At 47.7% G+C, this 57,671-nt stretch carries 51 protein-coding genes (1 of these 51 running past the window's edge); 23 read left to right on the top strand and 28 right to left on the bottom strand.

Translation table 11 applies throughout. From position 1 onward, the window contains the following. The 7 genes in view from hisD to hisIE are tightly spaced (at most 43 nt apart) and all read left to right on the top strand, a layout consistent with a single transcriptional unit that may run on beyond the window. Positions 1-283: the end of a histidinol dehydrogenase gene (hisD, locus tag PY479_RS13585; protein WP_275484102.1), read on the top strand. Its footprint begins 1,025 nt before the window's first position; 283 of the gene's 1,308 nt are visible here — the last part of the coding sequence; its start codon lies beyond the left edge, outside the window; it ends in the stop codon at positions 281-283. Further along, on the top strand, positions 280-1,332 hold the full coding sequence (gene hisC / locus PY479_RS13580) for a histidinol-phosphate transaminase (RefSeq protein WP_275484101.1): 1,053 nt from the start codon (positions 280-282) through the stop codon (positions 1,330-1,332). The genes hisD and hisC overlap by 4 nt, the downstream gene beginning before the upstream one ends. Positions 1,333-1,375: 43 nt before the next feature. Beyond that, on the top strand, positions 1,376-2,443 hold the full coding sequence (gene hisB / locus PY479_RS13575) for a bifunctional histidinol-phosphatase/imidazoleglycerol-phosphate dehydratase HisB (protein ID WP_275484100.1): 1,068 nt from the start codon (positions 1,376-1,378) through the stop codon (positions 2,441-2,443). Further along, a complete protein-coding gene (gene hisH, locus PY479_RS13570) occupies positions 2,443-3,090 on the top strand; it encodes an imidazole glycerol phosphate synthase subunit HisH (protein ID WP_275484099.1) in 648 nt (215 codons plus the stop codon). The genes hisB and hisH overlap by 1 nt, the downstream gene beginning before the upstream one ends. Next, on the top strand, positions 3,087-3,824 hold the full coding sequence (gene hisA, locus PY479_RS13565; protein WP_212593595.1) for a 1-(5-phosphoribosyl)-5-[(5-phosphoribosylamino)methylideneamino]imidazole-4-carboxamide isomerase: 738 nt from the start codon (positions 3,087-3,089) through the stop codon (positions 3,822-3,824). Before hisH ends, hisA begins: the two co-directional genes overlap by 4 nt. Continuing rightward, complete coding sequence (gene hisF / locus PY479_RS13560) at positions 3,806-4,597, top strand: imidazole glycerol phosphate synthase subunit HisF (RefSeq protein ID WP_212593596.1); 792 nt, start codon at positions 3,806-3,808, stop codon at positions 4,595-4,597. Before hisA ends, hisF begins: the two co-directional genes overlap by 19 nt. Before the next feature lie 12 nt (positions 4,598-4,609). Next, on the top strand, positions 4,610-5,266 hold the full coding sequence (hisIE, locus tag PY479_RS13555) for a bifunctional phosphoribosyl-AMP cyclohydrolase/phosphoribosyl-ATP diphosphatase HisIE (protein WP_275484098.1): 657 nt from the start codon (positions 4,610-4,612) through the stop codon (positions 5,264-5,266). Between the two features lie 62 nt (positions 5,267-5,328). Here the strand turns inward: hisIE and PY479_RS13550 are convergent, their stop codons facing one another. The 13 genes from PY479_RS13550 to PY479_RS13490 all read right to left on the bottom strand — a co-directional run bounded on the left by PY479_RS13550 (position 5,329) and on the right by PY479_RS13490 (position 26,252). Beyond that, positions 5,329-5,862, bottom strand: a complete 534-nt coding sequence (locus PY479_RS13550) for a cell division protein ZapC (RefSeq protein WP_212593597.1) — start codon at positions 5,860-5,862, stop codon at positions 5,329-5,331. Positions 5,863-6,054: 192 nt separating this feature from the next. Further along, on the bottom strand, positions 6,055-7,083 hold the full coding sequence (pyrD, locus tag PY479_RS13545) for a quinone-dependent dihydroorotate dehydrogenase (RefSeq protein ID WP_212593598.1): 1,029 nt from the start codon (positions 7,081-7,083) through the stop codon (positions 6,055-6,057). 61 nt (positions 7,084-7,144) lie between these two features. After that, positions 7,145-11,992 (bottom strand): NAD-glutamate dehydrogenase, encoded by a 4,848-nt coding sequence (locus tag PY479_RS13540; protein WP_275484097.1) that lies wholly within the window; start codon positions 11,990-11,992, stop codon positions 7,145-7,147. A gap of 249 nt (positions 11,993-12,241) precedes the next feature. After that, entirely contained in the window at positions 12,242-14,557 is a 2,316-nt protein-coding gene (locus PY479_RS13535) for an MMPL family transporter (RefSeq protein WP_275484096.1), read from the bottom strand. A 12-nt stretch (positions 14,558-14,569) separates the two neighbouring features. Beyond that, positions 14,570-15,589, bottom strand: coding sequence for a YCF48-related protein (locus PY479_RS13530; protein ID WP_275484095.1), 1,020 nt, complete (start codon positions 15,587-15,589; stop codon positions 14,570-14,572). 44 nt (positions 15,590-15,633) lie between these two features. Continuing rightward, positions 15,634-16,995, bottom strand: a complete 1,362-nt coding sequence (locus PY479_RS13525) for a DUF1329 domain-containing protein (protein WP_212593602.1) — start codon at positions 16,993-16,995, stop codon at positions 15,634-15,636. A gap of 14 nt (positions 16,996-17,009) precedes the next feature. Further along, positions 17,010-19,049 (bottom strand): DUF1302 domain-containing protein, encoded by a 2,040-nt coding sequence (locus PY479_RS13520; RefSeq protein WP_275484094.1) that lies wholly within the window; start codon positions 19,047-19,049, stop codon positions 17,010-17,012. Positions 19,050-19,543: 494 nt separating this feature from the next. Further along, complete coding sequence (locus PY479_RS13515; protein WP_212593604.1) at positions 19,544-19,762, bottom strand: DUF2835 domain-containing protein; 219 nt, start codon at positions 19,760-19,762, stop codon at positions 19,544-19,546. A gap of 25 nt (positions 19,763-19,787) precedes the next feature. Beyond that, the gene (gene pepN, locus PY479_RS13510) at positions 19,788-22,361 is read right to left on the bottom strand and encodes an aminopeptidase N (RefSeq protein ID WP_275484093.1); all 2,574 of its coding nucleotides are present in this window, start codon (positions 22,359-22,361) and stop codon (positions 19,788-19,790) included. Between the two features lie 122 nt (positions 22,362-22,483). Beyond that, positions 22,484-24,553, bottom strand: coding sequence for a carboxy terminal-processing peptidase (gene prc, locus PY479_RS13505; protein ID WP_275484092.1), 2,070 nt, complete (start codon positions 24,551-24,553; stop codon positions 22,484-22,486). A 40-nt stretch (positions 24,554-24,593) separates the two neighbouring features. Next, a complete protein-coding gene (proQ, locus tag PY479_RS13500; protein ID WP_212593607.1) occupies positions 24,594-25,262 on the bottom strand; it encodes an RNA chaperone ProQ in 669 nt (222 codons plus the stop codon). 235 nt (positions 25,263-25,497) lie between these two features. After that, entirely contained in the window at positions 25,498-25,956 is a 459-nt protein-coding gene (locus PY479_RS13495) for a GAF domain-containing protein (RefSeq protein WP_275484091.1), read from the bottom strand. Positions 25,957-25,970: 14 nt separating this feature from the next. Beyond that, a complete protein-coding gene (locus PY479_RS13490; protein ID WP_212593609.1) occupies positions 25,971-26,252 on the bottom strand; it encodes a YebG family protein in 282 nt (93 codons plus the stop codon). A 138-nt stretch (positions 26,253-26,390) separates the two neighbouring features. Here PY479_RS13490 and PY479_RS13485 point away from each other — a divergent pair, with 138 nt between their 5' ends. From PY479_RS13485 to PY479_RS13475, 3 genes are read left to right on the top strand one after another with little or no spacing between them, the layout of a single operon-like run. Then, positions 26,391-27,068, top strand: coding sequence for a paraquat-inducible protein A (locus PY479_RS13485; protein ID WP_212596597.1), 678 nt, complete (start codon positions 26,391-26,393; stop codon positions 27,066-27,068). Then, positions 27,055-27,678 carry a paraquat-inducible protein A gene (locus PY479_RS13480; RefSeq protein WP_212593610.1) on the top strand — a complete coding sequence of 208 codons (624 nt, stop codon included), beginning with the start codon at positions 27,055-27,057 and terminating at the stop codon, positions 27,676-27,678. The genes PY479_RS13485 and PY479_RS13480 overlap by 14 nt, the downstream gene beginning before the upstream one ends. Further along, entirely contained in the window at positions 27,671-30,289 is a 2,619-nt protein-coding gene (locus PY479_RS13475) for an MlaD family protein (RefSeq protein WP_275484090.1), read from the top strand. The genes PY479_RS13480 and PY479_RS13475 overlap by 8 nt, the downstream gene beginning before the upstream one ends. A 59-nt stretch (positions 30,290-30,348) precedes the next feature. Here PY479_RS13475 and PY479_RS13470 read toward each other — a convergent pair whose 3' ends face one another. Continuing rightward, positions 30,349-31,575 (bottom strand): spore maturation protein, encoded by a 1,227-nt coding sequence (locus PY479_RS13470; RefSeq protein ID WP_275484089.1) that lies wholly within the window; start codon positions 31,573-31,575, stop codon positions 30,349-30,351. Positions 31,576-31,645: 70 nt separating this feature from the next. Between PY479_RS13470 and rsmF the strand changes: the two genes are divergently transcribed. Continuing rightward, on the top strand, positions 31,646-33,061 hold the full coding sequence (gene rsmF, locus PY479_RS13465; protein ID WP_212593613.1) for a 16S rRNA (cytosine(1407)-C(5))-methyltransferase RsmF: 1,416 nt from the start codon (positions 31,646-31,648) through the stop codon (positions 33,059-33,061). Between the two features lie 207 nt (positions 33,062-33,268). Here the strand turns inward: rsmF and PY479_RS13460 are convergent, their stop codons facing one another. From PY479_RS13460 to apbC, 9 genes are read right to left on the bottom strand one after another with little or no spacing between them, the layout of a single operon-like run. After that, positions 33,269-34,060, bottom strand: coding sequence for a TatD family hydrolase (locus tag PY479_RS13460; protein ID WP_275484088.1), 792 nt, complete (start codon positions 34,058-34,060; stop codon positions 33,269-33,271). Between the two features lie 46 nt (positions 34,061-34,106). Continuing rightward, positions 34,107-34,433, bottom strand: coding sequence for a PilZ domain-containing protein (locus PY479_RS13455; RefSeq protein ID WP_212593615.1), 327 nt, complete (start codon positions 34,431-34,433; stop codon positions 34,107-34,109). A gap of 9 nt (positions 34,434-34,442) precedes the next feature. Continuing rightward, complete coding sequence (gene holB, locus PY479_RS13450) at positions 34,443-35,369, bottom strand: DNA polymerase III subunit delta' (protein ID WP_212593616.1); 927 nt, start codon at positions 35,367-35,369, stop codon at positions 34,443-34,445. Next, positions 35,366-36,004, bottom strand: a complete 639-nt coding sequence (gene tmk / locus PY479_RS13445; protein ID WP_275484087.1) for a dTMP kinase — start codon at positions 36,002-36,004, stop codon at positions 35,366-35,368. The genes holB and tmk overlap by 4 nt, the downstream gene beginning before the upstream one ends. Beyond that, a complete protein-coding gene (gene mltG / locus PY479_RS13440; RefSeq protein WP_275484085.1) occupies positions 36,004-37,014 on the bottom strand; it encodes an endolytic transglycosylase MltG in 1,011 nt (336 codons plus the stop codon). Before mltG ends, tmk begins: the two co-directional genes overlap by 1 nt. After that, on the bottom strand, positions 37,011-37,844 hold the full coding sequence (gene pabC, locus PY479_RS13435) for an aminodeoxychorismate lyase (RefSeq protein ID WP_275484084.1): 834 nt from the start codon (positions 37,842-37,844) through the stop codon (positions 37,011-37,013). Before pabC ends, mltG begins: the two co-directional genes overlap by 4 nt. 9 nt (positions 37,845-37,853) lie before the next feature. After that, the gene (gene dcd, locus PY479_RS13430) at positions 37,854-38,435 is read right to left on the bottom strand and encodes a dCTP deaminase (RefSeq protein WP_212593620.1); all 582 of its coding nucleotides are present in this window, start codon (positions 38,433-38,435) and stop codon (positions 37,854-37,856) included. Between the two features lie 21 nt (positions 38,436-38,456). Beyond that, a complete protein-coding gene (udk, locus tag PY479_RS13425; protein WP_212593621.1) occupies positions 38,457-39,095 on the bottom strand; it encodes a uridine kinase in 639 nt (212 codons plus the stop codon). A 6-nt stretch (positions 39,096-39,101) separates the two neighbouring features. Further along, positions 39,102-40,217, bottom strand: a complete 1,116-nt coding sequence (gene apbC, locus PY479_RS13420) for an iron-sulfur cluster carrier protein ApbC (RefSeq protein ID WP_212593622.1) — start codon at positions 40,215-40,217, stop codon at positions 39,102-39,104. Positions 40,218-40,368: 151 nt separating this feature from the next. Between apbC and metG the strand changes: the two genes are divergently transcribed. After that, on the top strand, positions 40,369-42,411 hold the full coding sequence (metG, locus tag PY479_RS13415) for a methionine--tRNA ligase (RefSeq protein ID WP_228730481.1): 2,043 nt from the start codon (positions 40,369-40,371) through the stop codon (positions 42,409-42,411). Between the two features lie 53 nt (positions 42,412-42,464). Here metG and PY479_RS13410 read toward each other — a convergent pair whose 3' ends face one another. Beyond that, complete coding sequence (locus PY479_RS13410; protein WP_275484082.1) at positions 42,465-43,217, bottom strand: Nif3-like dinuclear metal center hexameric protein; 753 nt, start codon at positions 43,215-43,217, stop codon at positions 42,465-42,467. A gap of 208 nt (positions 43,218-43,425) precedes the next feature. Between PY479_RS13410 and PY479_RS13405 the strand changes: the two genes are divergently transcribed. Further along, positions 43,426-43,740 carry a hypothetical protein gene (locus PY479_RS13405; protein ID WP_275484080.1) on the top strand — a complete coding sequence of 105 codons (315 nt, stop codon included), beginning with the start codon at positions 43,426-43,428 and terminating at the stop codon, positions 43,738-43,740. A gap of 48 nt (positions 43,741-43,788) precedes the next feature. Here the strand turns inward: PY479_RS13405 and PY479_RS13400 are convergent, their stop codons facing one another. Then, positions 43,789-44,256: a glycine zipper 2TM domain-containing protein gene (locus PY479_RS13400; RefSeq protein ID WP_212593626.1), complete on the bottom strand. Its 468-nt coding sequence runs from the start codon at positions 44,254-44,256 to the stop codon at positions 43,789-43,791. Positions 44,257-44,310: 54 nt separating this feature from the next. On the opposite strand from PY479_RS13400, the gene aat reads away from it, so the two are divergent. Genes aat through infA form a run of 3 tightly spaced genes read left to right on the top strand, consistent with a single transcriptional unit; the run spans position 44,311 to position 46,019 of the window. Further along, a complete protein-coding gene (gene aat / locus PY479_RS13395; protein ID WP_212593627.1) occupies positions 44,311-45,021 on the top strand; it encodes a leucyl/phenylalanyl-tRNA--protein transferase in 711 nt (236 codons plus the stop codon). Continuing rightward, on the top strand, positions 45,011-45,745 hold the full coding sequence (locus tag PY479_RS13390) for an arginyltransferase (RefSeq protein ID WP_228730304.1): 735 nt from the start codon (positions 45,011-45,013) through the stop codon (positions 45,743-45,745). The genes aat and PY479_RS13390 overlap by 11 nt, the downstream gene beginning before the upstream one ends. A 55-nt stretch (positions 45,746-45,800) precedes the next feature. Next, positions 45,801-46,019: a translation initiation factor IF-1 gene (gene infA, locus PY479_RS13385; RefSeq protein WP_037439960.1), complete on the top strand. Its 219-nt coding sequence runs from the start codon at positions 45,801-45,803 to the stop codon at positions 46,017-46,019. Between the two features lie 141 nt (positions 46,020-46,160). On the opposite strand, the gene clpA is transcribed toward infA, so the two are convergent. Beyond that, a complete protein-coding gene (gene clpA / locus PY479_RS13380; protein ID WP_212593628.1) occupies positions 46,161-48,419 on the bottom strand; it encodes an ATP-dependent Clp protease ATP-binding subunit ClpA in 2,259 nt (752 codons plus the stop codon). A gap of 31 nt (positions 48,420-48,450) precedes the next feature. Further along, positions 48,451-48,759, bottom strand: a complete 309-nt coding sequence (gene clpS, locus PY479_RS13375) for an ATP-dependent Clp protease adapter ClpS (protein WP_212593629.1) — start codon at positions 48,757-48,759, stop codon at positions 48,451-48,453. 353 nt (positions 48,760-49,112) lie between these two features. On the opposite strand from clpS, the gene cspD reads away from it, so the two are divergent. Continuing rightward, complete coding sequence (cspD, locus tag PY479_RS13370) at positions 49,113-49,319, top strand: cold shock domain-containing protein CspD (protein ID WP_212593630.1); 207 nt, start codon at positions 49,113-49,115, stop codon at positions 49,317-49,319. A 105-nt stretch (positions 49,320-49,424) separates the two neighbouring features. Here cspD and PY479_RS13365 read toward each other — a convergent pair whose 3' ends face one another. Next, entirely contained in the window at positions 49,425-51,650 is a 2,226-nt protein-coding gene (locus tag PY479_RS13365; RefSeq protein ID WP_275484079.1) for an NADP-dependent isocitrate dehydrogenase, read from the bottom strand. A gap of 269 nt (positions 51,651-51,919) precedes the next feature. On the opposite strand from PY479_RS13365, the gene PY479_RS13360 reads away from it, so the two are divergent. The 6 genes from PY479_RS13360 (at position 51,920) to PY479_RS13335 (ending at position 57,575) form a co-directional block, all read left to right on the top strand. Beyond that, on the top strand, positions 51,920-52,597 hold the full coding sequence (locus PY479_RS13360) for a pseudouridine synthase (protein ID WP_275484078.1): 678 nt from the start codon (positions 51,920-51,922) through the stop codon (positions 52,595-52,597). Then, complete coding sequence (locus PY479_RS13355; protein ID WP_275484077.1) at positions 52,594-53,091, top strand: NUDIX hydrolase; 498 nt, start codon at positions 52,594-52,596, stop codon at positions 53,089-53,091. Before PY479_RS13360 ends, PY479_RS13355 begins: the two co-directional genes overlap by 4 nt. Positions 53,092-53,237: 146 nt before the next feature. Continuing rightward, the gene (gene mnmA, locus PY479_RS13350) at positions 53,238-54,353 is read left to right on the top strand and encodes a tRNA 2-thiouridine(34) synthase MnmA (protein ID WP_275484076.1); all 1,116 of its coding nucleotides are present in this window, start codon (positions 53,238-53,240) and stop codon (positions 54,351-54,353) included. 3 nt (positions 54,354-54,356) lie between these two features. Next, positions 54,357-54,974, top strand: a complete 618-nt coding sequence (gene hflD, locus PY479_RS13345; protein ID WP_228730305.1) for a high frequency lysogenization protein HflD — start codon at positions 54,357-54,359, stop codon at positions 54,972-54,974. A 26-nt stretch (positions 54,975-55,000) separates the two neighbouring features. Next, a complete protein-coding gene (gene purB, locus PY479_RS13340) occupies positions 55,001-56,371 on the top strand; it encodes an adenylosuccinate lyase (RefSeq protein WP_275484075.1) in 1,371 nt (456 codons plus the stop codon). A gap of 64 nt (positions 56,372-56,435) precedes the next feature. Continuing rightward, the gene (locus PY479_RS13335) at positions 56,436-57,575 is read left to right on the top strand and encodes a cupin domain-containing protein (RefSeq protein WP_275484074.1); all 1,140 of its coding nucleotides are present in this window, start codon (positions 56,436-56,438) and stop codon (positions 57,573-57,575) included. The last annotated feature ends 96 nt before the right edge of the window (positions 57,576-57,671 follow it).

The raw sequence follows: 57,671 nt of genomic DNA, 5'->3' as shown, positions 1-57,671 counted from the left end.
CGCCGGTTCAGTGTTTGTCGGCCCCTATACGCCAGAGTCTGTCGGTGATTACGCCAGCGGCACTAATCACGTGTTACCCACCTATGGCTATAGTCGAACAGTTTCCAGCTTATCGTTAGCGGACTTCTGTCGCCGTTTCACCGTACAGGAACTTTCTGCACAAGGGCTGCAAGGATTAGGTGATACAGTAATGACTCTCGCAGCTGCCGAACAATTAGATGCCCACAAAAATGCAGTGGCGTTACGCCTGGCAACCCTTAACGCGGATGGAGAAGTACGATGAGTGAGGCGACGTTAAATCTGGCACAGCGACTGGCTCGTCCTGAACTTTTAGACCTTGAGCCTTATCAAAGTGCACGCCGCATCGGTGGTCGAGGCGATATCTGGATCAATGCCAATGAAAGTCCATTTAATCGAACAGATTTACCAAGATTAAACCGTTACCCAGAGTGTCAGCCACCCGCATTGATTGCCGCCTACAGCCGCTATGTCGGCATCGATAGCAAGCACGTTGTGTGCAGTCGTGGCGCGGACGAAGCAATTGAGCTGCTTATCCGAACCTTCTGCATTCCCGGTAAAGACAGCATTGCCTTATTCGGTCCCACATATGGCATGTATAGTATCAGCGCCCGTACTTTTAATGTAGGGGTGGTATCAATGTCGCTGACGCCGGAGTACGGTTTGCCCGACGATCTCAGTGCGGTTAAAGGTTGCAAGCTGGTGTTTATCTGCAACCCGAATAACCCGACCGGAACGCTAATCCGCCCCGAAAAGATTGAAAGTGTGCTGCAAACGTTACCCGAGCAGCTAGTCGTAGTTGATGAAGCGTATATTGAGTTCAGTCCAGAATACTCAGTGGTAGCACTGCTGGATAAGTACCCTAATCTGGTGATCTTACGTACACTTTCGAAAGCTTTTGCATTGGCCGGTGCGCGTTGCGGTTTTACGCTGGCATCAGCAGATGTTGTCGCCATGATCATGCTAGTGATTGCGCCATATCCCGTACCTTTACCCGTTTCAGTGCTTGCGGAACGCGCCCTTAGTGAAGCGGGATTGGACAATATGCGTGCCGATGTGCAGTTGCTGATCCAGCAAGGACAACGTTTAGCCGATTGTCTGGAACAACTGGGGGCTAAAGTGCTGCCCACTGGGGCGAACTTTGTGCTGGCATATTTTGATGATATCCAGAGCGTGGCCCAGGGACTAAAGGATGCTGGCATCGTTGCCAGAGCTTACAAAGATCCTCGATTGGTAGATGCCATTCGCTTTAGTTATAGCGATGAACGCGAGACTGACTTAATCATTGCAGCATTGAAAAAAATACTAAACTAACCGACCCTACACAGATACTGGACAACCGGTACAAGGTAAGCCCATGAGCCAAAAGATACTTTTTATTGACCGTGACGGTACGCTGGTGGAAGAGCCGGCCATAGATAAGCAACTCGACCGACTTGACAAGTTGGTGTTTGAACCACAGGTGATCCCGGCGTTGCTCAAATTGCAGAACGCTGGCTTTAAACTGGTGATGGTGTCCAATCAAGATGGTCTGGGAACAGATTCATTTCCTCAGGCAGATTTTGATGCCCCCCATAATCTGATGATGCAGATTTTCAACAGTCAGGGGGTGGCATTCGATGATGTGCTCATCTGTCCACATTTCCCCGGAGATAACTGCAGTTGCCGTAAACCCAAGCTGGGCTTGGTAAAAGATTATCTCACCGGCGGTAAAATTGATTTTACCCGCTCAGCCGTGATTGGTGATCGGGAAACCGATATTGCACTGGCTGATGCCATGGGCCTTAAAAGCTTCAAATATCAGCGTGGCGTATTAGGCTGGCAACAGATTGCTGATGAGCTGTTGTCGCGCCACCGCACCGCCAAAGTGGTGCGAACCACGCGAGAAACCGATATTCGTGTCACTGTCGATTTGGATAACCCTGGTCACAACGACATCAATACCGGGATCGGCTTTTTTGATCACATGTTGGACCAGATTGCCACCCACGGTAATTTCCGTTTGAGTGTGCAGGTTAAAGGCGATCTGCATATCGATGACCACCACAGTGTGGAAGATACCGGATTGGCACTAGGCGATGCCCTACGGCAGGCATTGGGTGACAAACGCGGCATTGGTCGTTTTGGTTTCAGCTTGCCGATGGATGAAGCCCGTGGCGAATGTTTACTGGACCTTTCTGGCCGACCTTTTATTAAATTCAACGCTGAATTCAACCGTGACAAAGTGGGCGAACTGGCCACTGAGATGGTACCGCACTTTTTCCGCTCCTTTGCGGACGGGTTACGCTGTACGCTGCATATTGGTTGCGATGGCGATAACGAACATCATAAGGTTGAAGCCTTATTTAAAGCTTTGGGCCGCGCACTAAGACAAGCCATTCGCGTGGAAGGCGATGCACTTCCCTCAAGTAAAGGAGTCTTGTGATGAGCGAAACTGTCATTATCGATACCGGATGTGCCAATCTGAGTTCAGTGCGTTTCGCGTTTGAACGTTTGGGTGCCGATGTCAGTGTCAGCGATGATCCTGCGGTGATCCAAGCAGCCACCCGAGTGATCCTGCCCGGCGTGGGTAGTGCGCCGGCAGCGATGCAGTCAATCCGCCAGAAACAACTGGTGGAAGTGATCCAGGGCCTGACGCAACCGGTGCTTGGCGTTTGTCTGGGCATGCAACTGATGACTGAATTTTCCACAGAGCGCGGTGAAAAAGACGAAGACACTCAGTGTCTGGGCTTAATTCCCACCTCTGTTCGTGAACTCGATACCCAGCAACTGCCCACACCCCACATGGGGTGGAACCAGCTGTCGCCCGTAATCATAAATCAGCAACCACATCCGTTATTTGCTGGCATCAGCGAAGGTGACTTTGTCTATTTTGTGCATTCATTTTGCGCGCCTGTCAGCGATTACAGCATCGCCCTCAGCGAGTATGGCGAACCGTTTAGCGCGGCAATTGCCAATGGTAATTTTATGGGCGTGCAATTCCATCCAGAAAAAAGTGCCGCCGTTGGAGCCAGAATCCTGCAGAACTTTCTGAAAATGACCAAGGAAAGTCTTAGTGGAGGTGCGGCATGATTATTCCGGCAATTGATCTGATTGATGGTCAGGTGGTGCGCCTGTATCAGGGCGACTATGGCCAACAGACTACATTTGATTACAGCCCACTTGAACAATTGCAGTCTTATGAGCGCCAGGGTGCCAAATTACTGCATCTGGTAGATCTTACCGGTGCGAAAGATCCACAAAAGCGCCAGACAGCACTGATTGCCCGACTTGCGGCGGGACTCCAGACCCCACTGCAAGTGGGCGGCGGGATCCGTAGTCATGAGCAAGTAAAAGAATTGCTGCAATCGGGAGTCTATCGAGTCGTGATAGGTTCCTTAGCCGTTAAGCAGCCCGAATTAGTCAAACAATGGTTTGCGGAATTTGGCGCGGAGCGTATTTGTCTGGCACTGGATGTCAATATCGACACAGATGGCACTAAAGTTGTTGCCGTTGCTGGCTGGCAAAGCGGCGGCGGGAAAACGTTGGAATCCTTAGTGGCAGAATTCACTCCTGTCGGTCTCAAACACGCATTGGTAACCGATATCAGTCGAGATGGCACCATGACCGGTGCGAATAATGCGCTCTACCACGAATTGGCCGAAAGCTATCCCAATATTCAGTGGCAGGCCTCTGGCGGTATTGCATCACTGGCTGACGTTGCTGCGGTTCGCGACAGCGGTGCCAGTGGCATTATTATTGGCAAAGCGCTACTCACTCAACAATTTAGCGTCACGGAGGCAATCCAATGTTGGCCAAACGCATAGTTCCCTGTCTGGATGTCAAAGCCGGTAAGGTGGTCAAGGGCGTGCAATTTCGTAACCATGAAATTGTTGGTGACATCGTACCGCTGGCACAACGTTACGCTGCTGAAGGTGCTGATGAACTGGTGTTTTATGATATTACGGCCAGTGCTCACGATCGTACTGTTGATAAATCCTGGGTCAGCCGGGTAGCACAGCAGATTGATATCCCCTTTTGTGTCGCTGGAGGCATCCGTTCCATTGAGCAAGCACGGGAAATTCTGGCATTTGGCGCCGATAAAATCTCCATCAACTCCCCGGCATTATCGGATCCCAGTCTGATCCGGCGCTTACACGATGAATTTGGCCGTCAGTGTGTGGTTGTGGGTATCGACTCCTTCTATGACGCTGCCAGCGACAGTTATAAAGTGAAGCAGTTTACCGGAGATGAAGCCGCCACCCGCGACACTCAGTGGTACACATTGGATTGGGTGGAAGAAGCACAGAAGCAAGGCTGTGGCGAAATTGTCCTTAATGTGATGAATCAAGATGGCGTACGTCAGGGCTACGATATCAACCAACTATCCAAGGTTCGTAGCGTTTGTGACGTCCCATTAATCGCCTCCGGTGGTGCTGGTGCAATGGAACATTTTCGCGATGTATTCATTGATGCCGGTGTCGATGCTGCATTAGCCGCCAGTGTGTTCCATAAAGGTATTATTCCGATCCCGGAATTGAAACAGTATTTGCGCAACGCGGGTATCTGTATCCGCAATGACCAACCGCTGCAAGCATAAACAGGAAGTAACATGACTCAATCAGAAACCCCCTCTTGTACCATGACGCCAGAACAGCAGCAGACATTGCTGAATGAACTGGATTGGGATAAACAACAGGGTCTAGTGCCTGCAATCGTGCAGGATTTTCACTCCGCAAAAGTCCTGATGCTGGGCTATATGAACCCGGAAGCACTGCAGACCAGCTTTGCTAAAGGCCTGGTAACCTTCTACAGCCGCAGTAAACAACGGTTATGGACGAAAGGTGAAACCTCAGGTAACCATCTGCAACTGGTATCCATTGCCATGGATTGCGACCGTGACACATTGTTGGTTCAGGCAGTACCGACCGGTCCTACCTGCCATAAAGGCACCGATAGCTGCTGGGACGGCGAAGTGCATCCTTTTATGCATCAACTCCAAGAATTAATTCACGGCCGCAAAAATGCCGATCCATCCACCAGCTATACCGCGTCACTGTTTGCCCGTGGCACCAAGCGGATCTCACAAAAGGTAGGAGAAGAAGGCCTGGAAACAGCACTGGCGGCAGCGACGCATGACAAGTTTGAACTGGTCAATGAAGCTTCTGACCTGATCTACCACCTGTTTGTACTGTTGGAAGATCAGGAGCTGTCATTGGCAGACATCAACGCTAATCTGGCGTTACGCCACCAGAAAGCCGGCAAGTAACCCGCTAAAAACGACAAAGGCGATCTATCAGCGATCGCCTTTTTGCTATTCAAGCAGCTTTTTCAGGCCGCAACTATCTGTTGTTGGGCTCGCAACGCAAACAAACGATCGTGCATAACCTTGATGGTCTCGAATTTTTGCAGCGACTTCGTGTCACTCAACATGCATTCCTGATCCAACATCATCACGGTAGAGGCTTGCAGATTTGTCTCGATTACCAATACCAGAATACGTTCACCACGGCATTTCACATTGAATAATTTACCGGCTTCACTATAGACACATACATCACTGCTTTCAAAAAACCAGGACTTCGGCATTTGTGGCTTTTGTAGAAACCGTGCGGCGGTAGCATTCAATGCCAATTGAACCAGGCAAGCATCAGGCAATGACAAACGCTTGCTCAGGCAATCCAGTAATTCAATATAATATCTGGCATGGTCCACATTGAATTCGAACTCACTGAGTGCATCTGGAATTAACGTCTTGGATTTGTAAGGGGTTAGAAATTCTAACTCTGAGCCCAGGGTTATACCCAAGACCCCATATGAGTCATCATATTTCCATTGCCAGCAACTTTCAGGCATTAATAACATAGCGTAGTCCAACCGACTTTTATTATTATGGAAAGATAGTAGATGATATTTTATCCAATAGCAAAATATAGTTTAAATATTTTGCACTACTTTTCAACATTAAATATTTAAGATCGAAAGATTAAGTGAGATCGTAGATATAAAAAAGGATCGCCACGCGATCCTTTTGATCAATTATCGCTCTTTACGATCTTATTTTTTATTTCTGGATCGATATGCTTCTACAATATCTCTAATCAGTTTTGGTCCCTGATAAATAAAGCCAGAATAAATCTGAATTAATTGTGCCCCCGCATCCAGTTTGGCCATCGCATCTTCAGCACAGATAACGCCACCACAACCAAGTATTGGCACCTGCCCTTGCAAGCAATCCGCCAGTTGTTTAATCACCTTGGTGGATAGCTCATTTAATGGCTTGCCGCTCAAGCCACCTGTTTCATTTGAATTAGCCAAGCCACTCACGCCATCACGACTTAATGTTGTATTCGTCGCAATAACGCCATCAAACTTATTTCTGATCAGTGCATCGGCTATTTTCTCAATTTCATCTTGAGATAAATCAGGTGCAATTTTAAGTGCTACTGGAACATATTTCTGATATTTGTCAGCTAATGCTTTTTGCTTTTCTTTAAGACTGGCTAACAAATCTTCCAACAACTCACCATATTGCATGGTGCGTAGTCCGGGAGTATTGGGTGATGAAATATTAACCGCAATATAGTCTGCATATGGATAAACTTTATCCATACAGATCAAATAATCATCTTTGCCCTGTTCGACGGGGGTGTCTTTATTTTTACCAATATTGACCCCGACCACAGCTTTAGATTTACGCGCCAGTAAATTTTTAACCAGATTATCGACGCCTTTATTATTAAATCCCATACGGTTAATAATCGCTTTCGCAGGCTTAATACGAAACAACCGCGGCTTATCATTACCTGGCTGAGGCCTCGGTGTGACGGTTCCCACCTCGATATGGCCAAATCCCATCGCAGCAAAAGCATCGATTGCTTCCCCGTCTTTATCCATCCCGGCAGCCAGTCCCACTGGATTAGGAAAGGTTACGCCCATAAATTCCACTGGAACCGGCGCAATATCTTGGGCATAAAAACAGTTCAAAGGGTTGTTTGCAGAGGCCTTTAGGCCAGTCATAGCGAAATTATGGGCCACTTCCGGGTCCATCTGAAACATCACCTTTTGCGCGATTTTATAAAACATGTGTTCTCCTAGACCTAAAAAAAGCCCCGGCAAATGCCAGGGCTCTTGTTGTTATTATATATTAACCATGCCCTTCACAATGCAAAATCAGCAGGTTCAGTTCACGCAGTGCCACAGAGAACTTGGCGAACTCATGAACACCTGATGTTTTGAAGTCAGCCAGCATCAGGAACCAACGTTCCAGCAACAGCTGATGACCTTCAATCCACTGGGCGATCACCACTTCTGCATCGCATTCAGTCGCACAACTTCTCAGAACGACAGAACTGAGTGAACGTTGCTGCCAGTCCAGATCTTCGCGGAACGCCGCCCTAGCCAAGACCTGCCAATGGTTAGACGCAGGCTGAGCATTAATCTGTTCCAGGAACCAGTGCAATTCAATGCGCGCGCCAAGCTTGTAATAAGTCTCAGCAACCAGCGCAACAGTTTTGTTCTGCTGCTGTACTATCTGCGCAATGTCCAGAGTACAGAACAGTGTGCTCATCTTACCCACCAAACTCGCTACTGCTGTGGGTACCGCTTCGCGCTCCAGCGCTGCGATTTCGTCAGCAATGCCCTGCCATTCACCTTCCTGGAGGTAATGGTGAAGATTATCGCGCAGATCTTCAAACACAGGTTTGAAGAAAGCAACATTCTGTTCAACATTCAGATTGCGGTTACGGTTACGTAATAACCAGCGGGTTGAGCGACGCATGTTACGACGTAACTGATGCAACATTTCACTTTGCACCACGGCCGGAACCACGCCATTCAGGTCATCAATCGCCTGAATTAATTCACCCATACCGAATATTTCTCTAGCCATAGCGTAACAGATGGCAGATTCTGCAACTGAGGCACCAGTCTCATCCTGCATACGCTGAATGAAATTCATGCCCATTTCGTTGACGAGTTCATTGGCAAGTGAGGTAGCGATGATCTCACCACGCAGCGGATGAGTGCCCATCTTGTCGGCATACAGTTTCTGCAGTTTCTGTGGGAAATACGCCACCAGTAACTGACTCAACCAAGAGTCCTCGGTCACTTCCGGTGTAACCAACTGCTCTTTAAGCAACATTTTACTGTAAGCCACCAGCACAGACAGCTCTGGACGAGTTAGGCCACGGTTGTTGGCCAGTCGCTCAGTCAGTTCCTCTTCAGATGGCAGGAACTCCAGCGCACGGTCAAGCTTGCCTTCTTTTTCCAAGTAATGAATGAAGCGGATATGCTCTTTCAGCTGCTCAGCCGCATGTACCTGTGTAACCGACAAGGTGCGAGTCTGCTGTTCACAATCCTGAATCACGATATCAGCCACTTCGTCCGTCATTTGTTCCAGCAGGCTGTTACGTTGTTTAACCGTCAGATCCCCTTCTGCTACCAGGCTGTTAAGCAGGATCTTGATGTTAACTTCGTTATCGGAACAATCCACGCCACCAACGTTGTCCACAAAGTCGGTATTCATGCGACCACCATTGGCGGCGTATTCGATACGACCCAATTGGGTACAGCCGAGGTTACCGCCTTCACCGATGATCTTTGCCCGAACATCAGCACCATTAACCCGCAACGCATCGTTTGCACGGTCACCAACATCTGCATTGGTTTCATGGCTGGATTTTACATAAGTACCGATACCACCATTCCATAACAGATCCACTGGCATTTTCAGCAACTCTTTGATGAGTTCGCTTGGAGTCATGGATGCTTTATCTGTCGCCAGCATAGTTTTCATTTCTGGGGTCAGATTGATGGCTTTAGCACTTCTGAGGAAAATACCACCGCCCTTGGAGATCAACTTACGATTGTAGTCATCCCAAGTGGAGCGCGGCAGATCGAACAGCCGTTGCCGTTCCACGAAGCTTTTCGCCGCATCCGGTGTCGGGTCGATAAAGATGTGCATGTGGTTGAACGCCGCCTGCAAGCGAGTGTGTTCAGATAACAACATACCGTTACCAAACACGTCTCCCGCCATATCACCAATACCGACGCAGGTGAAATCGCTAGTCTGGCAATCAATGCCCACTTCGCGGAAATGCCGTTTAACAGATTCCCAGGCACCCTTAGCGGTGATCCCCATTTTCTTATGGTCGTAACCATTAGAACCACCAGAAGCAAAGGCATCTCCCAGCCAGAAGTTATATTCCAGCGAAATCGCATTAGCGATATCGGAGAAGGTTGCGGTACCTTTATCGGCGGCGACTACCAGATAAGGGTCATCATCATCGTGGCGCACTACGTCAACAGGCGGAACCACCTCTTTATTGACGATGTTATCAGTAATATCCAGCAGACCGTGGATGAAGATCCGGTAACATGCCTGACCTTCTTGGAACACGGCTTCACGGCCACCGTCGGTAGGCATCTGCTTGCAGACAAAACCACCTTTGGCACCCACAGGCACGATTACGGTGTTTTTCACCTGCTGGGCTTTCACCAGACCGAGGACTTCAGTACGGAAGTCTTCACGACGATCGGACCAGCGCAGGCCGCCACGGGCAACGCGCCCACCACGCAGATGCACCCCTTCAACCCGCGGGCTATAAACGAAAATTTCGTACTTAGGCAGCGGTTTTGGCATTTCAGGGATCAAATCTGGAGAGAACTTAAAGGAGATATAATCCTTTGACTCTCCCGCAGCATCGAGCTGATAGAAGTTAGTTCGTACGGTGGCATTAATCAGTGCCAGATAACGACGAATAATACGATCATCGTCCAGGCTTGCCACGTCTTCTAAGCGCAGCGCAATCTGCTCTTCAAACTTACTGGTAGTGCGGGTTTTCAGCTTCGGATTGAACTTACGGATGAACATTTTCACCAGCGAGTCAGCAATCTGAGGGTAACGGCTGAATGTCTCTTCGATATATGCCTGACTGAAAGTGGCGTCAATCTGACGCATATATTTGGCATAGGCACGCAAAATCGAGACTTCGCGACCAGACAGGCCGGTAGCTAACACCAAACGGTTGAAGCCGTCATCTTCCAGTTTCTTCTGCCATACCAGCGACAGCGCATTTTGAAAGCGGTCCTGACTATCAGTCAGATCTTCAGAAGCTGACCGCTGCACCGTCATCAGGAAGTCGAGGATCCAGAAAGTCTTGCTATCGGTGGTTGCTACTTCGTAAGGACGTTCGTTGATCACCCGCAAACCAAAGTTTTCCAACATCGGCAATACATCTGATAACGGGATCGGCTCGTCTTTGTGGAACAATTTCAGACGCACAGTGCTACTGTTAACTTCCGCTTCCTGTGGTTGATAAAACAGCATGCCAAGTTTGTGTTCATCATCTAACGCTTCCAACTGACGAATATCAACTACCGCGGAGGTAGGCAGCACATCGCCCTTGTAGCTTTGCGGGAAAGCGGAATCATAGCGTTTAAAGTAACGGTTACCCTGTTCTTCGCCAATGGCACTGACCAGAGCATTTGCAAGTTTGTCGTCCCAGGAACGGGCGGCTTCGATTAGGTTGTTTTCTATAGCAGCCACGTCTACATCCACATCATTGTTATTGTCTACTTTCACGATGTAATGAGTCCGACATAAAGATGATTCGGAGAAATAAGTAGTGAATTCTACTTCCTCATTACTCTTAAAGGTTTGCGCTAAAATACGCTGAGTATCCTGTCTGAGCTTAGTGTTGTATCTGTCTTTGGAGACATAAACCAGGCAGGAGAGAAAACGTCCAAAGGCATCTTTACGGACAAACAGTTTCAGTTTGTCACGGTCCTGCATCTCCAGCACGCCATGTGCAACACTTGCCAAATCTTCCACAGATGCCTGAATAATTTCATCGCGCGGCAAATTTTCAAGGATATTCAGCAAGGTCTTGTAATCATGAGAACGCGGGCCTAGTCCAGAAAGGTCCATAATCCGCTGCACCTTGTCAGCCAACAGCGGAATAGAGCGCGGACTCCGGTTGTACACATTGGAAACGTACAAACCCACAAAGCGATCTTCACCGATAACATTGCCTTGCTTATCAAAACGCTTGATGCCGATGTAGTCCACGTAGGCAGGGCGATGCACTCGGCTCTTGGCTGAGCCCTTGGTCAACACCAATAACGAACTATTAAGGGCTTCACGGCGGGCCGTTTCTGATAAGGATGACAGCATCAAACCGTGTTCTGGTTGTTCTTTCCCAGGTTTGCTCATCAACCCCAGGCTGGAGGTCATATCAGGGACTAACTCGACATCACCAGCAACTCGGCGCAATTCATAGAAACGGTAACCCAACAACGTGAAATGATGATCGTTGAGATAACTCAGGTAATTAACCGCTTCTTCGAGCTCTTTAGCATCGCCGGGGAATGGCCGTTTTGGCAGCTCAGCGATGATATTAGCGAGCTTTTCTGTCATCGGCTGCCAGTCTTTTACCGCAGCAGAGACATCATGAAGCACAATTTCGATCTCTTTTTCTAGATGCTTGATATCTTTTTCACTGCTCTGACGGTCAATTTCTATCAGGAACACTGCCACTTTATCAGAGTCTTCACGACTGCCTTTAACACGAGTGACACCAGTGATCTGATCTTTTTTTCGTTCAATTGCCAGAGGGGTGTGCAGCATCATATGAGAAGTGATACTGAGGCGTTTCAACGCCATCCCTAATGAATCAACCAAAAACGGCATGTCAGGCTGCACAATTTCGATAATTGTGTGGGACGATTGCCAGCCGTGCTTGGCTTGGGTGGGGTTAAAAACTTTCAGGTGAGTCTGTCCAACAGAGGTGTTAGACAGCGAATTCCACAAACTCAAAATAGCCCCATAAAGATCACTATCAGTACGGGCGAGCAAATCGTCTTTCGACATGTGGGCATACAGACAGGTAGCAAATTGCTCTACCTGAAGAGCTTGGGCTTTTGGAACTTTGGAGTGAATGAGATTAACTACATTCTCCAGTAACACTGAGGGCATTGAGTCTTTCAAAGCCATGATGATATTTCCTTAAGCGTCTATAGCTGCGCTTTTTTGTATTTAGGGTGCTTCTGCGAGCGACCTGGATCACCCAAAATTGTGACCTAGGTCTAGGCGCGAAGTTTATTACTAAACACCTCGTATTTCGAGGAAAATTTTAGTGTTATATAAGGGAGTTAGCCATTGTTGCGGCGCCCAAAAACAGTGTTTTGCCCATTTATCTGCTAAAGTTGAAAAACTATTCACGTAAAGCTATTAAACATGCCTTTATTGTTTAGTAAAACTTTTGTGTTTAGGCCAGAAAACGGCGGCCAATGCTGGCAAAATGATAATTGCACCGAGCATATTGACTAAAAACATGAACGTCAGCATTACCCCCATATCCACCTGAAATTTCAGTGCTGAAAAAAACCAGGTACTGACGCCAACGGCTAAGGTCAGTCCAGTAAAAACAACCGCATTCCCCCGTTCACAAAGCGCTTCCAGATAAGCCTGCTGCACCGCCATACCGTCACGCAGTTTTTGCGCCATGATTGATAAGATATAAATCCCGTAATCCACACCAATACCCACGCCTAGGGCAATAACCGGTAAGGTACTCACGGTCAGACCAATATTTAACAATGTCATCAGCGCCTGCGCTAATGTGGAAACCACATAGAGTGGAATAATCACTGCCAACGTGGCGCGCAGAGAACGAAAACTCAGCAAACATAAAATGAACACCGCACCATAGACATACAACATCATTGGCATTTGCGCTGACGCTACCGCTTCATTGGTTGCAGCCATGACCCCCACGGGACCGGAGGCCAATCGAAATTTCACCTGTTCGGTATCCAAGGCTGTCGCAAGATGTTTCACTTTATCTATGACAACACCAATGGTTTGAGCCTTGTGATCACGGAGAAACAGATACACCGGCATCACTGAACAATTCCCATCAAGCAAACCACTGGAGGTCGGGATCTGTGAGACTAATTGCGCCAAGCTAGCTGAGTCTCGTGGCAACACTAACCAGCGAGGATTACCTTCGTTAAACCCCGCGTTTACCTGACGGGCGACCGAACTGATACTGGCAGTAAATTCCACTCCCGAGGTATTGCGTGCTAACCACTCAAAATCGTCAATGCGCTGCAACACATCATGGTAAGTACAAGCCTCTGGAAACGCCTCCACAATGACAGTCATCACATCAGTAGTAATCGCAAAGTGATCAGTAATAAAAAAGGTGTCTTGGTTATAGCGAGATGATTCATGCAGCGCCGGCGCCCCGCGTTGCAGATCGCCGATTTTCATCTGGGTTGCCTGGGTCAGCCCTAACCCATAAAGTACCACGGTCACTGCGATAATTACCCAGGCGTAGCGCAACGACGCCAACTTTGCGAAATAGCGCCAGATCGCGGTCGAGCGGGCTTGAGTGGTAGATTTTACCGGTAAATGCACAAATGAGATGACTAAGGGCAGTAAGACAAGATTGGTTAAAATTATCACGCCCACGCCCAACGATGCCGAGATCGCCAATTCACGGATAATACCAATGTCGATTGTTAACAGCGTCATAAAGCCGATAGTGTCCGATAGCAATGCCACACCACCAGGCACCAGCAACGCGCGAAATGCTGCCGCTGAAGCCTGCTTACTGCTCATCCCCTGACTGACCCGCTGGCGAACAGCATTGATCATCTGAACCCCATGACTCACACCAATGGCAAATACTAGAAATGGCACCAGGATTGACATGGGATCCAGCCCAAAACCAACCAGTTTGAGTAATCCGAGCTGCCACACCACTGCAACCAGACTGCACGTCAGTGGCAGTATTGTCAGTAATAGTGAGCGACTGAACAGATAAACCATGGCAGCGGTCACCAATAATGCCATGACAAAAAACAGCACTACGCCGCGAGCACCATCCGCAATATCGCCCGCCATTTTCGCAAAACCAATAATGTGAATGCGAATGTGCTCGTTCTGGTATTGGTCACGTAATTGCTTTTCCAGCTCATTGGCAAATGCCAAAGTATCCAGTGGCTCACCGGTTTGCGGATCAAAATCCAGCAGTTGCGCGCTGATCATGGCAGCCGAATAATCACTGGCGACCAGTCGTCCAACAATGCCAGCTTTCTCAATATTTTCGCGAACTTTCTGCAATCCAGCTGAACTGGTATTGAAGTCTGCCGGGATCACCGGACCACCAGAAAATCCGTCTTCTACCACTTCAGTAAAACGCGTAGAGGGAGAATACAGGGATTTGACTTGTGAACGATCAACTCCGGGGATGAAGAACAACTGATCATGCACTTCTTTGAGTGTGTTAAAAAATTGAGGATTGAAGATATCGCCGCCAGCATCCTCCACCGCGACCATAATGGAATTTGCCCCACCAAACTGGGCTTGGTGCTTCAGGTAGGTTTGCATGTATGGGTGCGCTAGTGGAATATTTTTAACAAAAGCGGCATCCATACGTAACAAACTGGCTTGCCAGCCTAATAACCCTGTGCAAAGCACAAAAAACACCACGCCCCATATCCGGTGTCGAAACAGAAAGCTTTCCAGGCCATTGACCAGTTTTTCCAACATATTCAACACCCGTTATTTTAATGTTATGGGCTGTAACCCTTTAGTACCAGCAAGCCAAAGGTTGCCTGAACGATCTGCCGCCAGTGTCAGCAGATTTTCCCCTTTCAGTTGTTGTTCCAAACTGGCACGATTATCCGCACGAAGCTTTATCAGTACACCACTATTCCCCATCAGCCATAAATGGCCAGCTATCAAGGCCATACCATTGATGGTCGCGCTTTGAGGTAACGCTAATGGTTGCCACTGTTGCAGTGTTAAATCGCTAACAAATACGTTACCGCGCAAACCCGCGACATAGACCCGACCGTTATACTCCTGAGCGGCAAACAAAGACCCCTGATAGTCAAAGGGTAATCGTTGCCAGTGATTGCCAAAATCGTGACTAATCGCCACCAAGCCCATCTCACCAAGCAGTAGTAACCGTCCATCACTCAACGGTAATAAGCGATTAAAATGTGGCAGAATAGAATCTGACTCTTGCTGATAGGCAGCTGGATCATCGGTTTTAAGCTGCAGCAGATATGTCCGATCATCCTCAAGCAGCAACTCATCATGGAACTCGCGACTCCAGTGTTTTCCACCATCACGGGTTCGCAACAATAAACCATAAGCCCCGACTGCGATGCCATTTTTTATGTCATTGAAATACATATCAAATAAAGGTCTGGCTAATGCTTCAGAATGATATTGCAGTTGCCAACTAAGGCCACCGTCCCGAGTGTGTAAAATGGAAGCATCATGTCCTACCGCCCAGCCGTTCTGACTATCCAGAAACCGCACCCGCGTCAATAAATTGCGACTGGGTGTTACCACCTGTTGCCAATGATTATCTGACATCAATCGTAGAATATGACCACGTTCACCCACGGCAACCAGCTGCTCGCCAGCGGTGGCGATATCCAAAACCAATGATCGTGCCGCTAATGGCTGGATCTGACTGGTTATCACCGATGGCGCTTCCGATGACTGCGCACTGAACGTGGGCACAGACAAAATTGCACAAACGGTACACAACAGCTTGGCGTACTTCATCTATAAACCTTGTGTTATATGGGCGTTATCTGCCCACTGAGTTGTTAGCGAATGCCCTCACGACGCAAAGATGCTGGAGTGAAATTTGCTTCCGTCAACTTAGCGTCAAAGTCATACATGGGTGATTGATTGTCTAATCCAAGTGCCAGATAACGGCGTGACTGTAAGTCGTGATAAACCTCCAACGTGCTCCACAATACGGGCACTTCGTAATAGTTAATGGCGTGCGCCTGCGCTACTCGGTATAGCTGATCGCGGTTGTCATAGAGATCGGCAACAGATATCTGCCACGAGTCTTCATCGAGATAGAACACTCGTGTTTTATATATGTGGCGCATGCCTGCTTTAAGCGTCGCTTTTACCACCCATACCCGATGTTTTTCATAACGCACAACATCGGGATTGATGTGGCCTTTTTTAAGAATGTCACTGTATTGCAGCTTGTCTGAATGCAGACGGTAGTCGTTATAAGGGATCAACAGCTCCTGTTTACCTAACAGTTCCCAGTTATAACGGGATGGAGACCCGTTAAACATATCAAAATCGTCGGTCGTACGCAGACCATCAGAGACTGTTCCCGGTGTGTCAAAAGCGACATTCGGGGCTTTGCGTACGCGGCGCTGCCCAGTGTTATAAGTCCAGGCTTGTCTTGGTTCCTTTTCCTGGTCCATGGTTTCTTTCACCAACAGTGCAGTACCGGCCAAACGTGCGGGCTGGGTGACCACCTGTTTGAAACTGAAGATCAGGTTGTCTTTCCGTAATTGCTCCAGCGTTTCTTCAGGACGCGAATATTCGAAGCGGATCTCCTCCTCCATTTCCACTAAGGTGAAATCGCCAGAGGCCGTAGGAGCGGCCTGACCGCGATGGGTGGTTATATCAACGCCACGAAAACGCAGGATGTGATTCCAGATCGCTTCAAGTCCATTGGCAGGTATTGGGAATGGGATACCTTTGGCCGCACCGTCGACACCATTTCCACCGGCAACCAGCTTGGCAGTAGTGGCATTGGCTCGGGTGGCATCATAGATATATTGCGGAACAGAAGCGGTACGACGCGTCTGATAGACATGCATCTTGAAGCTGTCAGGATAGAGTTCAAATAATTTTTGCTGACCGGGACTTAATAATTCTTTGTATTGCGCAAAATTAGCCTTTGTTATGGTATACAAAGGCTTATCTGCAGCAAAAGGATCTGGATGATGCATGCCTTTCTGATAACTTTTTGGCGGTGTGGTAATGCCACTGTTCCAGGCGGGGATGCTGCCATCTTTACTTCCGGTCATTTCGGCACCTAATGGCGTTAAATCCTTACCGAGCCTTGCCGCATCGAGGTCTGACACTTGCGCCAGTGCGCTATTCCCCAACAACATCATCACTACAGTCGATGCTTGTATAATCGTTTTCATTTTGTCGGTCCTCATTACAATGAGTACTTAATACTGAACGAAATGTAATCACGGTCAGCCATCGCATTGGTAGTTCCCACACCACCAAAGAAATTGTTATAAGACAGTTCCGCGCCCCAACGACTCTGATAATCGAAACTGACACCGAGCGCTACGGACTTACGGCCTTCGGTAAACAGGAATAACGGATCGGGGGTTATCCCATTCACATCATGAGAAAAAATGATCCGTGGAGAAATGTTAATGCCACCGTAAAGATTATTCAGATCAGCTTTTGCCACCAGGCGATAACCCCAGGCAAATGCCGTTGGGAAAGGATTGGTCTCAGGTCCGTCTTGCAACGCTTGAATAATCCCCGTCATCTCGGGATTGCCACCACTGCGACTGGTACCGGGTCCATTCAATCGCAGCTCGTCAAAGCCGGGCATATTACTAATCCAAACGCCGCCTACCTCAGCGAGCATAGTGAGGTTATCGAACCCCAGGGTTGGACCGAACAGGTGAGTCAGCGTCACCTGTGCTTGAGTGGTATCACGGCGGATATAGCCATCCACCGTTTCTCCGGGAGCGACAGTATCCAGCTGCGAAATCCCATCAAGATCTGGTCGGATGCCAGCATTAGCTAACTGTTGCGGCATCCCCGCAAACAGCAGTTCCACATCATCGATCTGCAACGGCTCATCCTTACGCAAGGCAATTTCACCGGCAACCGAAGTGTCACCGACTAAGGTGTTAAAACTAAAGCCATAAAGTTTGATATCTTCCGGATAAACGACTTGGGCTTTAGAAAAGCTCTGCAAGCTCAACAACAGTTGTCGATTTATTTCCCCAGCGTTTTGTGCCAGCACGGTTAAATCACTTAATAACGCAGATGTGGTGAAATTAGCCGCCGTACCACTGATAAGGGGACGCCGACTATGGTAATTCATAAAGTAAAAGCCAAATTCGGTTTCACCCAATTCAGGCGCGTAATAACTGGCCTTCAATCCATATTGGCCGCTATCTCTAGGTTTCGCTGCGTCCTGCACGAGTGTCACTTTCGTTGGATAGGCCAACGCCATCTGCACCAATGTCGCCGTCGGCACAGATGCGCCACTGGCTAACAGATTAGCCAAGTCGCTGTATTCCTGCTCTAAAACGTCGAGATTGATATCAGGATTTGCATTAAACCCTAACTGGGCATTTTGCGAATATCCGCCATACCCGACAAAGTCGTTGGTCGCGAAAATTGACCCTGGCGCAGGCACCCAGATAGGCTCCCAGTCATATTGGTAAAAAGCTTCTACCGACAAATTTTCGGTCACACCTAAAGATGCCCATATCATGCCTTGTGGTCGAAAAGCTTCTTTCAGCTCCGCGCCAGGAACGTAGAGGATGTTCAAATCTACCGGATTAATTTCCGCAATTCCGTGTGAGATCAGCGTACTTTCGCCCCACGAAACCACCTGTTGCCCTACCCTAATGGCGAGTGGATTAGCACCTTGGTTCAGATCAAAATTCGCATAAACAAAGGCATCTAATAGGCGGATATCCTTACACTGCACTTCACTTGCGCGCTTATCTGCACAGGGATCATATTCTTTGCCAGTTAATGGATTGGTGTAGCCAAAATCGCCGTTATTAAGTTTACGGTCATAAAAATACATTCCACGGACAAATACCCCATAATTGCGATACTTAAGTTGCAGTTCGTGCAATCCTTTGAAAATTTCTGACGTGGTATCGCCCTGAGCGTAAAGCAAATTACTCATGTCATTATTGCTGGAATAAGACCCTGGCTGTGCCCAGATCTCAGCGGCGGTATAACGGGTATTACCAAAAGCAGAATAACCACTCCAATCAAATTGCGGGTGGTTGACCTTACCGATTTGGCCATTCCAATCACGATCAGCAACCCGCCAACTAGCGCCAATAGTCCAAGTTGAATCAAATGAACCTTCAATTTCACCCCAATTAAAAGACACGGCTTTAACCGAGGAGATCAGCCCCACATTCAGTGCCGATACCACCCCCAAAGTGACCATCGACATTTTGAACGTTTTTTTAATCGTCATGTTAGCTTCTCCGTCACTGCCAGGTGCGTTGCTTAAAATAAAAATCAACATCTAGTGAACCGACAGATAACATTAGAGTTACAACAATTGGAGCAGCGCCGCAAGCCACAAAATATTAGACTTTTTGGGCACTTATGCGCATTTCAAGTGGTGATTGAGGGGTGAAATTTTTGAATTTTTATGATGTAAATTGGTCTGACAAATTTAAATCTAATATAACTAAATGATATTTAAAGGCTTAAAATTTAAACCACACAATAATACTTATTATGGTTGTCATTCAAACGTTTTAAGTATTTACTCTATATTATTTATGCCACGCTAAAAAATTTATCCGTCTTCAACTCAAATACTTAATTAAATATGAATTTTTTAAGAAACTTGTTCTGTTAATCGTCTTTTTGTCGTACCTACGATGACGGCTGCAATATTCTTAAGGCATAAAAAAGGCCCCTGAGGAAACATATCAGGGGCCATTGATTAACGTATTACGTTTAATTGACGCGCTTAATTGATTGGAAATGCCCCTGACTATCAATAGTCAATCGGAACTGTCCATGCACTCCCTCTGAAGTCAGGAACTGTCTGAAATGCCGGCCATTGATTTGCAGGATCTTACCATTAACATCACGCACCTGTACGGCTTCTGCAATCCCCTGGTAATACGGCTTAAACTGTTCAAAACTCAGATTTAGACTGAAATAAAAGTCCATCACCAAACCTTAATCTGTAATTCCATCAGTCCTTGAGCGCCTTGCTAACCTTTTCAAACAAATCTTTGGACAACTCAGGCAAGGCCAACAGTTCATGCAAACATTGCTTAATCAATAGTTGACGCGCTGGATCAAGTTTGCCGAACTGGATCAACGGCGTAACAATTCTCGCCGCAATCTGTGGATTACTACTGTTCAGCTTTTTGATGATGTCGGTCATAAAACGGTAACCGGCACCATCTGCGCGATGGAACTGGGCAATATTTAGTGCGGCAAAGGCACCAATTAACGAACGTACGCGGTTAGGATTACTCATACTAAACGCCGGATGTTGCTGGAGTTTGGTGATGCGGTCTAATACTTCTGCTTCATTGATGGTCGCTTGCAGCGAGAACCATTTATCCATCACTAATGGCGTCTGATTCCAGCGCTGTTCAAATGTCGCCAATAGCGTATCACGGCAGTCAGCATTACCTTCAACTGCCGCACTCAGTGCTCCCAGTGCTTCAGTCATATTCGCTGCGAGAGTAAATTGTCTTTCTAGTAGCGATTCATGACCATCGGTTCCGCGGGCTAGCAAGCTCAACAAAGCGTTTGCAAATGCCCGGCTACCGGCGTTATCGACGCCATGCAATTCGCGATAACGCACCAAGGCTTCATCTTCACAGCCTGTCGCAATGGCCTCAAGCACATAGTCACGGGCGCACAGCAGTTTATCCAGATCAACTTGAGAAGCCTGCTCTATTAAGGTCGATGCTGATGGCATTTTCAGAATTTCAGCGGCCAGTGCATGATCCAATGACTCACTCAAGATCACACCACGAAACGCATCAATCACCCGACTATCCAGCACCATGCTCTGCTGCTGTTGCAACCGCTCAACATTGCGCCACACAGCGTGACTGAACAGGGTTACGGAGGCTTCCCAACGCGCGACTTCACTGCTGGCATGAGCCATCAGCACCAATAATTGCTCAATAGAAAAATCATAAGACAACCGGACTGGTGCAGAAAAATCCTGTAGTAATGATGGAATCACCTTACTTTTCAGTCCGCTGAACTCAAAAGTTTGTTCTGCCTGAGTAAAATCGAGGACCTGATTAACCAGTGACTGTCCTTGTGGATCCAACAGCTCGACACTGAAAGGAATATGCAGCGGCAATTTTGACTGCTCGCCCAGACGCTGGGCAGTTTGTTGCTGTAACTGTAAACGGTAAATACCTGTCTCAGCATCAAAACTGTCATGCACGGTGACTTCCGGAGTTCCTGCCTGAGCATACCAACGCCGGAACTGAGTCAGATCTTTACCGCTAGCATCCTGCATTGCTTGCACAAAGTCATCACAGGTCACCGCCTGACCATCATGGCGCGCGAAGTACAGTTTCATGCCAGCCTGAAAGCCACTTTCCCCCAAAAGCGTATGCATCATGCGAATGACTTCAGCGCCTTTGTTATACACGGTGACGGTATAGAAGTTATTCATTTGAATCACTTCTTCTGGGCGAATGGGATGTGACATTGGGCCAGCATCCTCAGCAAACTGCTGATTTTTTATTACCTTAATCGCATGAATGCGATTTACCGGCCGCGAACCGACATCCGAACTGAATTCCTGATCGCGAAAAACGGTTAAGCCTTCTTTTAAGCTCAACTGAAACCAATCACGGCAAGTCACCCGGTCTCCGGTCCAGTTATGAAAATATTCATGGCCGATAACTGACTCAATCCCATGGAAGTCGTCATCAGTAGCGCTTTCCACATCAGCCAACACGTATTTAGTATTGAATATATTCAGGCCTTTGTTTTCCATCGCCCCCATATTGAAGAAATCTACGGCGACAATCATGTAAATATCGAGGTCATACTCTAGACCAAAACGGCTTTCATCCCATGCCATAGCCTTTTTCAATGATGCCATAGCATGATGTGCTTTATGCAAATTGCCTTTATCAACAAATACCTGCAATTTCACATCACGCCCGCTGCACGTATGAAAACTGTCTTCTAGCAGATCCATATCGCCGGCCACCAAGGCGAACAGATAGCAAGGCTTTGGAAACGGATCCTGCCAGCAGGCATAATGCCAACCATTTTCCAGCGCGCCACTGTCAATGTTATTACCATTACTCAGCAGATACTTAAATGCTTGCGGTGCTTCGATGCGTACGCTGAATTTTGCAAGCACATCCGGACGGTCAAGAAAATAGGTGATACGGCGGAAACCTTCCGCTTCACACTGAGTACAGTACGCGCCATCTGACATATACAATCCTTCAAGCGTCGAGTTGTCTTGAGGATTGATGCGAGTAACCAGTGTCAGTTCAAAATCATCCAGCGCTGTTGCCACCTGTAATTTGCCGGGCAATTGGGTAACTTCAACCGCTTCACCGTTTACTTTAGCGCTCAGCAACTCCAATGCTTCACCATCTAGCACCAATGGCTCATGGTGGTCGCCGTTACGTACAACATGACTAATTGCCGTCACTTCCGTCGCCGTAGGCTGTAACTTAAACGCCAAAGAGAGCTCGGGAATAAGGAATGCGGGTGGACGATAATCGGCGAGGCGTTTGCTGGCGGGTTGATTGACATTCTGAGACATAGTAACTGACCTTGAGTACAAAATGATTTAAAACAAATACAGGCACTTACACTTTAAATATCCAAGCGCAGTATATATAGAAGAAAAAACGCGCTAGCAGCGCGTTTTTTCTTTAATAGAAATCAATGAAGCTGTTTGGTGGCGCCTTTTTCGTAGTCCACCATGTCGAGCGTAACATCTACCGCTTCGTTGAGGAAGGTGTCCGGTTCAGCGATTTTCTTCTCTTCCTCACTAACACCATCCTCATCTTCTAGCGATTTTAATGGCTTAAGGCCATGTACCTGACGCCGTTCATTTAAACGGGCTAATGCTTTCGCATCTTCTTGGTCACGATCTTTCAAACGTTCGCCCTCAACCAGAGACACACTTTTCTCTTTATGATGCTGCTTGAATTCCTTAATGTCATCCAGGATATAGCCGAATTCGACGCTATTCTTAACGCGCTGCTCATGGCGCTGCTCAAGACTGGCGATCATCGGTTTAGTCACTTCATTTAACGGCTGATAGTCCGCGGGTGGTACCTGATCCCAAGGTAAGGCATTATCTTCTTCAGACTCACCATACTCGCCGGGTTCTAATGCACTTGGGAACGGAATATCTGGCGTAACCCCTTTCCGTTGAGTGCTGCCCCCATTGATACGGTAGAATTTCGCTATGGTATACTGTACATGGCCAAGCGGCTTGTCATACATATCGTAAATACGTTCAAGACCACGGTGTTGCTGCACAGTACCTTTACCAAAGGTAGATTCGCCAACAATCAGCGCACGACCATAATCCTGCAATGCTGCGGCAAAAATCTCTGACGCTGAAGCGGAGTAACGATCAACTAAGAGCGTTAAAGGCCCGGCGTAATAGGTTTTGCCATCATTGTCATTGTTTTCACTAATCCGACCGTTAGCGTCGCGGATCTGCACCACTGGACCTTGATCAATAAATAATCCGGTCATCAGGGTCGCTTCAGTCAGCGCTCCACCACCATTGCCGCGCAGGTCAATGACAATGCCTTCTACATTATCAGCCTTCAATTTTTGCAATTCATTGGCGACATCATTGGACAAATTCATGTAGAAGCCAGGAACGGTAATGACACCTATCTTGCGATGGGCATAAGGACCGGTTTCAGGCTCAATGACTTTTGACGCTGCAGCACGATCTTCCAAACGGATTTTATCGCGTGTCACGGTGACCAAAAATGGCTTGGCATTCGAGCCTCCTTTCTTCGGCAACACCTGTAAAGTGACTTTGCTGCCTTTAGGCCCTTTAATCAGCTCTACCACATCGTCAAGACGCCAACCAATCACATCAACAATTTCGCCATTATCCTGGCCGACACCGACAATCTTATCGTCAACGGCTAACTTACCACTCAGAGCAGCTGGGCCTCCGGCGACAAGACTTTTAATAATGGTATAATCGTCTTCCATCTGTAATACAGCACCGATACCTTCAAGGCTGAGATTCATTTCCATCTCAAAGCGTTCGGCATTACGTGGTGACAGATAGCTTGTATGCGGTTCGATAGAACGGGCAAAAGCGTTCATCACCCCCTGGAAAACATCTTCGCTGTTGGTCTGCTTCATCCGTTTAATGGCATTGTTATAACGTTTGCCAAGAATATCGACTGTCTCAGGCCAGGTTTTGCCGGTTAACTTGAGACTCAACGCATCATATTTAACACGTTCACGCCATAACTCATTCAGTTCAGCTTCTGTTGTCGCCCATGGTGCGTCTTTGCGATCAAACACATATTTGTCACCAGGTACATCAAAATTCATCGGTTTATCTTTATCGAGTAAACTCAGCGCGTAGGCAAAACGTTCATAACTACGTTGCTGCACCAGATGAAACATCTTGTATGCGGGTTCTAATTCGCCACTTTTTATCATGTCATCAAATTGGGTGGCGTATGGCTGCATACTGTCTACATCACTCTGCAACAGTATGTTGCGACGATAATCCAGCTGCTCTAAAAAACGATTAAAGATCTTTTTTGAAAAGGCATCGTCAAGTTCGATACGATGGTAATGGGAACGAGTAAACAGTCCAGCCACACGCTTGCTGGTAACCTGATGTTGTGGTTCCTGATGTAAATCGGGCAACTCGCTGACAGGAATTGTCGGTGATATAGCAAACGCCGGGGTTCCCAACAGCATACTGACCAGTGACGCTGCTATAATAATCTTTCGCATCAGCAAGTTACTCCTTTATCTTTACTTGGTTTTGGGCACACTACAGCAGTATATGCTCTGCGTGTACCTTGACAGTCAAACCTGAATCCAGCTGAACATGAACATCTTCTTTATTAATGTTCTGAATGACGCCACTCACCGGGTTAACACCCAGTTTGACATTCACTCGCTGTCCTGGGTTCAACTTTGACAGTGTAGCTGGTGCAAGTTTAACCGCAGGCTGGGCAGCCTGGGGGCGTGGAGCAGACTTGGGAATAGCGACTTTTTTGCTATCCGCATGCGGTTTACGACGCATCTTAGCTTTCGCTGGTCGAGCAGCTTTGTCTTCCTCGGCCGCCACCTTACCTTCTGCTTTTGCGGTTTCAACACGTTTGGCTTTCGCTTTTTCCTGACTCTCTTTCAGAGTAGCCCGGGCGTGCTCAACATGTTCAGCTTCCAATTCTCCGCAGGGATTACCATCCAGATCTACCCGCTGCGCACCTTCCTTGAGAGACTTCAGATAACGCCAACTATTGGTATAACGCCGCAGGGCAACACGTAGTTGGGTTTTACTGACTCTGGAATCGTTGGCCAACCTTTCTGCCAAATCCTGAAACAGCCCGATTTTAAGTGGTTTGGCTTCACCTTCAGCAATAAAACATAAAGGAAAGGTTTCATACAAATACGCCAGAATGGCATTGGTGTCGGTCAACTTTTCTGTTGATTCCATATTACTTCCACGAATTACAGGGGACTCAGGCATTGCTGGGCCTGGTCGTTAGTTCTTTTTATCCCGGAGGACAACCTACAAATTAGCACGCCTTCAGCATTTACCAAAGGGGTGGTTAACCTTAACAATTGTAATGCGTTATTGCCAAGATGATTAACCTTCGTGCATTTAAGCGGCCTATTATAAGCCGCGGCGCACCGAATGCGACTATCAAATGCACAAAATCGCACGGCTTTTAAGCAAACAAGCAACTTTCGAAGGTCTTTACCAACATTTCCAAGCCCTGTTGATCGTCTTTATCAAACCGAGCGAACAAGGGGCTATCAATATCCAGTACCGCCACAACCTGTTGGTCACGTCTAACCGGCACCACAATTTCAGAATTACTGGCGGAATCACATGCGATATGGCCAGCGAATTGATGAACATCAGCCACCAACTGAGTAATGTCTGTTGCCGCCGCAGTTCCACAGACCCCTTTTCCCAATGGGATCCGAGTACACGCCACTTTACCTTGAAATGGGCCCAGGACTAATTGGTCGCCTTTCATAAGATAAAAACCGACCCAGTTAAGGTCGTTCAGGTGTTCATTGAGTAATGCGGAAAAGTTGGCCATACCGGCGATTAAATCGGTTTCGCCTTCAAGTAGCGCGGCCGCTTGTCGGTTAAGCGTGTCGTAAAACTGCGGTTTCATGCAACATTCCTGAATTAAACATCATCAACTTTCTTTTTCGGTGTTTTGGCCACAGGGTCAGTTTTGACCGGAGCGCCTTTAAGTAACGAAGCCAGCGTATCTTTATTGGCTGCCATATAAAAAGCAAGTTTTTCTGCCGCTGTATCATCAATTGTTGCTTCACTGGCCTGAATAAAGGGTAACAGGTTATCTGCAATGTCGAGCATCCTGTCATAAGCATCAGCTTCCTTCTTGGAAGTAAACGTCATCTTTTCCACCCCTTCTCTGACCACAACAAACTGGGTAATTACCGCCATGATCTTCCTCACACTGTGTAAATATACAGTACCAATCGTGACATAATTTCATCCACAGATGCAAGAAGTTCTCGGTATCTGCTAACATCCCGACAGTACCCTTTGTACAGACAACTAATTAAGTTCTCCGTTATGCGCATGGACACTAGGGGGAATGACGATTCCCCGTCCCATTATAATCGCAATTCTGCCTCACCTAATTGTGCGCTTGTGCTTTGCCGTGCCTGTGATTTGGCCGTAAGCCGCCGTGCACTACCCTCTGGCGTGCGCGCGATATGCCCGCGTTGTAAGACACCACTTTACGATACGCCTTACTGTGCGATTGATGGGGTGTTGGCAATGTGTATTGCGGCGTTGATTCTCTACATTCCCGCCATGCTATTGCCAGTACTAGAGATGCATTTTATTGGCAGTGTCCGCACCACTACCGTGTGGCAAGGCGCCTTAGCTGTTGCCGATCAAGGCTATTGGGTAGTGGGGCTCGCCGTGTTGATTGGCGCGGTAGTCGGGCCTGGATTATTGATCACCTCAATATTCGCACAAATGCTGATTATCAAAACTCACTATTACCGTCGGCCGAGTGGCCGTCGAATACTGGTAGTGTTATTGCGCTATCACAAGCTGTTATCCCAGCTGTCGATGCTAGAAATCTATGTTATTAGTTTTCTCGTGACTTCATTCCAACTGTCTGATTTTGCAGATGTCTATTTTGGTATGGGCACATTCTGCTTTACTATGTTGTTCTTGATCGTGCTGTTTATGTTAAGGGAATACAAGTTGGAGCACATGTGGGGTTATCTGAATGAATTCGAATAACAACATTCAAGGCAAAGATATTGGCTTATGTAGCTGTCACGATTGTGGGCAACTTAACAATGCTGCTGAAAGTTATTGTTTGCGCTGTGGTGCCAAATTGCAGTTGCGTGACTTCAGTAGTTTGCAACGTAGTTGGGCACTCTTGATCACTGCGGCCATCTTGTTAATTCCGGCTAATGTATATCCCATTACAACACTCACGAAAAGTGGGCGGGTTACTCATGACACCATTTTTTCTGGGATCCTGCGACTGGTCCATTCAGATATGCTGCCGATCGCGATTATCGTGTTCACGGCCAGTATTCTGGTACCTTGGTTGAAAATTATTGGCCTCGGTATCTATTTGTCAGCCATCAGTTTTAATCTCAAATTTTCCAAAACCAAACTGATGGTGGGATTTCACTTAATTGAATGGATTGGCCGTTGGTCAATGCTCGATCTGTTTGTTATTTCGTTAACTGTCGCACTGGTGAATATGGGCCAGATACTCGATGCTAAGCCTGCGCCTGCTGCGACAGCGTTTGCGCTAGTTATTTTGTTTACTCAGGTGTCCGCAAAAGTGCTGGATACTCGTCTGCTATGGGATCAGCTGGAAAAGCAAGATGAATGAATTTGAACAACCCCAAGTGGTGCGAAAAAAACTATTTTCCCCAGTATGGCTGCTGCCGTTAATTGCGTTGGCACTGGGAGCCTGGCTAGGTATTAAAAGTATTCGCGAATCAGGTATTGATGTGCGCATCCATTTCCCCAGCGCCACGGGTATTGATATCGGCAAAACACTGGTGCGTTATCAAGGCCTGAATGTGGGCAAAGTGGTGGACGTATCCATTGATGACGAACTGAAAGGCGTTAACGTCGATCTGTTGATGGATTACCGAGCACAACCGCTACTCAGAGACAACAGTAAATTCTGGTTGGTAACCCCCAAAGCCTCCATCACCGGGGTGGAAGGACTGGATGCTTTGTTTTCAGGGAACTATATCGGTTTATTACCCGGCGATGGTGACTTTCGAGATCATTTTGAAGCTGCGCAGGAAGCCCCCCCCGTTTTGCCAGGCAACGATGGCCTGGTGGTGGAATTAAGTGCAGAAAAGTTAGGCTCATTAGATGTGGGCTCACCCGTATTCTATCGGCAGATCCCGGTGGGTGAAGTGGTGAGTTATCGCCTTGACCCACAACATAAAGTATTACTGAAAGCCTATATCCAGAAGCAATATGCATCACTGGTTCGTAAAGATTCGCACTTCTGGAACGTTTCTGGCGTTCAAATTGATGCGTCTTTATCCGGTATCAAGGTGAATACTGCAAGCCTGGCATCATTGATTGCGGGTGGGATCAACTTCAGTTCACCAACGAATTCACCTGAAGCAGAAGCGAATCAAGGCTACAAACTCTATGCGAGTCAACAAGAAGCCAATGGTGGCGTCCGCTTCGTGCTGACGGCCACCGATGCTGATGGGATAAAACGCGGGACAGATATTGTCTACCGCGGCGTCATGGTGGGCGAAGTTGAAAACGTAGTTGCCGATAAAAATACCGTGGCCATCCATACGCGTCTGGATGCTCCCTACTCCGAATTATTAGGTAGTGACGCCCAATTCTGGCGCGAAGGCGCAGATATCTCGTTGAGTGGCATCAAACATGCCGGTCGGTTAGTGAGCGGCGATATCATTCAGTTTTTGCCGGGGAGTGGCAGTCCGAAAGATCATTACTCTTTGGCAAGTAGCGCACCTAAAATCGATAGCGATAGACCAATACAGCTGACGCTGACCGCAAGCGAAAACCCCGGCGTCAGTCGTGGCGCAGAAATTCGCTATCGACAAGTGAAAATTGGTGAAATAACTGAAGTACGGTTAGCAGACGATTTTAATGCCGTGCTATATCGCGCCGAGATCTTACCTGAGTTTAAGTCGCTGTTAAGCAAAGGCAGCGATTTTATTGCTGAAGCCGCCTTAGACTTCCAAGCGTCACTTGATGGTGTTCAATTAAAAAGTGGCGATCTGACCACATTGACAAAAGGTGCGGTCAGTTTACATCGTAGCGCCAGTAAAAAGGCGTTAGATTTGACAAAAGCGATCCCGCTATTTGCATCGACATCAACCGCCAATGATTACTATCGGCAAGGACAAAAGATTAAATGGACGCTTTATAGTGATAATGCAGCGTCTGTCGCCAGTGGCTCACCGATCTATTACAAAAAAATGCAAATAGGATCGGTATCAGCGGTTGACTGGCAGGCCAAAACTGACCGTTTTGCCATAACGTTGGCGGTGGACAGTACCTTCGCACCACTGCTAAAAAGTCACGTCGTCTTCTGGCAGAATGCCGCCCTCTCTGTTGATGCCAGCTTAAGCGGTATCAAAATGGAAATGGCGCCTTTAAAAGGCGTTATCAAAGGCAGTATCTCGCTGGCGAAAATTGACGCTGACGATGTTGATAGCCAACAACTTTACGCCTCAGAAAGCTTGGCGGTGAATCAAGCACAAGCGATTAGCTTGATACTGCCTACTGAAGCCGCACTCAAATCTGGTGCAGCCATCCGATATCAAGGTATGCAAATTGGTGAAGTCACACAAGTTGTGCTTGATGCCAATCTGCAAAATCTGTCAGCCACAGCCTATCTCTATGGCCGTTACGCTAACGCGTTTATGCGAACCGATAGCAAGTATCTGCTACAACAAGCGCAAGTGTCTCTAAAAGGTATTGAACACCCAGAAGCCTTGCTCACCGGTGATTTTATTTCAGCAATGCCCGGACATAGTGACACGCCGAGTACCCGCTTTACCGTGCCGTTAAATAATGACAATTATGCTGCAGCTGATGCATTGCATATTCAACTGACTCGCCCGTCACTGGGGTCAGTAAAATCCGGGACAGGAATTTTCTTCCGTGGGGTGCAGATTGGTGTAATTACGGGCTTTCAGTTAAAAACGGGGGGTGACGGAGTACTACTTAACGCCAGTATTGCTGCGCGTTACCGTCATTTGCTGAATCAAAGCAGTAAGTTTTATGACCTTTCCGGAATTAAAGTCGATGTAGGGCTATTCTCCGGGGCGCAGATCGAAACCGGCTCATTGGAAACTATTCTTGCAGGTGGGATCGGTGTGGTAACGGAGCAGAGTAATCAACAATCAGCCCCCTTGGACAACCGCACTGTCATGCCGATCTTTGCTAAAGCGGAAACCAGTTGGTTACAGTGGCAGCCGAAACTCGATAACTAGCCATAGTCATCGACTGAAAAAGGCGTCAATAGACGCCTTTTTCATATCCAATACTCACCCTACCCATAAAACCAATAACATACGATTATTGCGCTGACTATCCCCGCAAAATCCGCCAATAAGCCACAGGCTAAGGCATATCGGCCGTTGCGTATGCCCACCGAACCAAAATACACGGCCAGCACATAGAAAGTCGTTTCTGTACTGCCCTGAAACACCGAAGCTAGGCGCCCGGCAAAAGAATCCACACCATAATGTGACATCGTTTCCAACATCATCGCTCTGGCGCCGGAACCACTGAGAGGTTTCATTAATGCGGTAGGTAAAGCATCAACGAATCGACTATCGAACCCCAACATATTAACCAAGCCCGAGATGCCATTCAGTAAATAATCCAAGGCACCAGACGCCCTTAACATTGCGATAGCCAATAACATTGCTAACAAGTATGGAATAAGCTGTATCGCCTGTTCAAAGCCAGACTTGGCTCCTTCAATAAATTCATCGTAAACCGCCACTTTACGAATAACAGCAATCAACACAAATGAAAAAACCAAGAGCAGCAATACACCGTTACCAACGACTGTTGATACGCTGCCAATGCGCTCAGCATCTTGATGCAATAACCAGCCAACAACCGCACCTAAAGTACCCAATATCACCGCTGCGTAGGCTGCGACGGTCAAGTTCCACAACGGTAAACGTTGTACTAGCGCCACGGCCAATAATCCCGCCAATGAAGATCCTAATGTGGCCAACAAAATCGGCAAAAATACTTCCGCTGGCGCAGCCGCCCCCTGTTGTGCCCGATATAAAAAGATAGTCACCGGAATTAAGGTCACCGATGAGGTATTGAGTACCAGAAACAGAATTTGAGCGTTGCTGGCGATGCTTTTAGTAGGATTAAGACTCTGGAGATCATGCATTGCTTTTAGACCCAGAGGGGTTGCGGCAATATCGAGTCCCAGCATATTGGCGGTAAGATTCATGGTGACACTGCCAAATGCCGGGTGTCCTTTGGGAACCTCTGGCATCAATTTACGCAGTAATGGTTCCACCATCCAGGCAATTGCGCTAACCACGCCGGCTTTCTCGCCCACCCGCATCAGTCCCATCCACAACGTCAACACGCCTATCAGGCCAATGGCAATATTGGCCGCTAACTTGGCACTTTCAAACATAGCGGCGACGGCGGTACTAACAACTTCCGTATGTCCAGTGAGACATTGCATGGCTAGCGCCGCTGCGGCAATTATAAAAAACAGGCTCCAGACCCGATTCAGCACAAAACCACCCCAAATTTACTTATTCTGCGTGTTATACTGCCGCGCAAAAAGAAAGATTGCTTTTAGTGTTATGGTTCAATTAAATCAAAATTTTATCAACAATATCGCGCAAGAATTGCCATCACAGCTTTCTCTTGAAGAGTTTATTGCATTCTGTGACAAACCTCTGCGCCCGTCGCTTCGAGTCAATACGCTTAAAATCGACAGCGCTAGTTTGCTTGAGCGCATGCAGGCAAAAGGCTGGCAATTCGAACAAATTCCGTGGTGTCCCGACGGCTTTTGGTACCAGGCGCCTGACAGTGTCCAGGCTGGCAATACCGTAGAATATCTGCAAGGTTTATTTTATGTGCAGGAAGCCAGTTCAATGCTGCCGCCTATGGCACTGTTATACGATACGCACCTATCCACCGTGCTGGATATGGCATCGGCGCCAGGTTCTAAAACAACCCAGATTGCGGCAATGATGCACAATGAGGGCACGCTAGTCGCCAACGAATACTCTGCCAGTCGTATTAAAGCATTACATTTCAATATTCAACGCATGGGTGTAAGTAATGCGGTAATGACACATTTCGATGCCCGAGTTTTTGGCGAATCACTGTATGAAACCTTTGATGCCATTTTGCTTGACGCCCCCTGCAGTGGCGAAGGCACGGTTCGAAAAGACCCGCAAGCACTGAAAAACTGGGATGCCAGTGAAATAGATATCATTGCCGCCACCCAAAGAGACCTAATTGAATCGGCCTTTCTGGCATTAAAACCCGGCGGGGTGCTGGTGTACTCCACCTGCACACTTAATAAAACCGAAAATCATGGTGTTTGTCACCATCTGAAACAGCAATTCGGGGATGCGGTTATATTTGAATCATTGATAGATCTGTTCCGTGGTGCTGACCAGACAGTCACCGACGAAGGTTTTTTGCACGTCTGGCCACAGGTTTATGACAGTGAAGGATTTTTTGTCGCAAGAATACGGAAAGCCACCTCTGTCCCACGCCAGTTACCAGCGCCGCAAACACGCGCAAATTTCCCGTTCCAGCCAGTCTCGACCAAACAGTATCAGTTGCTAATGGCCACAATAAACCCAATTATTGGTGTTGAATTACCCAAAACGAGGATATGGGTAAGAGACGATGAATTTTGGCTGTTCCCTGAGGGATTTGCTGAACTTATTGGCAAACTGCGCTACCAACGCATCGGGGTCAGACTGGCAACGGCTGAAAAACACGGCATCAAACTGCAACATGAGGCGGTAATGGCGCTAACTGTGGTCCCCAAACTGGCATTGTCTGTCGATGAAACACAAGCAGAACAGTACATGATGGGCAGAGATATTATGCTGAGCGTGCCGGAAAAGGCCCAAGGTGAACGCGTTTTGGTCTGGCAACAACAAGTGTTAGGAATGGTAAAACACCTAGGAAATAGATTGAAAAATCAGCTACCTAGAAATTTAGTGCGCGATAATATCAGCAATAATGAAGCGTAGTGCCACCACCTTATTATTCATTTTAGATATTAATTATAACTAAAAAAACTATTAATAACGCAGCATTTGCCAGTGGATTTAACATCATAGGCTAAAATTCAAGCAGAGATCGCAATCCTGTCATATCTCAACTTAAGCGCACGGCTCGTCAAGAGCCATTCCCCTGGGCCCAAAACAATAGGAATAGTTTTGGGCCTTTTTTTTCGGTTAAATTCTACCCGCTAATGCTGCCGCATCACGAAATAACCTGAAAAAGTTGTCAGTCGTATATGCGGCTAACTCGTCCAAGGGTTCTTGCCGCAAGTCCGCAACAAACTGCGCAACATTACGCACAAATGCTGGCTGATTCTCCTTTCCCCGATGAGGTATTGGCGCTAAATAAGGCGAATCTGTTTCCACCAGTAGTCGTTCTTTAGGGATCTGCTTAATCACGCTACGCAGTGCATCAGCATTTCGAAACGTTACAATACCGGAAACCGAAATGTAAAAGCCGAGCGCCATTGCAGCCTGAGCCATTTCCAGTGATTCAGTGAAACAATGCAAGACACCGCCACATTTCTCTGCGTGACCATTTCGCAAAATAGCCATGGTATCTTCTTGCGCATCTCGGGTATGGATGATCAATGGTTTATTTATTTCAGTTGCCACTGCCACCTGCTGTTCAAAACATTGCTGCTGCACTGTTTTACTGTCTGGGGCATAAAAGTAATCCAATCCCGTCTCACCAATCGCCACTACGCGGGGATCAGCAGCATGTTGCTTCAGTTGCTCAATCGATAAGCCCGCTTCGACATCTAATGGGTGTACTCCGGCAGACAAAAATACCTGTGAATGAGTAGCCATTTTGTCTCGCATTGACGGAAAGTCCTGCTGGCGTACGTTGACGCAGAGAAACCAATCCACACCACGAACTTTGGCATCATTGATAATTTGTTGGAGAGAGTCTTGATCCGGTGCAGCTTTCAAGCGATCAAGATGACAATGGGAATCGACTAACACAAACAAGCCCTGAGGAAATTAAGCGAAGGGGCCCAAGAATATCCCGCTACATAGTGCAGGTCAAATCGCCGGAGGCAAGTTCTCGAGATAAGAGATTTTCTATGCGTTGCTTGTGTTCCTGCGCCTCGGACACAATTTTCACTCCAACACCCGCAGGCCGTCCACCGGAGGCACCTAACGGGTTGATCCACACCACAATCCCCTGAAATTCATTAATGCCCGTCGAGCCTGGCAAGCGATAGCCAATACGCATCTCCTGCCCTAGGAAATGGCCTTCAGTGGTAGTCACGAACAACCCTGCCGGTTGGATAAACGGCATATAGGCACGATATAACTGATGCAAGGTGTCGAAATTTACAATCAAATCAACCATAGGCTACTTTTATTTTTTCATTCTCTTGTATTCTAAGACATAACTTTGGCAAAGCGCCAGATAATTGACATTAGACATCTGCATAAGTTGCTGATTATCTCTCATCACCTGACCAGCGAGCTGTGCCAAATGCAGCTTAATTAACGGGTCTAATTGCGTTTGCTGTATCTCTTCCTGTAGCACTTGATATAACAGTTTTAATACATCAAACAGCTGCTCCACATTCAGATTACTAAGCTTTTGGCTCAAGTGACCGCTGCTCAGACTCTGTTGCCATGCGGTCTTAAGTTTCTTCAGCTCGGCAAAATACCCTTCTTTAATATACTCAGCTAACGTCAGAGCACCGCCAGCGACCGGCAAGCACCAGCTTATATCTTCATCAAGCTGCGGATATTGCTGTTGCAACCATTGTGTAATTAATTGAACCGAAGGCCGGACAATTTTTAACTGCTGACAGCGGCTGACAATGGTAGGTAACAACGCACCAGGGCGATCGCTTTGCAGTAACAGCAAGGTACCAGCACCCGGCTCTTCAAGCGTTTTTAGCAAAGCATTGGCAGCGGCTGTATTCATTCGTTCACACTGCAATATCAATGCCACACGATAGCCGCCCTGCTGTGCTGTCACATTAAGTGACTGACACAGACTACGCACTTGCTCCACTTTAATTTGGCTGCCATCTGCTTGTAACAAATGGAAATCTGGATGATTTCCAGCCACAAAGAGTTGGCAACTTTTACAGTGGCCGCAAGGCTGGCCAGATTGAGATGCGGTACAAAGTGATAACTGCGCCATATATTGACCCAGCCGCACACCGCCATCAGCTTCGGGTAAGGTTAGCAGTATTGCATGCGGCACCTGCCCCTGCTGTCGCTGGTGCACAAACTGTTGCTTCGCATCCCGTAACCAGGGCAAATCTAATAGCATCGCGCTCATACTCTTAAGTGCTGGTTTAATGCTGACAAAATATCTTCATGAACCTTTGGCAGCGGTTGATTGGCATCTATCACCACAATCGAATCATCTGCTGCTGCCAGACTCAGATAAGTCGCCCGGGCCCGCTCAAAAAAACTCAGCGCTTGTTGTTCGATACGATCTAATTCGCCACGGTTCGCAGCTCTGGCCATGCCGATTGCGGGCGGGATATCCAGATAAAGCGTCAAATCTGGCCTAAAACTGCCAAGAGTGGCTGCACTAATGGTCTGGACTAATGACATTAAGCCTCGACCACCGCCTTGATAGGCCAACGAAGATAAGTTGTGACGGTCGCCAAGAACCCAGTCTCCACCTGCTAATGCTGGCTTTATCACATTAGCGACCAGCTGTGCCCGCGCTGCATACATCAATAGGCACTCGGCTTCGTCACATAAAGGATCGGTGGCATCAGCTGTTTTAACCAAAGTACGGATTTTTTCGGCTAAGGGTGTACCTCCGGGTTCACGGGTACACACGGGTTCTTGTCCCACCAGCTCTGTAATAAATGCCTTTACCAATGCCATAGCGCTGGATTTTCCAGCGCCTTCAAGTCCTTCAATAACAATAAATTTTCCTGTTGAAAGCTCAGCCTGCATTATTTTCTTCTTCTCTGATAACGATCTACGGCGCGATTATGCTCTGCTAAGGTCTCAGAAAATACGTGAGAACCATCATTACGTGATACAAAATAAAGATACTTTACATCGGCGGGATGTGCAGCAGCTAACAATGATTCCTTACCCGGGGCGGCGATTGGCGTGGGGGGCAGACCCTGAATTCGATAAGTATTAAACGGGGTTTCCTGTTGCAGATCTTTTCGCGTGATGTTGCCATCAAACGCATCCCCCATGCCATAAATCACCGTAGGATCTGTCTGTAAACGCATCCCTTTGCGAAGCCGGTTAATAAATACTGCCGAGATCAAGCTTCGCTCGTCCGCCTTTCCGGTTTCCTTCTCAATGATTGAGGCAAGGATCAACAATTGATAAGGGGTTTCAAGCGGCAATCCTTGGTCTCGCCCATTCCAGATAGTCTGCAGTTGCTGCTGCATCATCTGATAACTTTGTGTCAATAAGCTGCTGACATCAGTTCCGGCGCGATATTGATAGGTATCTGGGAAAAATTTGCCTTCAGGTTTAGCCGAGGTATCCCCCTGCTGCTGCAGTACGGTGATAAAAGGCTGCGGGTCCATGCGTAAATGGGGTAACTGCTGCAAGTACTGTTGCCATTCCTTGACCGTTTTACCTTCCACCAACGTGAAACTGAAGCGTTTTTCATCCCCGGCAACAAGTTTGGTTAACAGTGATAACGGCGTATCTCCAGGATTAATTTCATACAACCCTGAACGAATAGCGGTAAGTTGTGGTTGCCATTTACCGAGTAACTTCCATCGCCAGTCATATTGTAACAACCCCCGTTGTTGCAATTCCTGACCTAACCGATGATAAGAGGTACCATGCTCAAGCTGTAATTCTTGTGGCATATCCAGTACCAGTGCCGAACGGCTATACTGCTGCAATTGCTGATAACCCCATAAGCCCAAGCCTAACAACAATGTCAGTACGGTAAAAAATACGGCAACCGCTACCAAGATCCATTTTTTCATAACTGAATAGCGAGATTTTCCCTTAATTGTGCACTACCCGGCCAGACGGCAAAATGGTATGAATCAGCAGCGATAACATCCACAGTGCCTAACAAACTGTTGCTGATAAATAAATGTGAGACCCGAGCAAGCCAGTCATAAGTGACAGGCACCACTTGGACATGAACGCCCATGGCTAACAAGGTCATAATGACTTGTTGCCGCATTACGCCCGAGACACCGCAGTTATTCATTGCTGGCGTTAATGCCTGCCACTGGTCATTTTCATCTTGAAACAGCAAAAACAGATTGGCCATTGAGGATTCCACCAGCCATCCATCGGTATCGCAAACCAGCCAATCGTCACAATCTTCATCGAGCGCGTAACTTTTGATTAGCACCTGCTCCAGGCGATTAAGATGTTTCATGCCTGCCAGTAACGGTTGCTTGGCCAGCTGGACAGTTGATGTCTGCAACTTGATGCCCTGTTGTTGCCAGGAAGTGTAATGCACGGGTATAGGACTGAAACTGACCACTTCGGTGACTTGTGGCGCGGTTGGCGGAGCGTAACCACGCCCACCAACACCTCGACTCAGTTGTAGTTTTAAGCAATGACGGGGAAAACGGCCAGCAGTTTCAGTCAATAACGTCAGTAAGGTTTCTGATGGCTGCCAGGAAAAACCCAATCTTGCCGCACCATCAGTAAGGCGTTGCAAATGACATGAGAGAAACTGTATCGCACCAGCTCCATCGACGGCCATGGTAGCGAATAAGCCATCACCATAGGTGAAAGCACGATCACGGACATCGATTGTGTCAGCTGGTTTGCCGTTTACCCACACCGAACCCATAAAGGAAGATCAGTCCTGGCTGATACGGCTGGCAACCGCATCCTGCTGATCTTTGTACTTGGCATTTTTACGTGCGTTGTAGGGTTTAGCGACTGGATGATTGAGCTTATCGAAGTTCAAGGCACCAATCGTCATCATTGGCCGTAACGCTAACGGCAATTTACCACTGTTAAAAAATTCGAGGACAATTTTACCTTTCCAACCCGGATCAATACGATGAGCCGTAACATGTACCATCAGACCGAGCCGCGCAAGCGATGAACGGCCATCGAGCCAGCCAACAATATCTGCCGGCAGCTGCACACTTTCATAGGTCACAGCGAGCGCCAATTCTCCTGGATGCAGAAAAAAAGCCTGACCATCGGCGATGTCAATTTGCTCGCTCATCACACTGTCCAGCGCTGCCTGAACTTCTGCTTTGGGGCCAGACAGGTCGATATAGGCCGCAGTATGATCTTTAAATACGCGGAACTGATGACCAAGCCGCACATCCACACTGACACCACTGATAGCGTCACTGGAAGGGCGTGGCTCTATCACAATACTGCCTTCATCAAGGCTCTGTTCTATTTCGATGTCCGTTAATCTCATTTGGCCCTGTCTCCCGGGTCTTTATCTGGAAAGTAAATGCTGAATACGTGTTTTCAGAATATCGGTGGCAATGCGGTTTTTACCGCCACGAGGCACAATAATGTCTGCATATTGTTTTGACGGCTCAATAAATTGCAGATACATCGGCCGCACGGTGTTCTGGTACTGCGTCAGAACTGACTCCATGGTCCGGCCACGCTCTTCTACATCTCGCCGTAAGCGCCGGATCAGACACACGTCCAGAGGTGTATCCATAAAGACGCTGGCATCCATCAACTCTCGCAGCCGAGTGTCGGTCAACAACAGAATACCTTCGAGAATAATGACCTTTTTCGGTGTCATCAACAACGACTCCCCTGTGCGAGTATGTTCAACATAACTGTAACAGGGAATTTCGACCGGCTTGCCATCTTTAAGATTTTCTAAGTGACGCGCCAGCAACTGATGATCTAGCGCTTTGGGGTGATCATAATTGGTCAACACCCGCTGTTCCATCGGCAGATGGCTTTGATCACGGTAGTAGCTATCTTCGCTAATCACCCCGATTTCGTTAGTCCCGAGATCCCGGCACAACTCCTCGTAGATGGTTCTTGCTATGAGGCTTTTGCCAGACGCCGAAGCGCCGGCAATGCCAATTATCACACTGTGAGTAGAGCTCATTCTGCTTTATTCTTCCTCAGAAATCGCAATAGATACAGTACTTTGTTGCTGCTGCAACGCCAGTCCGGCGGCGACTTTGCGAGCAATGTCGCGATAGATACCGGCAACCTCACCATCGACGTCAGCGACGACGGTCGGCACACCGTTATCCATATTTTCGCGAATGCTACCATTTAACGGTAATGCGCCCAACAATGGCACGTTATAACGCTGCGCAATGCGAGAACCACCTTCGCTACCAAACGGATATTCTTTGTGACCGCATTCAGGACACAAGTAGAAACTCATGTTCTCTACTACACCAAGCACTGGAATATTGACCTTTTCGAACATCGAGATGCCTTTTTGTGCATCGGCTAACGCAATGTCCTGTGGTGTAGTGACAATCACCGCACCGCTAACCGGTACTTTTTGTGACAGAGTCAGCTGAATATCGCCTGTGCCTGGCGGCAAATCGATCACCAGATAATCCAGATCCTGCCATAAAGATTCATTCACTAACTGCAACAATGCACCGGCTGCCATAGGACCACGCCACACGGCGGCTTCATCACCAGAAAGCAAAAAGCCAATACTCTGCGCACTGATACCATGCGCATTAGCGCAAGTCATGTGTTTACCATCAGGTGACAATGGGCGGTAATCGGTGATCCCAAGCATCATCGGCACTGAGGGACCATAAATATCCGCATCCAAAATACCGACATTGGCACCTTCAGACGCCAACGCCAACGCTAAGTTGACTGAAGTGGTCGATTTACCGACACCGCCTTTACCTGAGGCTACTGCAATTACTTGTTTCACATTAGGAATAGGTGGAATACTGCCACTGGCAGAATAGGACTTCACACTAAAGTCCATTTCGGCTTCAACTTCTTCAATACCGTCAATTTTGGCGAGTTCCTGAGTCAGAGCCATCACGGTATCACGATATTGAGTTTCACATGGGTATGGATATACCAAGCCTAATTGTAGCTGAGTGCCATTCATTGCCAGCTTGGTAACGCAGCCCGCATCGACCAAGCCCTGTTTCAGGTAAGGATCCTGATAGGCATTGAGCGTGGCAAGTACTGGACCGAGAAGTTCGTCGCTAAGACGATAGTCCTGAGATGCAGAAGACAAAATATAATCCCCTTGAGATAAAGTTGATCAAGTGTACCAGATATTATCCGCTGATTTGGAATAGATTTAGCCCATCAAGCTCACACCATGATGAAAATGGCGCAGGGATCGGTTAGTATCTAGGCCATTATTTTTAGGGCCCTTTAAACAGATCAGAAACAAGATGTCAGATTCGAAACGCAAGATCCTCGTTACCAGTGCATTACCTTACGCAAATGGCTCCATCCATCTGGGGCATATGCTTGAACATATTCAGACCGATATCTGGTCACGCTTTCAAAAATTGCGTGGTCATGAGTGCTATTACATCTGCGCCGATGATGCACACGGCACCCCCATCATGCTTAAGGCCCAGCAGATGGGGATCACCCCAGAACAGATGATTGCCGACGTCAGCAAGGAACATCAGGCGGATTTTGCCGGATTCAATATTAGCTACGACAACTATCACAGTACTCATAGTCCTGAAAACCATGAAATCGCCAATGAGATCTATCTGAAATTGCGAGAAAATGGTTTTATCAAACAGCGCACTATCAGTCAGCTGTATGATCCGGAAAAGCAGATGTTTCTGCCGGACCGTTTTGTTAAAGGCACCTGTCCGAAGTGTAAGGCTGAAGGCCAATATGGCGATAACTGCGATAATTGCGGCGCAACCTATAGCCCAACCGAGCTTATCAACCCACGCTCTGCAGTTTCTGGTGCCACTCCCGTACTGAAGGAATCCGTGCATTTCTTCTTCGATTTACCGGCATTTGAAGACATGCTGAAGAACTGGACTCGCTCTGGTTCTCTGCAAACAGAGATTGCGAATAAACTGAACGAATGGTTCGAACAGGGATTGCAACAGTGGGATATTAGCCGCGATGCGCCCTATTTTGGCTTTGAAATACCCGATGCCCCCGGCAAATATTTTTATGTGTGGCTGGATGCACCTATCGGTTACATGGGCTCGTTTCGGAATCTGTGTAATAAACGTCCAGAACTGGATTTCAATGAATTCTGGGGTAAGGATTCTACCGCAGAAGTCTATCACTTCATCGGCAAGGACATTGTGTACTTCCACAGTCTGTTCTGGCCGGCCATGCTCTATGGGAGTGGCTACCGCCAACCAAATAGCGTATTCACCCACGGTTATGTGACCGTGAATGGCGCCAAGATGTCAAAATCGAAAGGGACCTTCATTAAGGCGCGTACCTATCTGGAGCACCTAGATCCTGAATATCTGCGTTATTATTACGCGGCAAAGCTGTCAAATGGCATTGACGACCTTGATCTTAACCTGGAAGATTTTGTCAGCCGGGTCAACGCTGATTTGGTGGGCAAACTGGTAAACCTCGCTAGTCGTACCGCTGGTTTTATTACCAAACGTTTTGATGGCAAGTTAGCTGCGGTTAACAATAGCGCATTAAGCAACACATTCTTGGCAAAGGCCGATGTGATCGCCGAACTCTACGAAAACCGTGAATACAGCAAGGCGATTCGCGAAATTATGACACTGGCGGATTTGGCAAATGCTTATGTAGCCGATGAAGCGCCATGGCAGCTGGTAAAAGCTGACGAAACCTTAAGTCGCGCACATGAAGTATGCTCCAACGCCATCAATCTGTTCCGTATTCTGGCAACCTATCTGAAGCCAGTGGTGCCTAGGCTGGCAGCTGACGTTGAAGCTTTCCTTGGACTGGAACTGACCTGGGATGGCTTAACGCAGGATCTGGCCGGACATGCCATAAATCCATTCAAGCCTATGATGCAACGTGTCGAACTGGACAAAGTGAATGCGATGGTAGAAGCCTCCAAAGAAAACTTGCAAACGGCGGCAGCGCCAGAAGTTCAAGCTTCACCATTGGCAGATGATCCAATCAGTGCAGAAATTGCTTACGATGATTTTGCAAAAGTGGACTTGCGGATCGCACTCATCAAGCAAGCTGAACTGGTGCCAGAAGCTAGCAAATTGCTGAAACTCCAATTAGATATCGGCGGAGAAACCCGTCAGGTTTTTGCGGGTATCAAATCTGCTTATAATCCAGAAGACTTGGTTGGCAAACTCACCGTAATGGTAGCGAATCTGGCTCCGCGCAAGATGCGTTTCGGCATGTCTGAAGGCATGGTGCTGGCAGCAGGTCCCGGCGGTAAAGATCTATGGATATTAGAACCGCATGAAGGCGCCCAACCGGGTATGCGCGTGAAATAATATTCGAAAGGCCGCAATCTGCGGCCTTTTTTAATCATTATTCTGGCAGACCACTACACCGGATTCGCAATATCAATGAACGTGTGTTCTAAGCCAAATTGCTGCGCCAAGTGCGCCCCTAATGCCTGAATGCCATAAAGCTCGGTTGCATGATGGCCTGCAGCATAATAATGGATACCCTGCTCTGCCGCGCTGTGGAAAGTACGCTCCGATACTTCACCACTGATAAACGCATCTACGCCAAGTTCATAAGCCTGATCGATATAATCCTGCGCACCGCCAGTGCACCAGGCAACCGTACGGATATCTTTGCGCGGTGCAGGTAGATGCAAGGGTTTACGTCCTAACTTGGCGGCTATCCATTCGGCGAAACGCTCAGGGGACATGCTATGCGGGAGATAACCTCGCCACAGCAATTCCTGCGGGAGCGAGCTTACCGGAGCCGCCTCTTGTAATCCGAGTTGCACCGCTAAAGTGATGTTGTTGCCGACCTGCGGGTGGGCATCTAATGGCAGGTGATAACCGAACAGGTTGATATCATTCACCAGCAAAGATTTTATCCGTCGCTGTTTCATTCCAACCAATACCTGAGGTTCGCTTTTCCAGAAAAAGCCGTGATGTACCAATATTGCATCCGCCTGGCAGGCAATAGCCGCGTCTATCAGCGATTGACAAGCAGTCACCCCGGTGACGATACGGTTTATCTCAGATTTGCCTTCGACTTGCAGACCATTGGGAGCGTAATCCCGAAATTTATCGACCTGTAAAAATTCCTGCAAATATTGCTGTAACTCTGACCGCTGCATCTGTTCATCCGGTTAAATAGGTTTGCATTATGGTAGCACATGCCTGGTTACTACTCGCAGTAGCACTAAAGTATCAACCATTCTCAATGGTTAAATTCAGTAACCTTTCCAGCAATTTCTGTTACCAAATTGGACATTTCTGCAACTTGCCCGATAAAATTACTCACAAATACCAAAATTCATTATCGAAAAAGACGGATAGAATCGTATGACAACACTCACCAAAGAAAATGTAATCAGCCAGTTGGAAACGTTGCTCAGTGCCAAAGATGGCAAGCAAGTTACCGTCGAACAAAGTGGCAGCTGGTACAAAATTGATGGCGGGAAGTCCGTACGCTTTAGCGAATTGGAACAGATGTTGGCAGAATGTGTCGTGGTTCCCGCAGTTAAACCACCGGCAAAAACTGCGGCCAAACCAGCCAAGAAGGTTAAGCCAGCCAGCAACGGTGGTAAGACACCAAAAGAGATTTGGCGTGAGAAATTGTCAGCCAATCCCGGCAATCAACTGCCTCGTGGCTTCTAATCCTGATTTTGTAAATATAAAAGGCGCTAATAAGCGCCTTTTTATTGATTACATGGCTTTATCGACCCGTACGCTGCCCTTTAGGTAAACAACCCGGACTTCATCACCGGGATTGAATGGCATTCCTGGATCTTTGTCCTGGATGATCATCACCTGAGTGTTGTCTTCCTGACGGATCATTAGTTCAATAAGCTGTGTTTGACGATAATAACTGCCGCTACCACTGTTACTGCCAATCCCGGCACCCACAATTGCGCCTAATACCGTAGCGACATCACGCCCATTTCCGCTCCCGAACTGATGACCAATCACGCCACCGAGTAATGCACCACCAAAGGTACGCCAACCGCTGTTTTTATCCTCTACCAGTTGCTGTTGGGTGATATCTCTTACCGATATCACCGAACCATACAACACCTTCTCGACAGGCACTGCTTGGTTACGGTCGTAACCAGCCTGTGCTGACACCATGAATAAGGTCGATAACACAAATACACTGAATAATGTTTTCCACATAGCCGGATTTCCGCTAATTTAATAGGTAAGCCCGTCAATTAATAATACGCAATCGTGAACTCGCTGTCCTTCATTAATAACACCATGGAACCATTTCCATCTCCGGAATTGGCACTGAAGGATCCCAATGGCTTACTGGCCATCGGTGGTGATCTGCATCCTCAACGTTTGCTGAACGCCTATTACGAAGGGATATTCCCCTGGTTTAATCAGCATGATCCCATTCTGTGGTGGTCACCAGATCCTCGGGCGATATTTATTCCTGGTAGTGTGAATATTGCCAGAAGCTTACGCAAATACCTGCGTAAACAGCCTTGGCGTATCACGATAAATCACGCATTTGCTGATGTTGTCGCCGGCTGCGCTATGCCGCGTAAGGGACAGGATGGCACCTGGATCACCGGGGAAATCCGACTTGCCTACCAAGAGCTACATCAAATGGGGCGAGCACACTCATTTGAAGTCTGGCAAGGTGAACGATTGATTGGCGGATTATATGGACTGGACGTGGGCCAGGTATTTTGCGGCGAGTCGATGTTTCATCGGGAAACAAACGCCTCAAAAGCGGCATTTATCGCATTGCACCAACATGCCCTCGCAAAAGGTTACAAGTTGATCGACGCCCAGGTGATGAATCCACATCTGTCTTCTTTGGGTGCCAAGTCGATTGAGCGCAAACAGTTTTTGGAGCTGCTTTACCGTTACCGAGATGGAGAAGCAATGCCCGGAAGCTGGGCAGCAAGTGAGGTCAATCTTGAACTCTGAGCCGCAGACAGTTGCTGTAGGCATTACCCCCCCCTTCAGCTGCAGTTACTTCGCTGAACGCCAAGAACAGTTAATTGTTATCCAACAGGAACTGTTACAACTGCCGTTATACGAGCGACTACTCGCCATGGGATTTCGTCGTAGTGGTGAAGCGGTGTACCGTCCGCATTGTCCGGGATGTCAGGCTTGCCAGTCGTTACGTATCCCATTAGCAGATTTCAAGCCATCTCAACGCCAGAAACGCACACTGGCGCATAATCAGGATTTAGACGTCCGGATTACCGACAGCTACCAGGATGCACACTATGCGCTATATGACCGCTACATTCGCACTCGTCATCAGGATGGCAGCATGTATCCGCCGAGTCTGGAACAGTATCAGCATTTTCTGAGCAGTCAGTGGTTACAGCCGCGATTTATAGAACTCTTGCTCCATGGGCAGTTAGTCGGCGTCGCAGTCACGGATGTTTTACCCAACAGTCTGTCGGCCGTTTACAGTTATTTTGATCCGGATATGGAGAAGCGTTCGCTTGGCAGTATGATGATCCTCACTCAGTGCCGCTTGGCACAAGAGTGGCGTAAACAGTACCTTTATTTGGGATATCAGATAGATAATCATCCGAAGATGGATTACAAACGGCTATATCGCCCCTATGAAATCTTAACGGAACAAGGCTGGGAAAAAAGCGATTGTCTGGCCTCTCACCCTTTACACACTCGGTAATTTGCGGCATGATACGGCGGTTTTTTACCTACCAGGCTAACAGGACAATTTATTAATGGCGAAAGAAGACAGTATTGAGATGCAAGGAACCATTTTGGAAACCTTGCCAAATACAATGTTCCGGGTTGAATTGGAAAATGGTCACGTTGTGACTGCTCATATCTCCGGTAAAATGCGTAAAAACTACATCCGAATTCTGACCGGTGACAAAGTTACAGTTCAATTGACTCCATACGATCTGAGCAAAGGCCGCATCGTATTCCGCGCACGCTAATCATCTTCTTCATCGACGACCTGGCACTATAGCTTGGCTATATGTGTTACTGGCAGGTGTTTTCCTGCGATTGCCTGAAGTACCGGATTTTCGTAAAAAAATGGCTGCTAAAAGCAGCCATTTGCATTAATGCGTTAGAGGTTATGAAACCTTTTCTAATTCATCAATTTGAATATCGAGTTCCCCATCTTTGACATCCACTCGAGCAACGCCACCGGCCTCGAGTTTGCCAAAGAGGATCTCATCAGCCAAAGGCCGTTTAAGCAGATCTTTGACAACTCGCGCCATAGGTCTAGCGCCCATGGATTTGTCATAGCCCTTTTCAGCCAACAGTGTCCGCGCTTCATCACTAACTTCCAGCGTAACACCCTTCTGATCCAGCTGTGCCTGTAGTTCTACCAAGAACTTATCGACCACCTTCGCAATAATGGTCATATCCAGACTGTTGAACCAGATAATGGCGTCCAAACGGTTACGGAACTCAGGTGAAAAGATACGATTGATTTCTGACATCGCATCAGAGCTGTGATCCTGCTGTTTAAAACCAATTGACTTACGCACGGTTTCCTGAACCCCGGCGTTGGTTGTCATCACCAGCGTAACATGGCGGAAGTCTGCTTTACGTCCATTGTTATCAGTCAGTGTGCCGTGATCCATTACCTGCAACAACAAGTTATAGATATCCGGGTGGGCCTTTTCTATTTCATCCAGCAATACCACGCAATGAGGATTCTTGATAACGGCATCGGTCAATAGTCCCCCTTGGTCAAAGCCAACATATCCTGGCGGAGCACCAATTAAGCGAGAGACAGTATGACTTTCCATGTACTCGGACATGTCAAAACGTACCAACTGCAAGCCAAGGCATTGTGCCAACTGATTAGTAACTTCGGTTTTACCCACGCCGGTAGGGCCAGCGAACAAGAAACTACCAACAGGCCGATTTTCGTTGCCTAAACCACTACGCGCAAGTCGAATGGACGCGCTCAGGCTTTCGATGGCTTTATCCTGACCAAATACCACCATCTTCAAATTACGCTCAAGGTTTTTGAGCATATCTTTTTCGGTGGATGATACAGATTTTTCTGGAATCCGCGCCATCTTAGCAATAACCGCTTCAATCTCCAGTTCACCAATGGTTTTCTTGCGCCGACTCTGGGGCATCATCGCCATACGGGCACCCGCTTCGTCGATCACATCAATCGCCTTGTCTGGCAGATGCCGATCGTTAATATGGCGATCCGATAATCTCGCAGCGCTAGCCAGTGCGGCATGGGTATAGCGCACGTTGTGGTGCTGTTCGTAACGAGACTTCAGACCTTCGAGGATCTTGGTGGTTTCGTCCACACTTGGTTCAACAATGTCCACTTTCTGAAAGCGGCGCGCTAATGCCCGATCCTTTTCAAAAATACTCTGATATTCCTGGAAAGTGGTGGAGCCCATACAGCGCAAACTGCCTGAAGACAATAAGGGCTTCAGCAGATTAGAAGCATCCATTACGCCACCAGACGCCGCTCCCGCACCAATAATGGTGTGAATTTCATCGATGAACAGAATAGCATTTTGATCAGACGTCAGTTCCTTTAATAAGTTCTTGAATCTTTTCTCAAAATCACCACGATATTTAGTGCCTGCCAGCAGTGCACCCATGTCCAAAGAATAGACAGTTGCGTCCTTGATAATTTCCGGAACTGCATTGTTGACAATTCGATAAGCTAAACCTTCAGCAATGGCGGTTTTACCAACCCCTGCTTCACCCACCAGCAGTGGATTGTTTTTACGACGCCGACAGAGGATCTGAATTGAACGTTCAATCTCGTTATCACGTCCAATAAGCGGATCAATTTTGCCTTGCTGCGCCAGTTCATTGAGGTTGCTGGAAAACTGTGACAGCATGCTGCGTTCTTCTGGGGCATCAGCCTGCTCTTCCACATTTTCCTGGGCAGGACTGTTGTCACTCTCTTCGTTTTTGGCAACACCATGAGAGATATAATTCACAACGTCCAGCCGCGTCACGTCATATCGACGCAGCAGGTAGACCGCTTGTGATTCTTGCTCACTGAAAATTGCTACCAGGACGTTAGCACCGGTCACTTCATTACGGCCAGAGGACTGCACGTGAAATACCGCGCGCTGCAATACCCGTTGGAAACCGAGCGTTGGCTGGGTTTCACGATCGTCTGCAGGGTCGGTAATAACCGGGGTAGTTTGCGCGATAAACGCGGCCACATCTTCCCGTAACTTTTCAATATTGGCACCACAGGCCAACAGCGCATCCCGAGCTGCGGGGTTATCGATAAGTGCCAACAACAGATGTTCTACGGTCATATATTCATGCCGTGCATCCCTGGCTTGCTGAAACGCCAGGTTCAAGGTCACTTCCAAATCTTTGTTCAGCATACGCACCCCCTAACCACAGTGATAAGCTTATTTACGCTTTCTCTAACGAACACAGTAACGGATGTTGGTTTTGCCTGGCAAATTGATTTACCTGAGCCACTTTGGTTTCGGCAATCCCGAACGGATACAGTCCACATACTGCTTTACCCTGATGGTGCACCATCAACATCAGATCGGTAGCCTCCTGTTCATTTTTACCGAAAAACAACTGGATAACTTCTACAACGAAGTCCATCGGCGTGTAATCGTCGTTATTCAAAATTACTTTATACATTGGAGGTGGTTGCAGCTCCTGCGCGATACTGCTTTCCAACTGCTCAATTTGACCGCTTTTACTCATGCTTAAATACTAGCCTCTGTCCACTGACCTTACCAAATAACTGGGGCAGTGACGTGCTTGAAAAATAAATTTGATCTTGCTCTCACTATAACGCGCTTCTGACAAAATTGTCTAAGCCCATTAGTAAACAAATATGGTCAACCACGACCGCATTCAATCCCTGATATCAATACAATAGTGTATGTCATCGCGACATAGTTTAAAGTTTGACCGATTCCATTGTTGATTTTTTGTTAATTTAACGCTTGACTTCCCATGCAACTGCTTACATCCTGTACAGCGAGTGGTGAGCAGTCAGCTCAATTTTGTGCTGATTGTTTGAGTGGGATGCAGACATAGAAGGAAGTAGATGTATGGCAAGCGGAACTGTTAAGTGGTTCAACAACGCCAAGGGATTCGGGTTTATCTGCCCTGATGAAGGTGGTGAAGACGTATTCGCGCACTATTCAACCATTGACATGGATGGTTATCGCACATTAAAAGCTGGCCAGCCAGTTGAATTTGAGGTTGAGAAAGGTCCAAAAGGCATGCATGCCTCATCCATTTCTCCCGTCAAATAACGAAATAAAAATTATAAAGTAAAGGCGGGTTAACCCCGCCTTTTATTTTAGCTATTGTTGCTAGGCCCGCGACTGCGACTCACACCGCAGTCGTTCAATACAACCTTAAGCATCCATTACAGCATTCAGTGTGGCGCTTGGGCGCATCGCCGCAGAAGCCAACTGATGGTCTGGTCGATAGTAGCCTGCCATTTCAACCGCACTTCCCTGCACACCATTCAGTTCTGCCACAATCTGCTCTTCCTTAGCGATCAAGGCATCCGCGATTGGTGCAAAATGCTGCTGCAATGCAACATCCGCATCCTGTGCCGCCAGCGCTTTCGCCCAATATTGTGCCAAGAAATAATGACTGCCGCGGTTATCCAGTTCACCGACTCGGCGTGAAGGTGACTTGTTGTTATCCAGGAACTCCCCAATGGCTTGATCCAAGCAATCTGCCAGCACCTGAGCCTTAGCATTACCCGTTGTCTGACTCAAATGTTCCAGAGATGCTCCCAGCGCCAAAAATTCACCCAGCGAATCCCAACGCAAATGGTTTTCTTCAACAAACTGCTGCACATGTTTAGGCGCACTGCCACCCGCACCCGTTTCAAATAAACCACCACCATTCATCAACGGCACAATAGATAACATTTTGGCGCTCGTCCCCAACTCAAGGATTGGGAACAAGTCGGTCAGATAATCACGTAATACGTTACCTGTAACGGAGATAGTATCTTTACCGGCTTTCATACGAGTTAGCGACAAATGTGCTGCGGCTTTAGGTTCCAGGATCTGAATATCCAGACCACGGGTATCTTCTTCAGGCAGATACGCTTTTACCTTAGCTATCACTTGCGCATCATGGGCACGGTTCTCGTCTAGCCAAAATACCGCTGGGGTATTGGACAGACGGGCACGACGTACTGCCAATTTTACCCAGTCACGGATGGGCGCATCTTTGGCCTGACACATACGCCAGATATCACCCTGCTCTACTTCATGCACCATCAATGCTTCGCCAGCGGCATTGAGCACTTTCACCACGCCAGCGGCAGGAATTTCGAAAGTCTTGTCATGGCTGCCGTATTCTTCCGCTTTTTGTGCCATCAAACCGACATTAGGAACAGTACCCATTGTCGCCGGGTCAAAAGCGCCATGTTCTTTACAGAAGTTAATCGCTTCGTCGTAAACTCCCGCGTAACAACGATCTGGGATCATTGCTTTGATATCATGCAGTTGACCATCAGGCCCCCACATTTTGCCACCGGCACGGATGGCAGCAGGCATTGATGCATCAATAATCACATCACTTGGTACATGCAAGTTCGTAATGCCTTTGTCGGAATTGACCATCGCTAACGGAGGTTGTACTTCATAAACCGCAGCAATGTCAGCTTCAATCGCGGCTCTCTCGGTAGATGGCAGTTCCGCAATACGGGCGACTACATCACCAAAACCGTTATTAACATCGACACCAATGGCTTTAAAAGTGTCCGCATGTTTGGCAAACAAAGCCTTGTAATAAGCTTTAACGGCGTATCCGAAAAGTACTGGATCAGATACTTTCATCATTGTCGCTTTCAAGTGCAGCGATAACAGCACACCTTCTGCTTTTGCCGCAGCAATCTCTTTTTCATAGAACGCACTCAATTCGCGCACATTCATTACCGAAGCATCAATGATTTCACCGGCGAGCAATTTCAGACTCGGCTTTAACGTAACCTTGTTACCGTCATTCTGTTCCAATACGATTGATACCGTATCAGCAGCCGGCATCGTCACTGACTTTTCACTGCCGTAAAAATCTCCATGGTCCATATGCGCGACATGAGACTTAGAATCCTTGCTCCAGGCACCCATAGAATGAGGGTGTTTACGTGCATATTGTTTCACCGAGGCTGGTGCTCGGCGGTCAGAGTTCCCTTCACGCAATACAGGGTTTACAGCACTGCCTTTAATTTTGTCATAACGAGACTTAACGTCTTTCTCTTCATCATTTGCAGGTTCTTCTGGGTAATCCGGCAGCACATAACCCTTAGCCTGTAATTCTTTAATACAAGCTTTTAGTTGTGGGATGGAAGCACTGATGTTCGGTAACTTGATGATATTGGCTTCAGGGGTGGTCGCCAGAGCACCAAGCTCAGCCAAATGATCGTCAATACGCTGTTCTGCGGTCAGGCGCTCAGGGAACGCGGCAATCACACGGCCAGACAAAGAGATATCGCGAGTTTCAACATTGATGCCGGCGCTTTTGGTGAAGGTCTTGATTATCGGTAGCAGGGATAGGGTCGCCAACGCAGGCGCTTCATCTGTTTCCGTATAGATGATGGTGGGAGTTTTATCGGTCATTTTGGGTCCTACGTTCGTTTGCTTGAAATAGAGACAATTGCTTCCCGTTTTAAACTGCTGTCTCGGTTACCAATAAAATGCCTTTCTATCAATAAATCCGACAAGCGGTTCGACTCACCAAAAACGGGTCTTAGATCACATTTTGGCGAACATCATAGAGCATTCTGCACAAGATTCAAATTCCGTAAGCAGCTTCAATCCTTAGACGATTGTCGCAGGTATGTTAAGATCTGCGTCATAGTACACCGCCTGAGTTACCTGCTAGCACAATGAAACCCCGTGACCGTCGTTCGCCGTCTTCTATCAATAGTGTGCGTCCAACTACCTCAAGCAAACACCACCGAGAGATTAAAGCGGCGCTTTCGCTCGAGGAGACCAAGGTTTTATTGTTCAACAAACCGTTTGACGTGTTGTGCCAGTTTACCGATGAAGGTGGTCGTAAAACCTTAAAAGACTTTATAGATGCACCGAGCGTATATGCTGCCGGAAGGTTAGATCGCGACAGTGAGGGCCTGTTGTTACTCACCAACAATGGCAAGTTGCAAGCAAAACTGACCACACCGCAACGCCATACCTTCAAAACCTATTGGGTACAGGTTGAAGGCGACGTGAGTGAAATAGCACTGGAACAATTACGCCAGGGCGTTGAATTAAAAGATGGTATGACACTGCCCGCCCAAGTTAGAAGAATTGAGCCGCCAGTAATATGGCAACGCATACCTCCTGTACGCGAACGTAAATCAGTGGCTGATTGCTGGCTGGAAATAAAAATTCGCGAAGGCCGTAATCGCCAGGTCCGCCGCATGACTGCGCATGTTGGTTACCCTACGCTACGGCTAATCCGTTACGCCATTGGAAATTACTCGCTCGATATCAATGGTCAACGCCTGGCAAACGGAGCTTATCTGGAATTGACACCACAGCAGATTGAGGCACTTTGGCAATGAGTAATATTGCAGTCAGGGACAAAGTCAGATACCGGCCTAATGTAACGGTTGCCTGTGTTATCGAGGCCGAAAACAAATTTCTGATGGTAGAAGAATGGATTAATGGCGAGCAAAAATTTAACCAGCCTGCAGGACACTTAGAGGCCGGAGAAAGTCTTACCATGGCCTGCGCCCGGGAAATTATTGAAGAAACCGGTTTAGCGCTGCAACCACAGCAATTACTGCGCATAGATCAGTACAATGCCAATGCCGAACTAGCATTTCTGCGCTTCACTTTCTGCTGCCAACTGCCCGCATGTCGCAGTGCAGCCCCGCAAGATGCCGACATCACGGCAACACACTGGCTTAGTTTTGACGAGATTTGCGCCTTGGGGAGTAAGCTACGTAGTCCGTTGGTCGCCGAAGTGATCCGCAGTTATCGCCAAGGACCGCGTTATGACCTGGAATTGTTAAATTGGCAATTCCTGGCATTAGCAGGTGGCGTTAAGCCGTGATAGAATACGCGACCAATTATCCGGGTTAACTGTTGCCAGATTGCCATCAACTCATTGAGCGGCAAGCAGCTTTCCATTGCTACTTTAATTATGTGGTGACAGCAAACAACTTAACCCTGTCGATGTTTAACGGTGAACCAGGTTTTATGACATTTATCGATCCCAATCCTTCTGCAAAAAAAGTTATCGTCGGCATGTCCGGTGGCGTTGACTCCTCGGTATCAGCTTACTTGCTGAAACAGCAGGGATACCAAGTGGAAGGACTCTTTATGAAAAACTGGGAAGAGGACGATGATACCGAGTATTGCTCCGCAGCAGCGGATCTGCAGGACGCTCTGGCAGTATGTGACAAATTAGGGATCAAACTGCATACCGTCAACTTTGCGGCTGAATATTGGGACAACGTCTTCGAGTATTTTCTGGAAGAATACAAAGCCGGACGCACCCCTAACCCAGACATCATGTGTAACAAGGAAATCAAATTTAAAGCTTTCCTTGATTTTGCTGACGACATTCTCGATGCCGATTACATTGCCATGGGCCATTATGTGCGCCGCGGTGAGCTTAACGGTAAAACCACATTACTGCGTGGTGCAGATAGTAATAAAGACCAGAGTTATTTCCTTTACACCCTAGGTCACGAGCAGCTTTCTCGTAGCCTGTTCCCTGTCGGTGATATTGAGAAGCCTCGAGTACGGGAAATAGCCAAAGAACTTGGGCTGGTAACGGCAGATAAAAAAGACAGTACCGGGATCTGTTTTATCGGCGAACGTAAATTCAGTGAATTTCTCAGTCGTTATCTGCCAGCACAACCCGGCAATATTGAAACGGTCGAAGGTGAAATCATCGGCCAACATCAGGGACTGATGTACCATACATTGGGCCAACGTAAAGGTTTGGGTATCGGTGGTACCAAAGACGGCAATGAAGAGCCATGGTATACCGTTGATAAAGATCTTGAACGTAATGTTTTAGTAGTAGCCCAGGGACATCATCACCCACGCTTGATGTCTGATGGACTCATCGCGCATCAATTACATTGGGTGGATCATCTGGGTCCCGTTGACGGGCAACAACTCACGGTAAAAACCCGTTATCGTCAACCGGACATTGGTTGCCGGGTTCACTATAATGGCAAAGATGAAATAAAAGTGATCTTCGACAATCCCGTTGCAGCTGTCACCCCTGGACAATCAGCGGTATTCTACAATGGTGGAATCTGCCTCGGTGGCGGCATCATAGATAGTCTGATAAGAGAGTAATCAGTGAAAACACTGCATGACAGAACCATGGCACTGGCAGCAACCCTGCAGGCTGTTGCTCAGGTTCAGTACATTGCCCGTCACGGTGAAACCGATGACGAACAACTGGCTGCTGCGCTGAACACCATTTTAGTGACAGACCCTGACAGCATTGATGATATCTATCCCGACAAAAAAGTGCTAGCAAACGGTTACCGCTGGGTGATCAACCAGCTTGGCGATAATCACCAGAAAGATGTCGAGATCACTCGTTATCTGGTGGGCTTACTGGCGCTGGAGCGCAAACTCAGCCGCAATAATGCCGCACTGGCGATGATGTCGGAACGCATCCAGCAAATCCATAGGCAACTGCAGCACTTCACAATCACCGATGAACAAGTGATCGCCAATTTTGCCGATATCTATAGCGATATCATCAGCAATCTCGGTCCAAAAATTCAGATTTCCGGGAATCCCCATATTCTGCAACAAAAGTCGGTACAAAATAAAATACGTGCACTGCTGCTGGCAGCAATGCGCAGCGCCGTGCTTTGGCGACAACTGGGTGGGAAACGCCGACAACTGGTGTTTTCGCGTAAAGCCATCGTCGATACGGCCAATAACAGCCTCTCCCTATATTAAAAGCCAAGTTCATCAAGGAGCTTACAATGGATCTTTCCGCACTGACTGCTATCTCCCCGGTTGACGGGCGCTATGGCAATAAAACCACCGAACTTCGGGGGATATTCAGCGAGTACGGTCTCAGCAAATATCGTGTTCAGGTCGAAATCAACTGGTTGAAATTATTGTCCAGTTGTCCAGATATTGAAGAGGTTCCGCCATTTAGCGAACGAGCACTGGCACAGCTTGACAGCATTCGCGATAACTTCAGTGTGGAAGATGCACTACGCGTTAAAGCGATTGAAGCGACCACCAACCACGATGTAAAAGCGGTCGAATACTTCATCAAAGAAAAAATTGCCGATAATGCTGAACTGAAAGCCGTCAGTGAATTTGTTCACTTTGCCTGTACGTCTGAAGATATCAATAACCTGTCTCATGGTCTGATGTTGACTGAAGCCCGCGCGAATGTGTTGCTGCCCTACTGCCGCAAGATTGTTGACGCGGTTAAAACCCTAGCAAAAGCTTACAAAACTGTACCACTGATGTCCCGTACCCATGGTCAGCCAGCTTCACCTTCCACTTTGGGCAAAGAGATGGCTAACGTTGCGGTGCGCCTGGAACGGCAGATGAAACAGATTGAAGCTGTTGAGATCATGGGTAAAATTAATGGTGCAGTGGGTAACTACAACGCCCACCTGTCGGCCTACCCAGAGGTGGACTGGCATACCTTGTCTCAACGCTTTGTTACCAGCCTCGGGCTGAACTGGAACCCTTACACCACGCAGATTGAACCACATGACTACATCGCCGAATTATTTGATGCTGTCGCTCGTTTCAATACTGTGTTGCTCGATTTTGACCGCGATATCTGGGGTTATGTCGCGCTGGGTCATTTCAAGCAGAAAACCATTGCTGGGGAAATCGGTTCCTCTACCATGCCGCACAAAGTCAATCCTATCGACTTTGAAAACTCCGAAGGCAATCTGGGGATTGCCAATGCCCTGATGCAGCATTTAGCCGCAAAATTGCCCGTTTCTCGCTGGCAGCGCGACCTCACTGATTCCACCGTATTACGTAATCTTGGGGTTGGTTTTGCGCACTCGCTCATCGCTTACCAGGCGACGTTAAAAGGCATCAGCAAACTGGAAGTAAATGAAGCCCATTTGCGTGATGAATTGGATCACAACTGGGAAGTGTTGGCCGAGCCAGTGCAAACCGTTATGCGCCGTTATGGCATTGAAAAACCATATGAAAAACTTAAAGAGCTGACTCGTGGTAAGCGCATAGACGCAGCACAAATGGCAGCCTTCATCGACAACCTGGCCTTGCCAGATGAAGTAAAAGCTGAGCTGAAACGACTTACGCCAGCCACCTACATTGGTCGCGCTGAAGCCTTTGTTGATGATCTGAAATAAATCGCCACAAACTTTCACAGGCGGTACCTCGTGTACCGCCTTTTTTCATTCGGACAGGCAAATCATGTATCAACTCACCATAGATAAAGACAAATTTCTGAAGGAAATCTGGCAACAAAAGCCGGTCATTTTCCGTCAGGCATTCAAAGATTTTGCCGATCCAATCGCGGCAGATGAATTAGCTGGATTGGCGTGTGAGGAGGAAGTTGCTTCCCGCGTAGTCGTCACCCAAGACAAGGGTAAAAACTGGCAGGTGATCAATGGACCATTTGAAGATTATGACCAATATGGTGAGGAAAACTGGCAGTTGCTGGTACAAGCTATCAATCATTGGTATCCAGACTGCCAGCCATTAGTTGAAGCGTTTCGCTTTCTGCCAGACTGGCGTTTTGACGACCTGATGGCTTCGTTTGCTACACCTGGTGGTGGTGTCGGTCCACACATCGATCAATATGATGTTTTTATTATCCAAGGTGAGGGTCGCCGTCGCTGGACCGTTGGCGATATTGGCAGTTATCAACAACGCGGAGGCGTCACTACCTCGCCGCTGATTGAAAATTTTGAACCAATTATCGACGAGATCCTTGAACCGGGCGATATGTTGTATATTCCACCAGGATTTCCGCATCAAGGATTCACGTTGACGCTGGCCATGTCTTATTCCATCGGCTTTCGAGCACCCAGTCAGCAAGAGTTGCTGTCATCAATGGCCGATTACCTGATTGACTGTAACCAGGGACAGCAACGATATACGTCAACATCAGAACCATCACAACCTGGTATGGTGCCACTGGCACAACAGCAAGGGCTGATGACGTTGTTGACCGCGTTAGCACAAGCGCCTGAAACCTACCAAGCCATGTTAGGAAAACTGCTGAGTCAAAACCGCTTTGAGCTGGATATCTGTGAGGCCGAGCGCATTGATGCTGAGGAACTACAACAGGCATTACAGGATGGTGCGGTGATCAGCCGTATCGGTGGTCTGAAAGTGCTGCTGTTAGAGAATGATGCAGCAGATCGACTGTTCATTAACGGTGATAGTTTTGATTTTGCGGCTGAAGACCGAGACTATGCTGAAATTCTGGCAAACCACACCAGCATCGATAGCGAAATCGCCCTGGCGATGTTGCAGCGAAATAGCATCAACGCACTACTGCTGAAACTACTGGAGTTGGGTTACTGTTACCTGGCAGAAGCTGAGTAACTCGTTATCTATTTATGGTTTTTGTCTCGTCCTAATATAGGTTGACAGTTTTTAGGCCAGCTCCCGTAGCTGGCCTTTTCTATTGTGCACCTGATT

The organism is Shewanella sp. A32, assembly GCF_029167175.1.
GTDB classification, from domain to species: Bacteria; Pseudomonadota; Gammaproteobacteria; order Enterobacterales; family Shewanellaceae; genus Shewanella; species Shewanella yunxiaonensis.
This window is presented reverse-complemented; position numbering and strand designations above follow the sequence as displayed.

What these genes read in the sequence shown, in the direction of transcription:
- hisC (WP_275484101.1), top strand. Translation starts at nt 280, where the DNA reads ATGAGTGAGGCGACGTTAAATCTGGCACAGCGACTGGCTCGTCCTGAA.
- hisB (WP_275484100.1), top strand. Translation starts at nt 1,376, where the DNA reads ATGAGCCAAAAGATACTTTTTATTGACCGTGACGGTACGCTGGTGGAA.
- hisH (WP_275484099.1), top strand. Translation starts at nt 2,443, where the DNA reads ATGAGCGAAACTGTCATTATCGATACCGGATGTGCCAATCTGAGTTCA.
- hisA (WP_212593595.1), top strand. Translation starts at nt 3,087, where the DNA reads ATGATTATTCCGGCAATTGATCTGATTGATGGTCAGGTGGTGCGCCTG.
- hisF (WP_212593596.1), top strand. Translation starts at nt 3,806, where the DNA reads ATGTTGGCCAAACGCATAGTTCCCTGTCTGGATGTCAAAGCCGGTAAG.
- hisIE (WP_275484098.1), top strand. Translation starts at nt 4,610, where the DNA reads ATGACTCAATCAGAAACCCCCTCTTGTACCATGACGCCAGAACAGCAG.
- PY479_RS13550 (WP_212593597.1), bottom strand. Translation starts at nt 5,862, where the DNA reads ATGTTATTAATGCCTGAAAGTTGCTGGCAATGGAAATATGATGACTCA.
- pyrD (WP_212593598.1), bottom strand. Translation starts at nt 7,083, where the DNA reads ATGTTTTATAAAATCGCGCAAAAGGTGATGTTTCAGATGGACCCGGAA.
- PY479_RS13540 (WP_275484097.1), bottom strand. Translation starts at nt 11,992, where the DNA reads ATGGCTTTGAAAGACTCAATGCCCTCAGTGTTACTGGAGAATGTAGTT.
- PY479_RS13535 (WP_275484096.1), bottom strand. Translation starts at nt 14,557, where the DNA reads ATGTTGGAAAAACTGGTCAATGGCCTGGAAAGCTTTCTGTTTCGACAC.
- PY479_RS13530 (WP_275484095.1), bottom strand. Translation starts at nt 15,589, where the DNA reads ATGAAGTACGCCAAGCTGTTGTGTACCGTTTGTGCAATTTTGTCTGTG.
- PY479_RS13525 (WP_212593602.1), bottom strand. Translation starts at nt 16,995, where the DNA reads ATGAAAACGATTATACAAGCATCGACTGTAGTGATGATGTTGTTGGGG.
- PY479_RS13520 (WP_275484094.1), bottom strand. Translation starts at nt 19,049, where the DNA reads ATGACGATTAAAAAAACGTTCAAAATGTCGATGGTCACTTTGGGGGTG.
- PY479_RS13515 (WP_212593604.1), bottom strand. Translation starts at nt 19,762, where the DNA reads ATGGACTTTTATTTCAGTCTAAATCTGAGTTTTGAACAGTTTAAGCCG.
- pepN (WP_275484093.1), bottom strand. Translation starts at nt 22,361, where the DNA reads ATGTCTCAGAATGTCAATCAACCCGCCAGCAAACGCCTCGCCGATTAT.
- prc (WP_275484092.1), bottom strand. Translation starts at nt 24,553, where the DNA reads ATGCGAAAGATTATTATAGCAGCGTCACTGGTCAGTATGCTGTTGGGA.
- proQ (WP_212593607.1), bottom strand. Translation starts at nt 25,262, where the DNA reads ATGGAATCAACAGAAAAGTTGACCGACACCAATGCCATTCTGGCGTAT.
- PY479_RS13495 (WP_275484091.1), bottom strand. Translation starts at nt 25,956, where the DNA reads ATGAAACCGCAGTTTTACGACACGCTTAACCGACAAGCGGCCGCGCTA.
- PY479_RS13490 (WP_212593609.1), bottom strand. Translation starts at nt 26,252, where the DNA reads ATGGCGGTAATTACCCAGTTTGTTGTGGTCAGAGAAGGGGTGGAAAAG.
- PY479_RS13485 (WP_212596597.1), top strand. Translation starts at nt 26,391, where the DNA reads ATGGACACTAGGGGGAATGACGATTCCCCGTCCCATTATAATCGCAAT.
- PY479_RS13480 (WP_212593610.1), top strand. Translation starts at nt 27,055, where the DNA reads ATGAATTCGAATAACAACATTCAAGGCAAAGATATTGGCTTATGTAGC.
- PY479_RS13475 (WP_275484090.1), top strand. Translation starts at nt 27,671, where the DNA reads ATGAATGAATTTGAACAACCCCAAGTGGTGCGAAAAAAACTATTTTCC.
- rsmF (WP_212593613.1), top strand. Translation starts at nt 31,646, where the DNA reads ATGGTTCAATTAAATCAAAATTTTATCAACAATATCGCGCAAGAATTG.
- PY479_RS13455 (WP_212593615.1), bottom strand. Translation starts at nt 34,433, where the DNA reads ATGGTTGATTTGATTGTAAATTTCGACACCTTGCATCAGTTATATCGT.
- holB (WP_212593616.1), bottom strand. Translation starts at nt 35,369, where the DNA reads ATGAGCGCGATGCTATTAGATTTGCCCTGGTTACGGGATGCGAAGCAA.
- tmk (WP_275484087.1), bottom strand. Translation starts at nt 36,004, where the DNA reads ATGCAGGCTGAGCTTTCAACAGGAAAATTTATTGTTATTGAAGGACTT.
- mltG (WP_275484085.1), bottom strand. Translation starts at nt 37,014, where the DNA reads ATGAAAAAATGGATCTTGGTAGCGGTTGCCGTATTTTTTACCGTACTG.
- pabC (WP_275484084.1), bottom strand. Translation starts at nt 37,844, where the DNA reads ATGGGTTCGGTGTGGGTAAACGGCAAACCAGCTGACACAATCGATGTC.
- dcd (WP_212593620.1), bottom strand. Translation starts at nt 38,435, where the DNA reads ATGAGATTAACGGACATCGAAATAGAACAGAGCCTTGATGAAGGCAGT.
- udk (WP_212593621.1), bottom strand. Translation starts at nt 39,095, where the DNA reads ATGAGCTCTACTCACAGTGTGATAATTGGCATTGCCGGCGCTTCGGCG.
- PY479_RS13410 (WP_275484082.1), bottom strand. Translation starts at nt 43,217, where the DNA reads ATGCAGCGGTCAGAGTTACAGCAATATTTGCAGGAATTTTTACAGGTC.
- PY479_RS13405 (WP_275484080.1), top strand. Translation starts at nt 43,426, where the DNA reads ATGACAACACTCACCAAAGAAAATGTAATCAGCCAGTTGGAAACGTTG.
- PY479_RS13400 (WP_212593626.1), bottom strand. Translation starts at nt 44,256, where the DNA reads ATGTGGAAAACATTATTCAGTGTATTTGTGTTATCGACCTTATTCATG.
- infA (WP_037439960.1), top strand. Translation starts at nt 45,801, where the DNA reads ATGGCGAAAGAAGACAGTATTGAGATGCAAGGAACCATTTTGGAAACC.
- clpA (WP_212593628.1), bottom strand. Translation starts at nt 48,419, where the DNA reads ATGCTGAACAAAGATTTGGAAGTGACCTTGAACCTGGCGTTTCAGCAA.
- clpS (WP_212593629.1), bottom strand. Translation starts at nt 48,759, where the DNA reads ATGAGTAAAAGCGGTCAAATTGAGCAGTTGGAAAGCAGTATCGCGCAG.
- cspD (WP_212593630.1), top strand. Translation starts at nt 49,113, where the DNA reads ATGGCAAGCGGAACTGTTAAGTGGTTCAACAACGCCAAGGGATTCGGG.
- PY479_RS13365 (WP_275484079.1), bottom strand. Translation starts at nt 51,650, where the DNA reads ATGACCGATAAAACTCCCACCATCATCTATACGGAAACAGATGAAGCG.
- PY479_RS13360 (WP_275484078.1), top strand. Translation starts at nt 51,920, where the DNA reads ATGAAACCCCGTGACCGTCGTTCGCCGTCTTCTATCAATAGTGTGCGT.
- PY479_RS13355 (WP_275484077.1), top strand. Translation starts at nt 52,594, where the DNA reads ATGAGTAATATTGCAGTCAGGGACAAAGTCAGATACCGGCCTAATGTA.
- mnmA (WP_275484076.1), top strand. Translation starts at nt 53,238, where the DNA reads ATGACATTTATCGATCCCAATCCTTCTGCAAAAAAAGTTATCGTCGGC.
- purB (WP_275484075.1), top strand. Translation starts at nt 55,001, where the DNA reads ATGGATCTTTCCGCACTGACTGCTATCTCCCCGGTTGACGGGCGCTAT.
- PY479_RS13335 (WP_275484074.1), top strand. Translation starts at nt 56,436, where the DNA reads ATGTATCAACTCACCATAGATAAAGACAAATTTCTGAAGGAAATCTGG.